Source organism: Brucella haematophila, assembly GCF_005938105.1.
Taxonomy (GTDB): Bacteria; Pseudomonadota; Alphaproteobacteria; order Rhizobiales; family Rhizobiaceae; genus Brucella; species Brucella haematophila.
On sequence record NZ_VCPE01000002.1, the window covers coordinates 173,015 to 230,685 of the forward strand.

Sequence of the window (57,671 nt, forward strand, 5' to 3'; positions counted from 1 at the left end):
GGTGATGGCTGCCAGAATAGCGAGCGCACCGCCAGCCACCGCGGTCAATGTGACCATGATGATCGGCTCGTGATACGGGATCGCTTCGAGCGTAAGTTTTCCGAACATTTTTATCACGCTTCGATTGGAGCAATTCCGGGAAAGCCAGTAACGGCTTTCATTCCGGAACCGCGTGAAACAAAAGATTGAATGCGAATGGCCGCGACCTCAGGCGAGATCACGGCGCAAAGGCAGATCAGTTTTCGAGCTGCGACAGACGCTGCGGCGCGACTGCACAGATGATGTCGCTCGCCCACTGGCTGAAATCGACAGGCGAAGACTTGCGCAGGTTTGCGCGTGCTTCGCGGATCATCTGCTGACGGTGCATTTCGTCATCCATGCAGACGGACTTGCCGTCCCAGCAGCGGTTCACGATGTCGTGGAACAGCGTCTGGTCATTATAGGTGAAGAACTGCACCGCATGCTTTTCGCTCGGCTGAACCAGCGATGCATAGCGATCGCGGCCCAATTCTTCGCCCTTGGCCTTCACGTCGGCAACCCATTTGTCGAAGTCGGCCTGATTGTAGGAATGCGCCTTGAAGCGCATCTGGGCAAAGCCCTGACCGCTATAATTGGCGGAAATGCCGTCGAACTCGCCTTCATGGTTGGCAATGAGATGCAGCTTCGTCTGCATGCTCGGCATGGTGTAGACCATGCTGCCCAGCGCCGGAATGAAGAAGGAGTTCATGATGTTGCTGGAGGTCAGCTTGAAGTTGACCGGAACATCGACGGGCATGGCCATTTCATTAACGGTGGCGATGCCCTGATCGGGATAGATGAAAAGCCACTTCCAGTCGAGCGCAACCACTTCGACATTGATCGGCTTCACGCTGGATTCCAGCGGGCGGTACGGATCGAGCTTATGCGTGCTGATCCAGGTAACCGTGCCGAGAACCACGATGATCGCCAGAGGAATGAGCCAGACGCCCAGTTCGATCTTGGTCGAGTGGTGCCAGTCGGGCTGGTAATCCGCCTTTTCGTTCGTGGCGCGGTACTTCCAGGCGAAGAACAGCGTCATGAAGATGACGGGCAGCACGACGAGCAGCATGAGGCCGGTCGCAAAAAGGATGAGATCGCGTTCTGCTACACCGACCTCTCCCTTTGGAGAGAGAAGAACCTGGTTCTCGCAGCCGGCAAGAAACGCAGTCAGGGCCAGTACGGCGAACGAAGCGATCGTCCGAGGGATGCCGAGTTTCATTTGTCTTTCCATCCTGCACCGATGCGATCTGAAAATCTGAAACCCGCTGCCACAGATGATTGCGGTCAGGCGTCTCAGTTCTTCAGATCGCACCAGAGCGATTTCGTCGTCAGTGTCGTTTTGAACCTGAAATCCCTTCCAGGCTGCCCGGACATTGGGAACCGCAGAGGTTCATCATGTCGCGAGCGTCAAATCCGGCACGTATGTCGTTTTTCAGTTTTCGGTAAATTCTGAAAATTCCAAATGTACTGTTATAACGAATAGTTTCGTTTGTCACCTATCTGACGAGATTTGTACTGGATCGTAATGTCGCGGCCAAAACCCCGCAAAACGGACTCCATTTGGTGGAAACAGGCATCTCCGCAAGCGCCTGATCGCGGGGAATGGAACCCCTTTATCGCCGACGCGGCGGTGACTTAACCCTTTGTCCCCGGTCATGCAAGTACAACCAACGGATAAATCCTGCGATAGCCGCGCGATCTGGAACCGATAAACAACATTGTGAAGTCGCCGAGCCGCGACTAAGACAATCTGAGAACACACAACCTAAAACCCCTAACGTTTAGGGGCTGGCCGACTGAAGTCTGGAAGGGCACCATGATTTTCGCAGACTTGCCGCTCGATGATGCCGATGGCGCCGTGCTCGCCTATGCGGTAACGGCAGGTGCGCTTGTGCTGCGCAAGGGAACCGTACTGAACAGCGACTATTGCACGGCCCTGCAACAGGCTGGCCTCACAAGTGTTCTCGCTGCCCGCTTCGAGCCTGGCGATATCGGCGAAGACGAAGCCGCACAGACAATCGGGACTGCGCTCGCCTCTGATACGATCCATACCGGCGCGGCGACCACCGGACGCATCAATCTTTTTGCCAGTGCGGACGGTGTCTTTTGCGTCGATGCTTCCCGCATTGATGCGGTCAACGCGCATGATGCGCGCATCTCTCTGGCGACGATCCGCAATTATGCGCGTGTGGAAGCGGGCCAGATGGTCGCGACCGTCAAGATCATCCCTTTTGCCGTACCGAAAAGCCTGATTGACGACATATGCCCCCTGCTCGACGGAGACCGGGCAATTGAGGTCAAGGCGTTTCGTCCATTGCGTATCGGGCTGATCCAGTCCCGCCTCCCCTCGATCCGGGAGACCGTACTCGACAAGACGCGCGAACTGATGGAAAAGCGCGCGGCGCGCAATGGCGGCACATTGATCGTCGAAAGACGTGTCGCCCATGAGACGGAAGCGCTTGGCGGCGCCATAGCGGATTTGAGCAGTGGCTGCGATGTACTTGTGATTTTCAGCGCATCGGCAGTTGCCGATGCCACCGACATCGTGCCGCGCTCGATCCTGCAAAGCGGCGGACAAATTCTGCGCGTTGGCATGCCGGTCGATCCCGGCAATCTGCTCGTGCTTGGAAAGCGCGATGAAAAATATATCGTCGCCGCGCCAGGTTCCGCCCGCAGCATGCGGGAAAACAGCCTCGACTGGGTGCTCGACCGCCTGATGGCAGGCATGGACCTCAACTCGACAGACCTGTCCCGCATGGGCGTCGGCGGTCTTCTGTTATAAGCTATTGCTGAGAGCGCGTTTCGATCTGATTGGATCAGATCGGCGCTCTAACCGTTTGTTATAACGCGCATCCCGAAAACCGTTTCACACTTTTCGGGATGCGCTCTAGATTTCGTAATCGAAAACCAGAATGCCATCGAGACCGCCTTCGGCAGCCTCGACGAGGCCTTTGCCGACCTTGACGTGTTCCGGATGCGGAAGATAGGCATCACGCGCCGCAGCATCGGCAAAATCCACCACAAAGCCGTGGCGAAAGCCTTTTTCCAGCCTTTCAGGGCTGCTATTGGCACCGGTGGTGACGGCAATGATGCCGTCGATCTTGCCTTTGAGAGCAACGACAGAAGCCAGTGCGTGTTCGATGGCCGCGCCATCGAGTTCCGGCTTGAACTTGATCAGAACAATATGACGTATCATGAAACTCACCGCTGTTTGGAAACAGTGTTTCTTACGCCAATTCGCGCCTGCCGGAAAAGCAAAAACGCCAGTGGTAACAATGTCCAAAAACGGAAAAAGGCCGGGATGAACCCGACCTTCCGCTTTCACCTGAGTTGACGCCGGTTCATCCGCGGTCATCTTCCCAAGTGAATTCCCGATACGGAGGTAGACATAAGCCCTCTCCGTTTCAAGTTTGTGACATTCCCGAAGAAATCTGCCTGCCGAAGCGAGCCGCCTGATATCAGGCCGCCATCGCCGTATCGGCAAATTCGGGATGATTGTAGTTCCAAATCTCGACCAGACACTGATGCATCAAGTCGAGATCGACCGGACCAATCCGGCTCAAGACCAGATCAAGATCATCGCGCTCAACACCACGGTTGAGAAGCTCGACAATCGCTTCCGTCAGAATCATTTTATCGTCAAATCTGTAGCGCTGCATAAACCTGCTCCGCTATCTGCCCCAGCTCATCATGATTTCAGATTAGACACTTATGGTTAACCGAGGCTTAAGCCACGGAAAACTTACGCAACTTTGACTGACACCACGCAACTGACGCGAATATTTACCCCTGACGGCTTTTCGCCGTCGCCCAATATGAATTTTGAAACACACGCTATCCAGAAAACGGCCAGAATATAGCGAGGCCGAACAAGAATAAGTCTCATTCTTACTCCATGTTCAGATAAAGCCAAGAAAAAACTGGCGATGGAATTTATTTCACAAAACTCTTTTAAAGCGTTCACATGGGTTTTTTCAGAACATACGCCAGATGGTCGTTCAATCGCGTCAAGCTTGGCGCACTCGCTGCTTTGGTCGGCGCCAGCATGTTGGGCGGATATCTCTATACGATCCAGTATAACGGCAATGTTCACGAGATCGTGCCGGGAGAAGCCTATCGCTCGAATCAGCCCGATCCGGCGCGGATCGCAAAACTGCAGCAGGCCTACGGTATCAAGACCATCATCAATCTGCGCGGCCCGGAACCGGGTGCGGATTGGTATGACAAGGAAGTCAACGCGACGGGAGCGTTGGGAATCAAGCATATCGATTTCGAAATGTCGTCCAGCAAGCAGCTCACGCCCCAGCGTGCGCAGGAGCTGATCACCCTGATGCAGAATGTAGAAAAACCGGTTCTCATTCATTGCAAGGCGGGTGCAGATCGCACTGGTCTTGCGGCAGCCCTTTATGTGGCTGCGATCTCGAAGGGTGGCGAACGCAAAGCAGAAGCGCAGATGTCCATCGCCTATGGGCATTTCGGTTTTCCGGGCAGCCCCACCCACGCGATGGAAGATACTTTCGAAGAGCTTGAACCGGCTCTCGGATTTCACGATTCCTGACGCTTCGTCTTTCACCTGAACCCTGAATGCAAAAACGCCGGGACAAGCCCGGCGTTTTCTTATTAGAGCGCCGATCTGATTGGATCAGATCGGCGCTCTAATTCTTTGTTTTAACGCGCATCTTTCCCGAAAACCGTTTCACACTTTTCGGGATGCGCTCTAGCTCGACAAAGTCTTACTCGAGGCCGACGATCTTGCCGTCATCCCACTTGAAGATGTCGAAGCTCGGCGAGCTGAGGTCGCCGTTTTCGCCATAGGTCAGCGTGCCGATTGCGGTTTCGATAGGCTTGCCGTCATGCAGAGCCTTGGCAACTGCAGCCGAATCTTCTGCCGAACCAGCGCTTTCGATACCTGCCTTGATGACTTCAACAGCGGCATAGGCGTTCATGGTGAAGGCTTCAGCCGGGATACCCTTGGCCTTGAGCGCTTCGATAGCGTCCTTGGAAGCCGGGTTCTTCGTGGCGTCCTTGGCGTTGGTGAACAGCGTGCCCTGTGCGTTGGTGCCGCCGATTGCCCAATATTCGGTGTTAGACAGGCCTTCACCGCCGAGAACCAGTGCCTGCATGCCAGCGTCATGCAGCTGACGCGACAAGAGACCGCCTTCAGCATGGTAGCCGCCGAAATAAACGACTTCAGCGCCTGCCGACTTCAGCTTGGTAACCAGCGCGCTGAAATCCTTGTCGCCCGGGGTGACGGAGTCGTAATGAACTTCCGTAATACCGCCCTTGTTGATCGCAGCCTTGAAAGCGTCGGCCAGACCCTTGCCATAGGCGCCCTTATCGTGGATCACGGCAACCTTCTTGTCCTTCATGGTCTTCAGGACAAAATCAGCCATGACTTCAGCCTGCTGGTCATCGCGACCGCAGGTGCGGAACACGTTTTCCAGCTTGCGTGCGGTCAGGTCCGGGCCGGTAGCGGTCGGGGTGACCATCAGAACGCCGTTTTCAGAGAAAACGTCGGATACCGGAATGGCAACGCCGGTCGTGACCGGGCCAACGACGAACTTGATGCCGTCGCCGACAATCTGGTTGGCGGCGGAAACGCCCTGCTTCGGTTCACCGGCATCGTCGGCGAACTTCAGAACGATTTTCTCACCCTTGATACCGCCAGCCTTGTTGATGACTTCGGCAGCGGTTTCTGCGCCCTTCTTCACCTGATCGCCGAAAGCGGCAACCGGACCCGTCAGCGGTGCAACAACGCCGATGGTGATATCCGCATAAGCGGCGCTGGCAAAACCGAGTGTAGCTGCGAAAGCTACGCTGGACAGAAGTTTCAGGTTCATTCTTTTTCTCCTTTGGTGGGGCGCCGTCCAGGGACGCGCCCTCATCTAACCCATGATGGCAACCCATCCGGTCAATTCTCAGCGCTCATATGCTGCCGAATTGCCGGGCCCTCCCTTTTGTTTCATCTTACGATTTCAAAGGGTCGATCCAAAAGCGCGCCGCACCGCACCCAAAAAGGGACTGGAGCCATAATATTATCCAAAACAGCCTCGGCGGTTTCGGAAAACTGCTCCAAGACGGGAGCCGCTTTCGTGATGTGCTAAGAATGCATTTCCGGCTTTCGATTGCAAGGGGCCAAGTGCCCACAACTACAACGAAAATCGGCTCCTCCCTTTTATGCGTTCCCTCCCTTCCATGATGGTGATTGTTTCGCAAAAAAGGCCGCGATCCCTTCCGCGGCCTCCGGTGTTTCCCATGTGTCGGCAAGACGGGTCAGCGTCATATCGATGACGGCTTCGTCAATCGGCGCGACCAGCGCGTGCACGAGCCGTTTCGAAGCCGCAACCGCCGCCGGTGCGGTGGAAAAATAGGGCTTAATCTCCTCCTCCACCGCCGCATCCAGTTGTTCAGCCTCGACCACCTCATGCAGCAGGCCGATGCGCATTGCCTCCTGCGTGTCAAACAATCTGGCAGAGGTAAACATGCGCAGCGCACTCCCCTGACCGATGCGCGCCACGACATAGGGGCTGATCGTTGCCGGTATCAGGCCAAGCTTTGTCTCGGTAAGCCCGAAGCGCGCGCCAGCAACACCGATGGCGGCATCGCAGACACTGATGAGACCGATACCACCGCCATAGGCCTGACCGTTGACGCGCCCGATCAGCGGCTTTGGCAGATCGCGGAGCGCCTTCAGCATCAGGGCAAGCTTGCGCGCTTCTTCAATCCGCTGTGCGCGGCTGGCATTCACCTGCGCCTGCATCCAGCCCAGATCGCCGCCCGCGCAAAAACTTTTACCCGCGCCGGTGAGAACAACAATCCTGACCGCAGCATTATCGGCCAGATGCAACGTCGCGGTGGTCAGTTCATCGATCATCAGGCCGGACAGCACATTGTGCTGCTCAGGCCGGTTCAGCGTCAGCGTTGCAACGCCACGTGCATCAATCGCAATATCGATGGTTTCGAAGGCGCTCATAGATCCCCCTAGGCCGCTTTATCCTGACGCAGCGCCTGCGCGAACAATGCCGCTGACCGCAGCTTGTCCAGATCAAGCCCGGTTTCAAAACCCATTTCATGCAGCATTTCGACAACGGAAACCGTATCGACATTGCCCTTGGCGCCCGGCGCAAACGGGCACCCGCCCAGACCGCCGACCGACGCATCGAAAACCCGCAGGCCCTTTTCCAGACTGACGCGGATATTGTCGAGCGCGCGTCCGCCTGTGTCGTGATAATGGCCCGCCAGACTATGTGCGGGCGCAATTGCCAGCACTGCATCCAGCATGGCCGCAACCTTGTCCGGGGTACCGCGCCCAATCGTGTCGCCAAGGCTCACCTCATGACAACCGAGCGAGAACAGTTGCTCAGTAACATCGGCTACCGCCTGCGGCGCGGTTGGTCCGTCATAAGGACATTCGACGACGCAGCTGACATAGCCGCGTATGGCCAGACCATCATTGATCGCAGCACCGATCACCGGCGACAGGCGCTCGATGCTCTCGGCAATCGTGCAGTTGATATTGGCTTTCGAAAAGCCTTCCGAAGCGGAAATGAAGACCGCGACCTCGTCCGCATTGGCTGCCGCCGCCGCCTCATAGCCCTTCATATTCGGCACGAGCACCGAATAGCGCACGCTGTCGGCGCGACGGATACCGGCCATTACCTCCGCCGCATCGGCCAGTTGCGGCACCCATTTCGGGCTGACGAAACTCGTCGCTTCAATGCGGGCATAACCGCAACCAGACAGGCGGTCGATCAGCGCGATCTTGTCAGCCGTCGGCACAAAGCGCTTCTCGTTTTGCAGCCCGTCACGCGCTGCCATTTCAACGATTTCGACATGGTCAGCCATGTTCTTCCTCCAATTCGACAAGCAGCGCGCCTTCATTGATCTGATCGCCTGCTGCGACCGTCACCGTCGCAACCTTGCCGTCGCGCGGCGCGGTCAGTGACAGTTCCATCTTCATCGCTTCCATCGTCACCAGCGGATCGCCTTTGGCAACGCTGGCGCCCTCCACGGCGGACACAAGCCGCACCAGTCCTGGCATTGGCGCCAGAATGCGGCTTTCGGTGGCGGCGTCATCTTCTGCTCCGGCAGACAGCACATGATGAAATATGGTGTCGCGCCCTTCGAACTGCACCGTCACATCCTGACCGATCCGCACAGCAGATGCTTGCGCCACGCTGCCATCCAGGGCGAACCGGACCACACCGTTTTCGTGACTGCGGATTGCGACCAAGCCGAAGTCGAAGCCGAAACGCCCTTGTTCATTGATGGTGAAGCAGATCGTCTGGCGATCACCCTGATGATCCAGCGTGACCGAACGCGATGCATCGCCCCAAAGACGGAAACCGCGCAGGCGCGTCCATGGATCGCCGTGCAACGGCGCGTCTAGAAGATCGAGCGCCGTCAATGCCGCCAGAGCAAAGGCGATTTCCGATGGCGGCTCTTGGGCAAACAAATGCCCTGCTTCGCGGGCAATCAGCCCGGTATCAACATCGCCGCTGCGAAAAGCGTCCAGCTTGCAGAGCGCCGACAGAAACTGGCGATTGGTGACGAGCCCGGCAATGCGGGTCTTGTCCAGCGCCACATCCAGCCGGTTCAGCGCTTCGTCGCGATTGCGGCCATGGACGATGATCTTCGCGATCATCGGATCATAGAACGGTGTGATCGTATCGCCGGACCGCACACCGGAATCGGTACGTGCCTGTTCCGGTGGAGCGAACAGAGCAAGCTTGCCCGTTGCAGGCAGAAAGTCACGGGCCGGGTCTTCCGCATAAAGCCGCGCCTCGAAGGCCCATCCATGGATGGCAAGTTCCTCCTGCCGCTTTGGCAAGGTTTCGCCCGAGGCCACACGCAATTGCCACTCGACCAGATCGAGGCCGGTGATCGCCTCCGTCACCGGATGTTCCACCTGCAAGCGCGTGTTCATTTCCATGAAGAAGAACCGGTCAGGCCGCAGCCCTTCCGACACATCGGCAATGAACTCCACCGTGCCAGCGCCGGAATAACCAATGGCCAGTGCGGCCTTCACCGCAGCTTCGCCCATGGCCGCGCGCATATCCGGCGTCATGCCGGGTGCTGGCGCTTCCTCGATCACCTTCTGGTGGCGGCGTTGCAGCGAGCAATCGCGCTCGAAAAGATGGACCGCATTGCCATGATCATCGCCAAAGACCTGCACCTCGATATGGCGCGGCTTGGTCATGTATTTTTCCACCAGCACCGCGCTGTCACCGAAAGAGGCTTCCGCCTCGCGGCGCGCGCTGTCCAGTGCTGCTGCGAAATCCGCCCCGTGATCGACGCGGCGCATGCCCTTGCCGCCGCCGCCTGCGCGCGCCTTGATCAGCACGGGATAACCAATACGGTCCGCCTCGCTTTTGAGGAAAACGCCATCCTGATTGTCGCCGTGATAGCCCGGCACAACCGGTACACCGGCCTTTTCCATCAGTGCCTTGGCGGCATCCTTCAGCCCCATGGCGCGGATGGCCTTTGCCGATGGGCCGATGAAGGTCAGCCCCGCCGCCTCGACAGCGTCGACAAATCCGGCATTTTCCGAGAGAAAGCCATAGCCCGGATGGATTGCCTCTGCGCCGGTTTCCAGTGCGGCTTTGATGATCGCCTCGATATTGAGATAGCTTTGCGCCGAAAGCGCCGGGCCGACGCGAACGGCCTCATCGGCCATCTCCACATGCAGCGCATTGGCGTCCGCATCCGAATAGATCGCCACCGTGGCGATACCGAATTCACGCGCAGTGCGGATGACCCGGCAAGCTATTTCCCCGCGATTGGCAATCAGTATTTTCCCAAACATCTGATTACCTCCCTACATTCTGAACAAGCCGAAGCGCGTCGGCTCGACCGGCGCATTCAGCGTTGCGGAAAGCGACAGACCCAGCACTTCGCGGCATTTGCGCGGATCGACAACGCCATCGTCCCAAAGCCGCGCAGAGGCATAAAGCGGGTGGCTCTGGCGCTCAAACATTTCGAGTGTCGGACGCTTGAACTCCGCTTCCTCTTCCGCCGACCATGTTCCGCCGGTGCGTTCAATCCCGTCGCGCTTGACGGTTGCCAGCACGCCCGCCGCCTGTTCACCGCCCATCACCGCAATACGGCTGTTTGGCCAGGTCCACAGGAAGCGCGGCGAATAAGCCCGCCCCGCCATGCCGTAATTGCCCGCGCCATAGGATGCGCCAATCAGCATGGTGATCTTCGGCACATTGGCCGTCGCCACCGCTGTCACCAGCTTGGCGCCATGCTTGGCAATGCCTTCGGCCTCATACTTGCGCCCGACCATGAAGCCGGTGATATTTTGCAGGAAAATCAGTGGAATATTGCGCTGACAACAAAGCTCAATGAAATGCGCGCCCTTGGTGGCCGCTTCGGAAAACAGTACACCATTATTGGCGATAATCCCGACAGGCATACCGTAAATGCTCGCGAAACCGCAAACCAGCGTGGTGCCATAGCGCGCCTTGAACTCATCGAAATCCGAGCCATCGACCAGCCGCGCGATCACTTCGCGCACATCATAGGGAATGCGCGTATCGGCAGAAACCACGCCGAGCAGTTCATCCGGGTCGTAAAGCGGAGCAGCCCCGTCGCCCTTCGGAATGAAGGAGCGTTTTTCGCTGTTGAGATTGGCTGCGATAGCGCGCGCGATCTGCAAGGCATGGGCGTCGTCATTGGCCAGATGATCGGCCACGCCGGAAAGCCGTGTATGCACATCGCCGCCGCCGAGATCTTCCGCTGTCACCACTTCGCCGGTTGCGGCCTTCACCAACGGCGGACCGGCCAGAAAGATCGTGCCCTGATTGCGCACGATCACAGTCTCGTCGCTCATGGCGGGCACATAAGCGCCGCCTGCGGTGCATGACCCCATGACCACGGCGACCTGCGGAATGCCCGCCGCCGACATCTGCGCCTGATTATAAAAGATGCGTCCGAAATGGTCGCGGTCCGGGAATACCTCGTCCTGATTGGGGAGATTGGCTCCGCCGGAATCGACCAGATAGATGCAGGGCAAGCGATTCTCGCCCGCAATTTCCTGCGCGCGCAGGTGCTTTTTCACGGTCACCGGGTAGTAGGTGCCGCCTTTCACCGTCGCATCGTTGCAGACGATCATGCATTCACGGCCCGACACGCGCCCGATGCCGGTGATGATGCCGCCGGACGGCGCAGCGCCGCCATACATGCCGTGGCCCGCCGTCAATCCGACTTCCAAAAACGGCGATCCCGGATCCAGCAATTGCGCAACGCGATCACGGGGAAGCAGCTTGCCGCGAGAAACGTGACGCTCGCGCGCTTTTTCACCGCCGCCATCAATGGCAAGGCGAGACGCAGCCGCCACGATATCGATGGCCTCAAGCATGGCTTTGCGGTTGGCCTGATAGGTCGCGCCGCGCGTCGATATCTCGGATTTCAGAACCGGCATTAACGGGTCTCCTGAAACAATTCCCGTCCGATCAGCATACGCCGGATTTCCGACGTGCCTGCACCGATTTCGTAAAGCTTGGCATCGCGCAGCAGACGCCCGGTCGGATAATCATTGATATAGCCGTTACCGCCCAGTGACTGGATGGCCTGCAAGGCCATCTGGGTCGCATTTTCCGCCGTATAGAGAATGCAGCCCGCCGCATCCTTGCGTGTGGTCTCGCCCCGGTCACAGGCCGCCGCCACCGCATAGGTATAGGCGCGCGAGGCGTTGAAGGTCACATACATGTCGGCAAGCTTGCCCTGCATCAGCTGGAACTCGCCAATCGGCTGATCGAACTGCTTGCGCTCATGCACATAGGGCACCACGACATCAAGACAGGCCGCCATGATGCCGAGCGGACCGCCCGCCAGCACCACGCGCTCATAGTCGAGACCGGACATCAGCACATTGACGCCCTTGCCGACTTCGCCCAGCAGATTTTCGGCTGGAACCTCGCAATTTTCGAACACCAGCTCGCAGGTGTTGGAGCCGCGCATGCCGAGCTTGTCGAGCTTTTGCGCCGTGGAGAAACCGGCAAAGCCCTTTTCGACAATGAAGGCGCTGATCCCGCGCGACCCAGCCGCCAGATCGGTCTTGGCATAGACCACCAGCACATCCGCATCGGGGCCGTTGGTGATCCACATCTTGTTGCCGTTCAGTACATAAGCGTCGCCGCGCTTTTCGGCGCGAAGTTTCATCGAAACAACGTCGGAACCTGCCCCCGGCTCTGACATGGCGAGCGCGCCAACATGTTCGCCGGAAATGAGCTTCGGCAGATATTTCGCCCGCTGTTCAGGCGAACCATTGCGCTTGAGCTGATTGACGCAGAGATTGGAATGCGCGCCATAGCTGAGGCCAATCGAGGCCGAAGCGCGGCTGATCTCTTCCATGGCAACGCAATGGGCGAGATAACCCAGACCCGCACCGCCATATTCTTCCGGCGCAGTGATGCCGAGCACACCAAGCTCACCCAGTTCACGCCAAAGATGCATGGGAAATGCGTTATTGCGGTCGGTTTCGGCGGCAAGCGGCGCAATGCGGCTTTCAGCGAAACGGCGCACAGTATCACGAAGGGCTTCGATCTCCTCGCCAAGACCGAAATTCATGCCCGAAGCAAACATACTCGTCCTCCACAAGTTCTGCCCGGTATCCGCCTTTCGAAAGACGAATATTTATGACGCATTGTCCTGCGCAAAACCGCTACGCACTTTTGCTGGAAATGCTCCATATTCGGTCAGAGTGTCCCGTGGCGGCCAAATAGGCAATGGCTTTGCGCGGCGTTCTGTGGCTATTTATTGCCGGATAACGTAATTTTGTTGCGCATGTTATCCGGCGACCTTCGTCGCCGGTTCAGACTTATTTTCGCATTTCCGAACGCAAAACCGCTTCACACTTTTGCTGGAAATGCTCTCAATCAATCCTCTTGAAGCTCGGCAATGTCGCGATAAAGCTCGAGTGCTTCCGGATTGGCCAGCGCCTCCCGGTTTTTCACGTCGCGGCCATGCACGATATCGCGAACGGCAAGCTCGACGATCTTGCCGGATTTGGTGCGCGGAATATCCGCAACCGCAACGATCTTTGCCGGAACATGGCGCGGTGTCGCGCCGGTGCGAATCTTGGTCTTGATCCGCGCCTTCAGATCGTCATCGAGCGCCACACCTGCGGCAAGCCGCACGAAGAGCACAACCCGGACATCCTTGTCCCAGTCCTGACCGATGCAGAGCGCCTCGGCGATCTCCGGCATCTGCTCGACCTGATTGTAGATTTCCGCCGTGCCGATACGCACGCCACCAGGGTTCAGCGTTGCGTCCGAACGGCCATGGATGACGATGCCGTTATGTTCGGTCCATTCCGCAAAATCGCCATGACACCAGATATTGTCGAAGCGCTCGAAATAAGCCGCCTGATACTTCGCACCGTCCGGATCGTTCCAGAATTGCAGCGGCATGCACGGAAACGCCTTCGTGCAGACCAGTTCGCCTTTCTGCATGCGCACCGGCTGGCCGTCATCGTTCCAGACATCGACGGCCATGCCGAGGCCCGCACCCTGAATTTCGCCCAGCCAGACGGGTTCTGTCGGCACGCCCAGCACGAAGCAGGACACGATATCCGTTCCGCCTGAAATGGATGCAAGATGCACATCCGGCTTGATGGCGTCATAAACGAAAGCAAAGCCCTCCGGCGACAAGGGCGAGCCAGTGGACGATACCGTGCGCAGTGCCGAAAGATCGTGTGTTTCACCCGGCTTCAGACCGGCTTTCAACACGGCATCGATAAATTTCGCCGAGGTGCCGAAATAGGTCATGCCTTCGGCCTGAGCATAATCGAACAGCACATTGCCATCGGGATAGAAAGGCGAGCCGTCATAGAGCAGCAAGGTAGCCCCGGAACCGATACCAGAGGCCAGCCAATTCCACATCATCCAGCCGCAAGTGGTGAAATAGAAGAAGCGGTCGCCTTCGCGGATATCCGCATGGAGCTGCTGTTCCTTCAGATGCTGCAACAGCACCCCACCGGCGCGATGGACGATGCATTTTGGAATGCCGGTCGTGCCGGACGAAAACAGAATATAGATCGGGTGATCGAAAGGCAGACGCGTGAATTCCACCGGCTTGGCGGCGAAGGCGCTCAGCGCTTCGTCGAGTGCAATGCCCTTTTCGGCTTTCTGCGCGACGGCTTCCGCCTCGCCCAGATAGGACACGATTACCGATCTCCGCAGTCCCGGCAGCTTTGCCGTTACCTGCGCGACCTTGTTGGCCACTTCGATGCGCTTGCCATTGTACCAATAGCCATCGCAGGCGAAGAACAGCTTCGGCTCAATCTGGCCGAAACGGTCAAGCACGCCCTGTACGCCGAAATCCGGCGAGCACGACGACCAGACGGCACCAATGGAGCTGGCAGCCAGCATCAACGCAACAGCTTCCGGCATATTGGGCATCATGCCCGCAACGCGGTCGCCGGGTTCCACGCCTTCCGACAACATGAATTGCTGGAGCTTTGAAACCAGCGCGTGAAGATCGTTCCAGCTCAGGCGACGTTCGACCTTGTCTTCGCCGCGGAAAACGATTGCGTCGTCACGGCCCTGCTGGCGCAGAAGGTTTTCAGCGAAATTGAGACGCGCTTCGGGGAAGAATTTCGCCTCGCGCATATGCCCCTTGTCGACAAGGGCCGTTTCGCCACGCTCGCCGATGACGTTGCAGAAATCCCAGATGAGCGTCCAGAAGCCAGCACGATCTTCCACCGACCAGCGATGCAACGCCGCATAATCCGACAGGTCAAGGCCGGTGCGCTGTTCAGCGCGAATGCGGAATTGCTCCAGCGTGCTGGCTGCGATGCGCTGCGCATCGGGCTGCCACAGCGAGTGGTCCTGCGAAAACTGCGTGGAAACTGCCTCGGTGCTCATCATTCCTCCCTGACACAGGCGCAGCAAATATCCGGTTACGAGCCGCGCCGTCAGAAGTTTCTAGAAGAGACTTCCCGGCAGGTCCATGCTTTTCACAGTCATGCGTCGTGTCAGCGCATCACTCCTGCGTTTTCGCTGTGTTTGTCCGCCCACATATCGATGCGCCGCACTGCCCAGCGATGGACCGGATTTTCAAACAGATGCCATGCGGCGATAGCGGTAACGATGCTGGCAAGGACGGCCATACTCATCAGCACAATTGCGCTGAAGGTCGTTTCCCCCCAGCTACCGGGAACCAGCTTGAAAAACACCACGCCAACCAGCGGATGGAGAATGAAAATGCCGAAACTGTAGCGCGACATTTTCACGAAGCCGCTCCATTGCAGCGGCGTGTAGAGATTCTGCCGGCTCGCCGCAAAAAGCACATAGACGCTGAAATAGAGAAAGACGAGCCGCCATGGCCCTTCAAGCGTTGCCGTGTCGGGGATCCCGCTTTGCGGATGATAGAACAGGAAAATCGCCAGACAGGCCGCCAGAGCAAGCTTGATGAATCCCTTTGGCAGATCGGCATGCTTCTGCCGTGCAAGCCACATGCCAAACAGGAATGACGGCAAGACGCGGAAAACGCCAAGATCGGCAAACTGCACCCGTGTCAGGGACGGCGTTTCCAGAACCCGTGCCGCATATTCGCCCCCAAGCAGAGCCGCGACGACCAGAACAAGCATCCCGTCACCGAGGCGCTTGCAGAGCCAGTCGAACAGCGGGAAGCACAGATACATCAGGAACAAGGCGCTGAGAGACCAGCTGACATAATTGTAGGAAAAGCTCTTTCCCAGCCCCCAGTTATGAACGAGCAGCAATTGAGCCAGCCCGTCGCGCCAGTTCATGTTTGGCGGCACCGATGGCTGGAACAGCCCTGCCGCCGCCAGTATCGACATCAGGGCGAAACAGGAAAAGGCAACCACGTGCAAGGGGTAGATTCGCGCAAGCCGCTTGCCAACGAAAGATACGTAACGGACGGAATTCCATTCATAATTTGAGCGCAACGCCAGGAACAGTCCGGACAGAATAAAAAAGACATCAGTAAAATAAGCAAACGTTAATATAACAGAATGTATCCCATCGTTCCGGATGGGCATCCGGAAAGAATAATGGAAAATCGCGATCCCCACACACAATAAAAATCGAAGACCGTCGAAATCTGGAAGCCGTTTCATTTAAATGACATCGCGAAAATACTGGAACATATATGTCAGTATATGCTTCCGCGATAAAGTCGAGCATGAATTGAACTTGCGGGCAAAAAATTGAACGAAAATTACAGCGCAACCGCCAGAAATTTCTCTGGCAGAGTGGAACAGCCGTTTTTCATTCTAGGGGGAATTTGGTGGAGCCAAGCGGGATCGAACCGCTGACCTCCTGCATGCCATGCAGGCGCTCTCCCAGCTGAGCTATGGCCCCATCAAACCTCTTTCGAGGTGGGCCAGACAGAACTTTCTGCCCGGTGTGGCGGCTTATTAAATGGCGTTTGTCAGAAGATCAAGAGCTAAATCGCAACTCTTTTCACATCTGCGAAAATAATTTCGCCCAATGCCCACATCCACCGCCGGAGACTGTGGAAAGCGCTCAACCATCACGCCAAAGAGAAAGGGCAGCTCGTGAGCTGCCCTGTCCACAATTCCAAAAAATCGAAGCGATTCCCGAAGGATCAGCCTTCTTCGTCGTCGCCGCCGACGCCACCGCCGAGGATACCCGACATATCGTCGTCCTCGTCTTCCTCTTCTTCGAGGAAGGTGTCGTCATCGTCGTCGCCCAGATCGACGTCGTCGTCGTCGCCCATATCTGGCAGATCGTCGCCGCCGCCCTTTGCTTCGTCGTCGGCATCCTCGAGGGAAACGAAATCCGGCTTTTCCATTGCCGTATCCAGTTCTTCCTCTTCGGCTTCCTCTTCAACGACGCGTGCTTCTGCATTCGCGTCGAAATAGGAGCGCGGATAGGAGATGCCGGTGTAAGGCGAAACGATCGGATCGCGATTCAGATCGTAAAACTTCTTGCCCGTTTCCGGGTCGATGCGCTTGGTACCAAGTTCAGCTTTTGCCACGTTGAGCCTCGTGAGTTTTATTCCCGTTACGCCCGTGGCGCGTGGCCACTTTTATAAAGGGGGCATAAATTCATTTCAAAAACGCGCCTGCTGAGCTTCTCAGGCCACCACTATGGTTCTTATTATACCCCGGAGCCCGTTGCATAGCGAGAAAAGTGGGTGGTGCGCGCCTTAACTGTGTTGTTCGGTGCATAAACGCAATTTGGCGCATTTGTCAAAGCGAAAGACTCCGAATGACGCAGACTCTTTCTTATAGCTGCGTCCGGCAGCGTATCGGCGGCGTATTCGCGGATGACCGCATGGTATTACTATGCTAGTGGTCTGCGTCCGACATTTGCTTTGCGGTGTTACAGGCTCCCAGCAAATGTCGGACGCAAAAGACCACTAGCCGCTTTATGAATCGAGTGGATTTTTCGAATTTGACGTTTGAACCGGCGTGTATGTCGAGCGGAAATCAAACGTCAAATTCAATCCACTCGTGAAGCCCCGCTTATCTCTCAATCCGGCGCGTGTTCGCGCCAAAAATGCGACAGTGAAAAATCCATGTCCCATTCCGCTTCCCCGAAACCTGCAGTCGCCCGCCGCTCGGAGGCACTGGTCGGCGAAATTCGCATTCCGGGCGACAAGTCCATTTCCCACCGCTCTTTCATGTTCGGCGGCCTGGCATCGGGCGAGACCCGCATTACCGGCCTGCTGGAAGGTGAAGACGTCATCAATACCGGCCGCGCCATGCAGGCGATGGGCGCCAAGATCGAAAAAGACGGCGACGTCTGGATCATCAATGGCGTCGGTAATGGTTGCCTGCTCGAGCCGGAAGCCCCGCTTGACTTCGGCAATGCTGGCACCGGTGCGCGCCTGACCATGGGCCTCGTCGGCACCTATGACATGACCACCGCTTTTATCGGCGACGCTTCCCTGTCGCGCCGCCCGATGGGTCGCGTGCTCGACCCGCTGCGCCAGATGGGCGTGCAGGTGAAGTCGACCGATGGCGACCGCATGCCGCTGACCCTTGTTGGACCGAGCGTCGCCAATCCGATCACCTATCGCGTGCCGATGGCGTCCGCGCAGGTGAAATCGGCTGTGTTGCTGGCCGGTCTCAACACGCCGGGCGTCACGACGGTTATCGAGCCGGTCATGACCCGCGACCACACCGAAAAGATGCTGCAAGGCTTTGGCGCCGACCTGACCGTCGAAACCGACAAGGACGGCGTGCGCCATATCCGCATCACCGGACAGGGCAAGCTGATCGGCCAGACCATCGACGTTCCGGGCGATCCGTCTTCGACGGCTTTCCCGCTGGTAGCGGCACTGCTGGTCGAAGGTTCGGATGTCACCATCCATAATGTTCTGATGAACCCGACCCGCACAGGCCTGATCCTCACCTTGCAGGAAATGGGCGCGGATATCGAAGTCTTCAATGAACGCATTGCCGGCGGTGAAGATGTCGCCGATCTGCGCGTAAAATCGTCCAGACTGAAGGGTGTCACCGTTCCGCCGGAACGCGCGCCTTCGATGATTGACGAATATCCGGTGCTGGCCATCGCCGCGAGTTTCGCTGAAGGCGAAACCGTGATGGACGGGCTCGATGAGCTGCGTGTCAAGGAATCGGACCGCCTGGCAGCTGTTGCCCGCGGCCTTGAAGTCAATGGCGTCGATTGCACGGAAGGCGAAATGTCGCTGACCGTTCGCGGTCGTCCGGACGGCAAGGGGCTCGGCGGCGGTGTCGTCGCAACCCATCTCGATCACCGTATCGCGATGAGCTTCCTCGTTATGGGCCTCGCATCGGAAAAGCCTGTGACGGTTGACGACAGCACGATGATTGCAACCTCCTTCCCGGAATTCATGGACCTCATGACGGGAATGGGCGCGAAGATCGAGCCGAGCGAAGCCGAATGAAGCCATTCATCGTCGCCATCGACGGACCGGCAGCCTCGGGCAAGGGAACCCTTGCCCGGCGCATCGCCACGCATTACGGCATACCGCATCTCGACACCGGGCTGACCTATCGTGCAGTCGCCAAGGCGCTGCTCGACAAGAACCTGCCGCTCGACGACGAGCTGCTGGCCGCGGATGCCGCACGCCATCTCGATCTGCGCGAAATGGACAAGACCATCCTGTCCGCACATGATATCGGTGAGGCCGCCTCCAAGGTTGCGGTCATGCCAGCCGTGCGGCGTGCGCTCGTCGAAGCCCAGCGCCATTTTGCGGCAGCCCTTCCGGCCAGCGTTCTCGACGGTCGCGATATCGGCACCGTGGTCTGCCCCAAGGCGGAGATAAAGCTGTTCGTCACGGCCTCGCCGGAAGTGCGGGCGGAACGGCGTTTTGACGAGATCGTTTCGAAGGGCGGCACTGCCGATCTTGACGACATTCTCGCCGATCTGAAGAAGCGCGACGAGCGCGACACCAACCGCACCGATTCTCCGCTGCGTCCTGCTGAAGACGCGCACTTGCTTGATACAAGCGAAATGAGTATAGAAGCGGCATTTCTGGCGGCGAAAAATCTCATTGATGAGGCTCTCGCGCGTCACAAGGCATGATGATCAGGCATTTTAGGGCTTTTTGGCCTGAATTTGCCCCGGAAATGCTGGAAAAATGCCAGAACAGTCCTATATAGGCTGCTCTGATAGCGCATGGCCTCGAAAGCTGCGAAGCGGTTTTCGAGAAAGGTCGTGCCGAATAACGAATAGTCTGACTTCGCGTTCCACGCGCCGGTTGTCTGCAAAGACGGAGCCGAGGTCGGACAGTGTACAACACGAACCCCCGGCGCCGCATCCGATGAATTTTCCGGATGCATCAGGAGTATATATGTCTCAATCCAACCCCTCCCGCGCAGATTTCGAGTCCCTGCTGGCAGAATCCTTCGCGCAAAACGATCTTGCTGAAGGCTATGTCGTCAAGGGCCGCATCGTTGCCATCGAAAAGGACATGGCGATCATCGACGCCGGTCTGAAGGTCGAAGGCCGCGTACCGCTGAAGGAATTCGGCGCAAAGGGCAAAGACGGCACGCTGAAGCCGGGCGATGAAGTTGAAGTTTACGTCGAGCGTATCGAAAACGCTCTCGGCGAAGCTGTTCTCTCGCGCGAAAAAGCACGTCGTGAAGAAAGCTGGGTCAAGCTCGAGCAGAAGTTCGCCAATGGCGAGCGCGTCGACGGCGTGATCTTCAATCAGGTCAAGGGTGGTTTCACCGTCGACCTCGACGGCGCTGTTGCCTTCCTGCCGCGTTCGCAGGTCGACATCCGTCCGATCCGCGACGTCACCCCGCTCATGCACGTCCCGCAGCCGTTCGAAATCCTCAAGATGGACAAGCGTCGCGGCAACATCGTTGTCTCGCGTCGTACCGTTCTTGAAGAAAGCCGTGCGGAACAGCGTTCGGAAATCGTCCAGAACCTTGAAGAAGGTCAGGTTGTTGAAGGCGTCGTCAAGAACATCACCGATTACGGTGCGTTCGTTGACCTCGGCGGCATCGACGGTCTCCTGCACGTTACCGACATGGCATGGCGCCGCGTCAACCATCCGTCGGAAATCCTCACCATCGGCCAGACGGTCAAGGTGCAGATCATCCGCATCAACCAGGAAACCCATCGTATCTCGCTCGGCATGAAGCAGCTCGAGAGCGATCCTTGGGATGGTATCGGCGCGAAGTACCCGATCGGCAAAAAGATCACCGGCACCGTCACGAACATCACCGACTACGGTGCATTCGTGGAAATCGAGCCGGGCATCGAGGGCCTCATCCACGTTTCCGAAATGTCGTGGACCAAGAAGAATGTCCATCCGGGCAAGATTCTCTCCACCACTCAGGAAGTCGAAGTCGTTGTGCTCGAAGTTGATCCGGTCAAGCGCCGCATCTCGCTGGGCCTCAAGCAGACCCTCGACAACCCGTGGACGACCTTCGCTCAGAAGTACCCGACCGGCACCGTTGTTGAAGGCGAAGTCAAGAACAAGACCGAATTCGGCCTGTTCATTGGTCTCGACGGCGACGTTGACGGCATGGTTCACCTCTCCGATCTCGACTGGAACCGTCCAGGCGAACAGGTTATCGAAGAGTACAACAAGGGCGAAGTGGTCAAGGCTGTCGTTCTCGACGTCGACATCGACAAGGAACGCATCTCGCTTGGCATCAAGCAGCTTTCCGGCGACAAGGTCGGCGAAGCAGCAGCTTCCGGCGAACTGCGCAAGAACGCTGTTGTAACCTGCGAAGTGACCGCTGTTACCGATGGTGGCCTCGAAGTTCGCCTGGTCGATCACGACCTGGAAAGCTTCATCCGCCGCTCGGATCTTTCGCGTGATCGCGAAGAACAGCGTCCGGAACGCTTCACGGTCGGTCAGAAGGTTGACGCTCGCGTCATCGCTTTCGACAAGAAGACCCGCAAGCTGCAGGTCTCGATCAAGGCGCTCGAAATCGCTGAAGAAAAAGAAGCTGTCGCTCAGTACGGTTCGACCGACTCCGGCGCTTCGCTCGGCGACATCCTCGGTGCTGCTCTGAAGAAGCAGGAAAAGAACTAATCTTTTCCCCTTCTTGTAAACATGGAAAAGCCCGCTTTATAGCGGGCTTTTTCTTTGCGCTCAGGCGAGGCGCGGGCTTGGTCTGGTAGTATCAATACGCCACCCCAGCCATGAGCGACCTAGGACGCAGCCCTTTCCCGTATTCCGGCCTCCGAATTTAGGTTCATCCAGAATAAGCAAATAACGATAGAGATAAATGCAGAATACCCCAATTTATGACAGGTTTTAAATTTCGAAAATTAGTAAATATCAGAATTATCCTTTTTTAATTATCTCTAAAATTCAATTGACTCTCTCTATAATTCGATTTATCTCAAATTATTGCTTATATTTACTATTATATATTTAGGAGAATTATATTGGGTGCAAGAATTTCCATTATCGCGTCCGGAGTTTTAGCTTTGTTGGCCTCTGGCGCCCATGCGGCGGATGTCATCGTTCCGGAAACACCTCTGGCACCAACCGCTCCTATTGCCACGAACTTCAACTGGAGTGGCGCTTACATCGGCGGACAGGTCGGCTATGGTTGGGCGTCTTCCAAATTCTCAATGGAGCCATCCTACACTTCCAAAGGAAATATGGACGGTTTTCTGGGCGGCATCTATGCCGGTTACAATTTTGATACCGGAGCAAATGTGATTCTGGGCGTGGATGGCGATTTCACGGGGACATCGGTTGGTGAAACCATCTCCTATGGAGGCCTGGCATCGGGTAAGACACGATTGCGTTGGTCTGGCGCCGCTCGCGCACGTGTGGGTTACGATTTTGACCGGTTCCTGCCTTATATCGCTGGCGGCGCGGCTTTCGGCAATATTGGCGACAAGGCACATATTCTGGGCACGCAGCTCATCTCGCAGTCCAAGACACAGACCGGCTGGACTATCGGCGGTGGTGTTGACTATGCAGTCACCGACAATATCGTCACGCGCTTCGAATATCGTTACACCGATTTCGGCAAACGCAATCTTGATCTCGCCGTTCCCGGTCTCAAGGCCAACGAGAAGATGAATTCGAACGATATTCGTCTCGGCGTCGCTTATAAGTTCTGATTGATCAGCTGACCTCTGTTCAGGACACAGCCCTGTCTCTCACCGAGGCGGGGCTGTTTCCGTCAAACCACCCCGAGCATATGAATCAGCCCGAGACTGATGACACCTAGCGACAACAGCGAAAGCATCGCCGTCAGTGTCACGCGCCCGCCAGCCTGCGCTACAGAGCGGACATCGACACCAAGACCAAGCGCGGCCATCGAAATGATGGTCAGCAGCGTCGAGGCATATTGAATACCGGGCAGCAGAGTTTCCGGAATAAGATGCAGCGAGTGCAGCGCCATCATCGCAAGAAAGCCCAGGATAAACCACGGCACCAGTTGAAAAAAGCCGGGCTTTGCGCCTGCATCCTTGTTGCCCGCGAGCACAGCCAGAGCCAGAATAACCGGGCCAAGCATCAGCACCCGCACCAGCTTGACCAACGTGCCGAGTTGGACGCTGATCGTGGCAACCGGAGCAGTCGCAGCCAGCACCTGCGGCACGGCATAGACCGTCAACCCTGCAAGCACACCATATTGGGTATGGGATAAGCCAAGAAGCGGCACCAACAGCGGCAGGCACAGCACCACGACGACACCGAGAATTGCGGTGAACGCGATGGAGGCGGCAACATCTTCACTTTCAGCACCGATGACCGGCGCCGTAGCTGCAATGGCCGAGTTGCCGCAAATCGAATTGCCGCAGGCCACCAGAACTGCCATGCGATGCGGCAGCTTCAGCAGCCGCCCAATGCCGTAGCTCAGCGCTATCGCCACCACCACGACACAGGCAATACCGAGAATTAGACCGGAACCGGCGGCGATCACCGCGCTGACGCTGATGGATGCGCCGAGAAGCACCACCGCGATTTCCAGAATCATTTTCGCCGAAAAGCCGATGCCTTTGCTGAACTGCTTGCCGGGGCGCAGGAAGGTGCGCACCATCGTACCGAGCAGAATGGCAATCACCAGCGCTTCAAGCCACGCCCTGCCGGCATAATAGGCCTCGATCTTCTCAAGACCGATGGCCATAGCGGCGACACCAGTGCTGAGTGCAAGTCCGGGTAGGATGTTCTGGAGTTTTGAGTATGTCATTATCGGCATTTCATATCGAAAGAGAATTTCATTCCTATTTGATGCCTTATTTTCCCTGTTCAATCCATTTCATTATATGGCATAAATCATTCGATAAGATCGAATGGTTGATGCTATGACCCTGGAACAACTGCGTATTTTCATTGAAGTAGCGGAGCGAGAACACCTGACCCGGGCTTCCGAGGCGCTGCATCTAACGCCTTCGGCGGTCAGCTCGGCAATCCGCACTCTTGAAGAACGCTATGGCGCGACACTGTTCAACCGTATCGGACGTCGCATAGAACTAACCGGCGATGGGCGTCTGTTTCTCGATGAAGCACGCGCAACGCTGGCGCGTGCACGTTCGGCCGAACGTATGCTTTCGGAATTTGGTGGTGGCAAGCGCGGCATTCTTTCGATCCACGCGAGCCAGACGATCGCAAGCTATTGGCTACCGCCCTTTCTGGCGCGATTTCACAGCGCCTATCCCATGATCGAGGTGCGCCTGACACTGGGCAATACGGAAAGCGTGACCGAGGCAACGCAAGAGGGTGCAGCCGATATCGGTTTGGTGGAAGGTTCCGTGCAGGCTCCGTCGCTTTCCATCAGCAAGGTGGCAACCGACCAACTGATTCTGGTGACACGCCCCGACCACACATGGAGCGACGCAGGCCGCCTCTCCTGGGACCGACTGTTTGAAGGAAAATGGATATTGCGGGAACAGGGGTCGGGCACGCGCAGCGTCTTCGAAGATGCGATGCGCGCCAGCGGCTATAACCCCGTACGATTGAATGTAGCGCTGGAACTACCGTCCAATGAGGCCATTTGTTCAGCAGTGCGCTCCGGCGACTATGTCACCGCCATATCCGAACTGGTCGCCGCCCCGCATCTCGCCGCCGGAACGCTCGTCAAGGCAGACTTCGCCCTACCGCAGCGCCAGTTTCTCATGCTGTTGCACAATGACCGCTACAGAACAAAAGCGCTTCAGGCCTTTGCCGATGCGCTAACCAGCGCTCAGCTACCCCACACCAAAAACCATGATCGTGGCACAACCTATTAATCAGACCACTTTATGCATGAGCTGGAAATGCTTAACGAAGGAGCGCTCCTTCAAAAAACTCCCCCATATTATCGAAGCCCGGAGAACCAAAGCTTGGATGAAAGTCCTTGGCCAAAGCAGTGGGACGCCATGTATTATCCTCGACGTTGCATCGCAAATAATTCATTGGACTGAAATGGGAGTGTGCTGAAAAAACATTTAAACGAGAGAATCCGAGTTCTGTTCGTTGAATTGCTTCCACTGTCCGCGTCCTTACCTCTCCCCTGTAACCGGTTACAGGCAAACCAGTTTTACTCGCCAGTTGGGCCGCATATGAGTCTTGTCCACCACTAGCGGAATAACTCGTCATCATTCTTATCTGAGTGAAGTTCTCTTCGTTTTTTAACGCCCTAACAATCTTTGAAAAAGCACTAATTTTTATTTCAACTCGCGGATTCTTGACAACAACATTTCTAATATACTTCGATTTTTCCGGAATTTCTGCATTTCTTATAAATATATTGATACGCGATGATCTTCCTATAATGTTCCTATCCAGATGAATCCCTAACCCCCAATCATCATGAAATCTTTTATTCCGAACTCCAAAGTCTTCTTCGAAAAAACAACCATTTTTCGGTGGCGCAATATACTCATTTAATGCACTGGAGTATACAGCACCTGCAGGAAAAAAATTATACGCCGACTGCATTTCTGGTCGAGGCGCTTCCTCTTGAAAATAATCATAAAATTCATAATAATCTCCGTAAAAATCCGAAAAACTATTATTCATGATTTCACCTTATTATTTAAAATAAACATATCGACAACTTTATGAATTACACTAATTTTTCAAAAAAAAGAAACTGTAAATAATTAATGATTGCATTCGAAATACCGGGAAAATTATTTCTTATTGAGGGTTAATGCTAGTAAGCCACACTACCGTATCTGACGCAACATTTCAGGCTGCGGAAAGCAAGTCGAAGCCATGCCGTTCTTTGCTTGCCAAAGACCAATTGAGCGGCGCGTCTTGAAGCCCGGCAATCCGTCCGGCTTGCCAACATCATAACCATGGGCCTGCAAGCGCTTCTGCATCGCCCCGATATCCGAACGGTACATTGTCCCAACATTGCCCCATGGCTGCTGGAAATCTCCCGCACCATAAGCAATACGGTCACCCACATGGCCGATGAAGAGCGCGTAGAGATCGCTCATATTATAGTCCTTGAGCACGTAGAAATTCGGGCTCACGATGAAGGCCGGGCCAAAGCGACCGGCAGGCATGAGCAGAAAGCTCTCGCCCTTCATTTCACCCGCTGGAAACACCTTGCCATTGATGCGAGTAATGCCAAGCTTGGCCCATTCTGCAATCGGCTTACCCTGATCCGGGCCCTCCAGAGCGCACGACACGCTCTGCGGAACATTGACCTCGAAGCCCCAGTCGCGCCCTTTCTGCCAGCCATGCAAATTCAGGTAATTGGCAATGGAAGCCAGCGTATCCGGCACGGAATTCCAGATGTCGCGCTTGCCGTCGCCGTCAAAATCGACGGCGTGCTTGAGATAGGAGGTCGGCATGAATTGCGGCTGTCCAAGCGCACCAGCCCACGAGCTTTTCATGGCGCTTTCGTCGATATAGCCTTTGGACGCGATTTCGAGCGCGGCGACCAGCTCCTTGCGGAACATCTCCTTGCGCGTTGCCATAAAGGCCTTTGTGCCCAGAACTTCGAACACATTGTAGGGGATCTTGACCGTGCCGAAGCCGGATTCCCGGCCCCAGATCGCAACGATGATCGGCCCAGGAACACCGTATTTCTGCTCGATGCGTTTCAGAAGACTGGCATATTGGCCATAGCGCGCCTGACCGCCGCTCGTGACCGACGCCATGGTTTTGGCATTGAAATACTTGCCCGGCGCGCCGAACTCTGCCTGTTTCTGCTCTTTCGGCGTTGATGGCTTTTCACCGGGGATGACCAGATCGGGCAATTTCCAATTGATCGTCACGCCCGCAAAAGCCTGATCGAAGATGGCGCGGGAAACACCCGCTGCCTTTGCTTCCGGCCAGAGATCCCGCTCGATCCAGTTACGATACTGGCCTTCAATCTGCACCTTGGAAGGCGCTGCGACAGCAGGAGAAACAGCAAGAATGGCGGCAAGACCCAGAGCAGTTTTCAAAGCATGCTTCCAACGGCTTGCTGCCATGTTTTTCTCCTGAATAACTAGAGCAGTTCCGGTTAAAACGGAATCGTGGAACCGCTCTATCCATTTGTTTTTACGCATTATCCTACGCAAAACCGCTACGCACTTTTGCTGGAAATGCTCTAAAGGGTGGTTCTTGCCCGCAACGCAGCAGCCAGCGTGCCTTCATCCAGATAATCGAGTTCGCCGCCCACTGGCACGCCATGGGCGAGACGCGTGACGCGGACCTCGAAATTCGCCAATTGATCGGTAATGTAATGCGCGGTGGTCTGACCTTCGACAGTCGCATTGACCGCGAGAATCACTTCCTTGATCTCGCCGGTTGCGACACGCTCCACCAGCCCCTTGATGTTGAGATCGTCGGGACCGATGCCATCAAGCGGTGACAGGCGACCGCCCAGAACATGGTAGCGCACATTCATCGTGCCCGCCCGTTCCAGCGCCCAGAGATCGGACACGTCTTCCACCACGATCAGCGTGGTGGGATCGCGGCGTTCGTCCGTGCAGATGGTGCAGGGATCGGACGTATCGACATTGCCGCAGCACGAACAGATGCGCACTTTCTCGGCAGCTTCCTGCATGGCGCCACCCAGCGGCACCAGAAGCGCTTCTTTCTTCTTGATGAGATGCAGCGCCGCACGGCGCGCCGAACGCGGCCCCAGACCCGGTACGCGGGCCAGAAGCTGGATCAGACGTTCAATTTCAGGACCGGCGATTCGTTTGGACATTTTCTTAGGGGAGTAAGGGAATAGGGGAATAAGTGAGTAGGGAGAGGAGAATGAGGGAATATGCGACATGGCGGCAATCAGCCGACCAAACATACTCCCCTATTCCCTTATTCCCCTACTGCCTTAAAACGGCAGTTTGAAACCGGGAGGAATCGGAAGCCCCGCCGTCAGCGATTGCGTCTTTTCGGCCATCACGGCTTCCAGCTTTGCCTTGGCATCGTTATGCGCCGCGATGATCAGGTCTTCGAGGATTTCCACCTCGTCTTCCTTGGCCAGCGACGGATCGATCTTCAGCGCCGACAAGGTGCCCTTGCCGGACAAGGTGATCGTCACCAGACCGCCTCCAGAAGAGGCCGTGGCTTCCAGATTGGCGATTTCGTCCTGCATGGCCTTCATCTTGGCCTGCAATTCCTTCGCCTGCTTCATCATGCCCATCATGTCACGCATGGGTTTACTCCATAGTCTTCGATAATTCAGTCGTCTTCAGACGGCACGCCGGGCACTTCAGCAACGGCATCGAGGTCAATGTCCTCGTCATCGTTCTGTTCCGCCACAGCAATACGCACGTCGGTGATTTTCGCGCCCGGGAAGGCCGCGAGAATAGCTGCCACATCCGGATCGGCGCGAGCATCGGTCACAAGATTGTCGCGACGCTCCGTTTCCGCTTCGGCAACGGTCTGGCTCGCGACATCACGCGCCACAGTTACCACCCAGCGAATACCGGTCCAGTTCAAAAGATGCTGCGCGATCTCACTCGGTAGCGATTTCGGCGCATCGTCGGTCAGACCGATTTCAAGACGTCCAGGCGCGATGGACGCCAGACGCACACAGTTCTTGACCAGAATCTTGAACTGCATGTTGCGATGCTTGTCGGCCATCGCAACGATGTCGTTCAGGCTGTTGACCGGCACGGAAGGCTGCGGCGCACTCTCGGCAATGGGCTGCGGAGCAGGCGGCTGAACCGGTTGCGGAGCCGTTTCCACAATGCGCATGGCCGTGGCCGGTCCGCCCGAGGCGGATGCCATGGAGGCCGAACCGACGGCATCGGCGGCGAAACGCGCTTCCGGCGCGCCGTTGCCATTGGAGCGAGTATTGCCCGAAGGCTGCGAACGCCCAGCGGAAGCAGAACCGTTTTCGAGGCCGCGCAAAGCTTCGTCCAGCGTCGGCAGATCGGCCGCATGCGCCAGACGGATCAGCAACATTTCGGCAGCCTGGACCGGACGGGTCGCCGTATCGACTTCCGCAATGCCCTTGAGCAGCATCTGCCAGGTGCGAGACAACACGCGCACCGACAGTTTTTGCGCAAAATCGCGGCCGCGCACGCGTTCATCTTCCGACAGCGACACATCTTCCGCCACATCGGGCGTGAAGCGCAGGCGCGTCACCAGATGATTGAAGTCTGCCAGATCGGTCAGCACCACCGAGGGGTCGGCACCGACATCATACTGCGCGCGGAACTCGGTGAGAGCGGCGGCCACATCGCCGCGCATCAGCATTTCGAACAGGTCGATGATCCTGGCGCGGTCGGCAAGCCCCAGCATGGAGCGCACGGCTTCCGCGCTGACCTGACCGGCGCCATGCGCGATGGCCTGATCGAAGATCGACAGCGAATCGCGGGCGGAGCCTTCACCGGCTCGCGCAATCATGGCGAGCGACGCATCATCGACTTCGATCTGCTCGGCTTCCGCAATGCGGCGCAAATGCTGCGCCAGCGTACCCGATTCGATGCGGCGCAGGTCGAAGCGCTGGCAGCGCGACAGGACCGTGATCGGCACCTTGCGGATTTCGGTGGTGGCGAAGATGAATTTCACATGCGGCGGCGGCTCTTCGAGCGTCTTCAACAGGCCGTTGAAGGCCTGATTGGACAGCATGTGCACTTCGTCGATGATGTAGACCTTGTAGCGCGCCGAGACCGGGCGATAGCGCACCTGCTCGATAATCTCGCGAATATCGTCGATGCCAGTATGCGAGGCGGCGTCCATCTCGATCACGTCAACATGGCGGCCTTCCATAATCGCCTGGCAATGCTCGCCGGGAACGGAGAGGTCAATTGTCGGCTGATCGACAGTATCGGTCTTGTAGTTGAGCGCCCGCGCCAGAATGCGCGCTGTCGTCGTCTTGCCAACACCGCGAACGCCGGTAAGCATCCAGGCCTGCGCGATGCGCCCCGTCTCAAAAGCATTTTTGAGCGTGCGCACCATCGGCTCCTGGCCAATGAGATCGTTGAAATTCTGCGGACGATATTTGCGGGCGAGAACGCGATAGGCCCCATCGGCAGCTATGCCAGCGGATTTCGTATCCATGGCGACCCTTCCGTTCTTCCTGTTACGCTTTTTTCTCGACCGCCAGTTTGGACCGGACCTATGAGCGACGTCAACAACGGACACTGTCCATCAACAGGGCCATCAAAAGCCGCCAGACAGCCAGAAAAAATGGCGAATGAGAAAAGGGTGGGAGGCTGGCACGGCGACCCGTGCCTGGCTCGTTAGGGCTGCTTCCTTCCGGACCTGACCCGGTTGGCGAGTGGCTCGTCCACCACCAACCTCCCACGCTGCATATCGTCAATCGCAGCGCAAAAAGCAAGCGCAGAACGAAAAAAACTGGTAAGTGTTTGGATCAAAAGGCGACAGGCTGTGGCGAAAATGGTGATTTCGAGAACCGGAGCGCAGCGTACATTAAGGTACGTGAGCACCGGAAGCGCAGAAATTGCCATTTGCAGCCCGGCATGGCGCTTTTGGATCAGACACGTAGAATCGGCGCATGAAACATGTACGAACTCGATAAACGGCTTGATGCCGACACTTTTTCCGTCGCGGTGCTCGGCCTTTGCGAGTTGCGACTGATGAATGACCGCCGCTGGCCGTGGCTTATCCTCGTGCCGCGCAGGGCCAATCTTTCCGAAATTCATGATCTGACGCCGCTCGACCAGACAATCCTGACCTTCGAGGCCGGTTTGGTGGCGCAGGCGTTGAAGACAGTCACCGAATGCCAGAAAATCAACACCGGTGCGCTGGGCAATATCGTGCGTCAGCTTCATCTGCATGTCATCGCCCGCAACGAAGGTGATGCCGGATGGCCCGGCCCCGTCTGGGGCCATGGCACGCGTGAGACCTATGACGAGAAAGACGCCCGCAAGCTGATCGCCGACATTCGCGCGGCGCTGTAACCTCCCCCCATCCGATCAAACATATATTCGAGAGCATCATGGCTTTCCGCCTCTACGACCTGCCGGAAATCGAACCGAGCCGCCTTGTCGGCTTTGGCGGCAACCGCATCGACCGCCAGTCCGAAAAGCGTCACGACGATTCGGCCTTCACTGCGCTGGAGCTGCCTGAAACCCGCGTCATGGTGCTGGGGGGCAACAAACTGCTGCTCGATTACACGGATGAGAAGACGCCGCGTGCACTCTTCCGCTTCAGCGAAGCCAGGGATTTTGCGCCGGATCTGCACGAGCCGGTGTTTCTGGGGCTTCAGGACGGCGCGCCGCTCGTCGCCCTGATGGCGCCGATTGATCCCGAAACTCTGGAAGCGCCGTTCCGGGCGCAGGACTACCGCAGCATCTATATGGAAGGGCTGGTTTCAGCCGATCTACTTGGCGCGCTGGCGCAGGCGGCAGCGCTGACCGCCTGGCACAACAACCATCGTTTCTGCGGACGCTGCGGCACAAAAACTGAAATGCGGGCGGGTGGCGCCAAGCGCCAATGCCCGAATTGCGGGGCCGAGCATTTTCCGCGCACCGATCCGGTGGCGATCATGCTGCCGGTGCGCGGCGACAAATGCATTCTCGCCCGCAGCCCGCATTTTGCTGCCGGTTCCTATTCCTGCCTTGCCGGTTTCATCGAACATGGCGAAACCATCGAAGCGGCAGTTCGTCGTGAAAGCCAGGAGGAAATGGGGCTGGCGATCGGTCGCGTCGGCTATCACGCCAGCCAGCCCTGGCCGTTCCCCTATTCTCTGATGATCGGTTGCCATGCCGAAGTGCTATCGGACGACTTCACCATCGACCGTTCGGAACTGGAAGACGGACGCTGGTTCGGCAAGCAGGAAGTCCGCGCCATGCTGGCGGGCACACATGAAAATGGGCTGCGGGTGCCGCCATCCGGCGCCATCGCAACCCATCTGATCAAGGCATGGGCGGAAAACTGATTCCGCCCGATATTTTCTGAACTACTCAGCAGCAAGAAGCTGCGTGCCGCGAATGTCGCTTCCCTTGTAGACGCCCAGAATACGCACTTCCTTGGAGAAGAATTCGAGTTCTTCCAAGGCAAGCTGCACGTTGCGGTCTTCCGGATGCCCTTCAATATCGGCATAGAACTGCGTGGCAATGAAACGCCCGCCGATCTGATAGCTCTCAAGCTTGGTCATGTTGACGCCGTTGGTGGCAAAGCCGCCCATCGCCTTGTAAAGTGCTGCCGGAACGTTGCGCACGCGGAAGACGAACGTCGTCATGATGCGTTCGCCGTTTTCCGGGCGCGGAGCCCATTGCTTTTCTTTCGAAAGAACCACGAAGCGGGTCACATTGTCTTCCGCATCCTCGACATTTTCTTCCAGAATATCGAGACCGTAGAGATCGGCGGCCAGACGCGGCGCAAGGGCAGCCATCGAACGGTCCTGTGTGTCGGCAACAAGACGGGCAGCACCCGCCGTATCGCCAGCAATGACCGGCTTCCAGCCGTTCTGGCGGATGACCTTGCGGCACTGGCCCAGCGCATGAATGTGGCTGTGTACGGTCTTGATTTCCTCGCGCTTGACGCCCGGAAGCACCATCAGCTGAAAATGAATCGGCAGGAAATATTCGCCCACAATATGCATATCGGCCAATGGCAGCAGATAATGAATATCCGCGACGCGGCCCGCCAGCGTATTCTCGATCGGGATCATCGCCAGATCGGCAGCGCCGGTTTCGACTGCGTTAAAAGCGTCTTCAAAAGTCGGACACGGCAAAGGCTCCATACCGGGAAACATGTTGCGCGACGCCGTATCGGAATTGGCACCCGCTTCACCCTGAAAAGAAATCCGGTTGGTTTTCATCGTCGTCTTACTTTCTCAAACGCCCCTCACTCGCGGGGCTTTCCTGGTTGTTAAACTTGTCAAAGACCCTTTGCGACAAGAAGTCGGGCGCGGTCAAGGTCGGCTGGCGTATCGACGCCCAGCGGCACCGTTTTAACCACCTCGACGTCAATGCGCATGTTGGCCTCCAAAGCGCGCAATTGCTCAAGCTTCTCGCGCTTTTCCAGCGGCGACGGCCCAAGCTTCACGAATTTCTCCAGCGCCGAACGGCGATAGGCATAGAGGCCGATATGGTGATAGAGCGGGCCTTCGCCATAAGGTGCCGTGGCGCGAGTGAAATAAAGCGCGCGCAGGCGTGAGCTGCCAGCCAGCGGCGAGCCGACGATCTTCACCACGCTCGGATTGGTCTTTTCCGATTCTTCCTCGATCTCGACACCGAGCGTCGCGATATCAGCCGGACCGTCTTCGAGCGGCAGCAATGCGCGACGGATAATGTCCGGATCAATGGTCGGCAGATCGCCCTGCACATTGACCACGGCATCGATCTCGCCAGCCGGATCGAGCTTCAACAGCGCTTCATAGATGCGGTCCGAACCCGATTCGTGATCGGTGCGCGTCATGACGGCTTCATGACCATGAGCGGTAACGGCTGCGAAAATCTCCTCACTATCGGTCGCGACAACGGCGCGCCCGAGCTTCGCGGCGGCAGCCCTTTCGGCCACATGCACGATCATCGGCTTGCCGCAAATATCGGCCAACGGCTTGTTCGGCAGGCGCGTAGCGGCCAGTCTCGCCGGAATAAGTGTGAGGGTCTTTAGGGTCTGAAGCATGCTCGCCTCTTGTTGTCTCGCAGGATCGTAACCGTCCTTTGAGGAGTTTTATCTGCACTGTAAATGCTGCAAAAGTGTCAAAAAGTCACGGGTCTGGTTACCCTTATAGGTGTTGCATCGCCCTGGTAAAAGACCTAGTTTCCGCCCGATGCCGCGGAGAGAATTGCAACCTCATATGAGGTGCGCATGTCGGCTGAGGAGAGCGTTCTCGGGGAGAGCGTTTTGGTAGAGGGAGCGCTGACCGGCGATGAATTCAACGCGGACTAACAAGTTTATCATGGCTTTTCTGGCAACGGTTTTCGTTGTCATGACGACGGGCATCCTGTCCGATGCGCTGTTTCACTCGCCTGCACCGGAAAAGCCCGGCTTTGCAATCGAGGCAGCGGAAGCTGCAACCGGTGAAGGGGGAGCTGCACCGGCCAAGGAAGAAGTTTCTATCGCAACATTGCTGCAATCCGCCGATCCTGCGCGCGGTGAAACAGTTTTCAAGCGCTGCCAGGCCTGCCATACGGGTGAAAAGGGCGGCGCAAACAAGGTGGGTCCGCATCTCTGGGATGTGCTGAACCGTCCTGCCGCTTCTGTTGAAGGCTTCGGCTATTCATCCGCCATGAAGGAATTTGGCGCGGGTGGCAACAAGTGGGACTATGAACACCTCAACAAATTCCTGACCTCGCCCAAGGCCTTCATCAAGGGCACAGCCATGGGCTTTGCGGGTGACAAGAAGGACAATGAGCGCGCCGATCTGATTGCCTATCTGCGCACGCTTTCGGATAGCCCGGCTCCGCTGCCAACGGCAGATGCTGCACCAGCTGGCGGCGACGCCAAGCCTGCGGATGCAGCGCCAGCCAAGGAAGGCGAAAAGCCCGCTGCACCAGCGAACTAAGCATCGCAAAAAACATCGAAGAGCCGGGTTTCGACCCGGCTTTTTTCATATTACAGATAAAATTTATTGCCCCGGCGCCTTTCTTCCTCCGCAAAAACCCATAAGACTCATACAGATGATCCGAAGCAGAAACGGAGAGACTGGATGAAAGCGTTTTGGGCGGGTGCATTTGCGGTTGCCATGCTTGCAAGCACAATATCGTCGAGCCATGCGACCGATGCGGAACCCAAATGGCGCGCCTCTTCCAGCCTGCTCGGCGAGCCCAAATATCCGGCTGACTTCAAGCAATACGACTATGTGAACCCGCAAGCGCCGAAGGGCGGCACCCTGAATCAGGTCGCGGTCGGCACATTCGACAGCCTTAATCCATTTGTGGTGCAAGGCGTTCCCGCAGCAGGCCTGTCCGACTTCGGCGGCGGCATGCTCTACGATACGCTGATGACGGATTCGCTGGATCAGGGATCGACGCAATATCCGCTCATTGCCGAAGCGCTTCAGTATCCGGATGATTATTCCTGGGTGAAGTTCAAGCTCAATCCGAACGCCAAATGGCATGACGGCCAGCCGATCACCGTCGAAGACGTGATCTGGTCCTTCAATGTGCTGAAGAAGCAGTCGCCCATGTACAACAAATATTATGGCGACGTGGAAAGCGCGGAAAAGACCGGCGATCATGAGGTGAAGTTCAACTTCAGCCAAAAGGGCAATCGCGAACTGCCGCAGATCATGGGCCAGCTTGCAGTGCTGCCACAACATTGGTGGGAAGGTAAGGACGCGCAGGGCAAACAGCGCGACATCACCCGCCCGACGCTGGAAATTCCGCTGGGCTCGGGCGCCTATAAAATCGACAGTGTTTCGCCGGGGCGTTCCATCACCTGGGCGCGCGTCGACGATTACTGGGGCAAAGATATTGCGGTGAATGTCGGCCGCAACAATTTCGACCGCGTGGTTTACGAATATTACTTCAATGAAGACGCGACCTGGGAAGCCTTCAAGAAGGGCGGCCAATACGATTATCGCAACGAAAACCGTGCCCAGCGCTGGGCGGAGCAGTATAATTTCCCCGCTGTTCAGCGCGGCGATGTTATCAAGAAATCCTTCCCGTATAATGCCGTCGGTCGCATGCAGGGCTATTTCCTGAATATGCGCCGCGACAAGTTCAAGGACCCGAAAGTCCGCGAAGCGCTGACCTATGCGTTCGACTTCGAATCCATGAACCGTCTTCTGTTCTTCAATCAGTATAGCCGCATTAACAGCTATTTCGCTGGCAATGAGTTGCAGCTGAGCGGCCCGCCGACCCCGGCGGAACAGGCCATTCTTGAAACGGTCAAGGATTCACTGCCCGCAGACGCCCTGACTAAAGAATTCAAGCTGCCCGTTTACGACACGCCGCAGGCAACCCGCGATAATCTGCGCACGGCCTTGAAGCTGCTTTCGGAAGCGGGGTGGACATTGCAGGGCAACAAGCTGGTCGATGCAAAGGGCAATCCGTTCACCATCGAATTTCTGGGCAAGGACCCGACCGACGAACGCATCTATAATCCGTTTGCAGCGAGCCTGCGCAAGATCGGGATCAATGCGACGGTGCGCATTGTCGATACCGCGCAATATCAGGCGCGCGTCAATGATTTCGACTATGACGTCATCACCTCGGTCATTCCGCAGAGCGGCTCGCCCGGCAATGAACAGCGCGACATGTGGGGCTCCAAGGCCGCCGATTTCAAAGGCAGCCGCAACTATGCCGGCATCAAGAGCGAGGCCATCGACAAGCTGATTGACCGCGTGATCTATGCCAAGGATCGCGATGAACTTGTGGCCGCCAGCCACGCGCTCGACCGGGCGCTGCTCTGGAATTATTACGTTATTCCGCAATGGTATTCCGACCACATCAATGTGGCCTATTGGAACAAGTTCGGCATGCCGGAAAAGCAGCCGGATTATATGGGTATCGATCCGTTCTCATGGTGGGTTGATCCTGCGAAAGAAGCCAAACTGAAGACCGGCAGCGAATAAGAGGCGCGCGAAGAATGACGATGCTTCGCATGAACCGCCGCCATTTTCTGGGGGTCTCGGGCAGCGCCGCAGTCGCGGCCTGCCTGCCGGGCCAGAATGTCATCGCCACCGCCTTTGCGGAGGTGCCGACCGGCAAAGCCCTGCACGGCCTGTCCGCCTTTGGCGAACTGAAATATGGCAGCGATTTCACCCATTTCGACTACACCAATCCAGATGCGCCCAAAGGCGGCACATTCAAGTTCGCCCCGGCAAGCTGGGTCTGGAACCAGAACACGCAGACCTTCAACACGCTCAGCACCTTTACCTTCAAAGGCGATGCGCCCCCGCGCATGGAGCTGACCTATGACAGCCTGATGGTCCCGGCTCTCGATGAACCGGATTCCATCTACGGGCTCATTGCTGAAAGCGCCACGCTGTCGAAAGATCGACAGGCCTGCACCTTCAAGCTGCGCAAGGAAGCGCGCTTCCACGATGGCTCGCCGATCACGGCGAAAGACGTGCTGTTCACCTATACGGTGTTCAAGGAAAAGGGCCACCCGATCATACGCCAGTCGCTCGCAGGACTGGAAAAGGTGGAGCTGACGGGCAAGAACGATATTCGCCTGCGCTTTGCGGCAGATCGTGGCCCCAATGCCATTCTCGATGCGGTGGTGCTGCCCATATTGTCGGAGAGCTGGTTCAAGGACCGCAATTTCGAGGCGACCACCATGGAGCCGGTGCTCGGTTCCGGCGCTTACAAGGTCGGGAATTTCGCCGCCGGTCAATTCATCGAATATGACCGCGTTGAGGATTACTGGGCCAGGGATCTTCCGGTCCGGCGCGGCTCCGGTCATTTCGACCGCATCCACATCGAGTTCTTCCGTGATCGCCAGCCGGAATTCGAGGCCTTCAAGAAAGGCGATATCGATTTCCGTTCGGAAAGCGTGTCCAAGAACTGGGCGACAGGATACGACTTCCCGGCCATTCAGGAAAAGAAAGTCATCAAGCGCACCTTCCCGAAAGAGAAAAGCCCGCTGATGCAGGCCTGGGCGGTAAACCAGCGCCGCGAGCGTTTCCGTGACCCCCGCGTGCGGGAGGCGATCAGTCTCTGTTTCGATTTCGAATGGACCAACGAGACCCTTTTCTTCAAGACCTACGAGCGTTCGCAATCGAGTTTCAACGGGTCGGATTTTCAGGCCAAGGGCCTACCCTCCCCCGATGAGTTGAAGGTGCTGGAGCGCTATCGCGGCAAGCTCCCCGATACAGTGTTCGGCGAGGCTGTCACCATGCCGGTTTCGGATGGAACAGGCCGTGACCGTGCGCAGTTCGGTCGGGCCATCAAGCTGATGGAAGAGGCCGGGTTCGAGCGGCGCAACGGCCAGTTCCATGACAAGGACGGTTCAAAATTCGCGCTTGAAATCCTCAGCGATTCCGAAGCCTTCACCCGCGTCTATAATCCGTTCATCCAGAAACTGCGGGCCATCGGCATTGATGCAACCTTGCGGCTGGTGGATGCGAGCCAGTATCAGGCGCGCTTGCAGGATTTCCAGTTCGACATGGTTGGTCTTGCCATGCAGTTTGGCGCGACCCCGACCAGTGAATCGCTGGCCAGCATGTTCGGTTCGCAAGCGGCCAAGACGCCGGGAAGCTATAATCTGCCCGGCACTGCCGACCCGGTGATCGACGCCCTGATCGACGATGCCGGAAAGGTTTCGACCCGGGGCGATCTTGTCGCTACGATCAGAGTGCTCGATCGGTACTTGCGTATCCGGCGCGACTGGATTCCAAATTGGACAACAGCGAATCATCTCGTCGCCTATTGGGACCGGTTCGGTTTCAAGGAACCGAAGCCCGATTATGGCTTTCCGGTCGAGACGCTGTGGTGGATAGAAGAAGAAAAGGCAAAAGCTGTTGGTAAGCCATAAGAGAAACCCGGATCTAACGAGAGAGCCAAGCTGATGGGCGCTTACATCCTCCGCCGCTTGATCTTAATGATCCCGACCATCTTCGGCATCATGGCTATTTCCTTCGCCGTTGTTCAGTTCGCCCCCGGCGGTCCGGTCGAGCGCGTGATCGCGCAGCTTTCCGGACAGGGCGGCGATGCGCTTGATCGCCTTTCCGGCGGTGGCGGCGATTTCGGCCAGAGCGCTGTCGATAGCGGCTCGGTCAGCTCGAAATATCGCGGCGCACAGGGGCTTGACCCGCAATTTATCGCCGATCTGGAAAAGCAGTTCGGCTTCGACAAGCCCCCGCTGGAGCGTTTCGGCCAGATGCTGTGGAACTATCTGCGCTTCGATTTCGGGCGCAGCTATTTCCGCGATATCAGCGTGATCGACCTCATCAAGGAAAAGATGCCGGTTTCGATCTCGCTCGGCCTTTGGCTGACGTTTCTGTCCTACATAATCTCCATCCCGCTCGGCATTCGCAAGGCGATCAAGGAAGGCACGCGCTTCGACACTTGGACCAGCGCCGTCATCATCGTCGGTTACGCTATCCCAAGCTTCCTGTTCGCCATCCTGCTGATCGTGCTTTTCGCGGGCGGGTCGTTCTTCGACTGGTTTCCGCTACGCGGTCTCACCTCGCCTGATTTCGCGCAGATGTCATTCTGGGGCAAAATCGGCGACTATCTCTGGCACATGGTTCTGCCAGTCACAGCGCTAGTGCTTTCGGCCTTCGCCACGACAACGCTTCTGACGAAAAACTCGTTTCTCGAAGAAATCCGCAAGCAATATGTGACGACGGCGCGCGCCAAGGGGCTCACCGAGAATCAGGTGCTTTATCGCCACGTCTTCCGCAATGCCATGCTGATCGTCATCGCCGGTTTTCCGGGCGCTTTCATCTCGGCCTTCTTTACCGGCTCGCTTTTGATTGAAACCATCTTCTCGCTCGACGGTCTTGGCCTGCTCGGCTACCAGTCGGTCATCAACCGCGATTATCCGGTTGTGTTCGCCAATCTCTTCATCTTCTCACTGATCGGCCTGCTTGTCGGGCTTCTGTCTGATCTGACCTATACGTGGATCGATCCGCGCATTGATTTCGACCGGAGGGACGTGTGATGACGGACGCTGCCCTCACCCCCGCCGTCAAGCCGGTAAAGCGGCCTTGGCTGTCGCCGCTGAACCGCCGCCGCTGGCAGAATTTCAAGGCCAACAAGCGTGGTTACTGGTCGCTGTGGGTTTTCCTGTTTCTGCTCATTGCGGCCCTTTGCTCCGAATTCATCGCCAATGATCGTCCCATCCTCGTTTCCTACAAGGGCGAGCTGCTGATGCCGGTCTTTGTCGATTATCCGGAAGAGAAATTCGGCGGCTTCTATGCGGTGACCGATTATCGCGATCCGGTGATACAGGAAGAAATCGCCAATAATGGCTGGGCGATCTGGCCGCCCATTCACTATTCCTACAACACCGTGAACAACGAAATCCCGGAGGCGGCACCATCAAAGCCCTTCTGGCTCTATTCCGCCGAGGAGCGTTGCCAGCGCTACGCGCAGGGCGTCAGCGACCCCAATTGCCGTTTCGGCAATTTCAACCTGCTTGGCACCGACGATCAGGCGCGAGACGTTTTTGCGCGCGCGCTTTACGGCTTCCGCATTTCGGTGCTGTTCGGCCTGATCCTCACCTTCTTCTCGGCCATCATCGGCGTGACTGCCGGCGCGGTTCAGGGCTATTTCGGCGGCTGGGTCGATCTGATCTTCCAGCGCGTCATCGAAATCTGGTCGTCGATCCCCGTGCTTTATCTGTTGCTGATCATAGCGGCGATCCTGCCGCCGGGCTTCTGGGTGCTGCTCGGCATCATGCTGCTGTTCTCATGGGTGGCTTTCGTCGGCGTCGTGCGCGCTGAATTCCTGCGCGCCCGAAACTTTGAATATGTGAATGCTGCGCGCGCACTTGGCGTGAAGAACGGCACCATCATGTGGCGTCACCTTCTGCCCAATGCCATGGTGGCGACGTTGACCTTCCTGCCCTTCATCCTGAATGGCTCGATCACCACGCTCACCTCGCTCGACTTCCTCGGCTTCGGCCTGCCGCCAGGTTCCGCCTCGCTCGGCGAACTTCTGGCGCAGGGCAAGAACAATCTTCAGGCGCCTTGGCTCGGCATTACCGGCTTCGTGGTCATCTCGGTCATGCTGTCGCTCCTGATCTTCATCGGCGAGGCGACACGCGACGCATTCGATCCGCGAAAGGCATTTCAATGAGTGGGTCAATGAGCGGATCCCTGTCCGAATCAGGCAATAAAACTCTGCTGTCCGTCCGCGAATTATCGGTGGCATTCCGCCAGAATGGCGAAGAGCGCATTTCCGTCGACCGCGTGTCCTTCGACATTGCCGAAGGCGAGACCGTGGCTCTGGTCGGCGAATCCGGTTCGGGCAAGTCTGTTTCCGCCCTGTCGGTGCTGAAGCTTCTCCCCTACCCGGCGGCAAGCCACCCTTCCGGTGAAATCCTTTTCAACGGCAAGGACTTGATGAAGGCCTCCGAGCCGGAATTGCGGCGCGTGCGCGGCAATGACATCGCCATGATCTTTCAGGAGCCGATGACCTCGCTCAACCCGCTGCACAGCGTCGAGCGGCAGATCGGTGAAATCCTGCGTGTGCATCAGGGCATGGGCGACGCCCAGGCGCGGGCGCGCACGCTGGAGCTTCTGAAAGAGGTTGGCATTCGCGAGCCGGAAAAGCGCCTGTCGGCCTTCCCGCATCAGCTTTCAGGTGGGCAACGCCAGCGTGTGATGATCGCTATGGCGCTGGCCAACAAGCCAAAACTGCTGATCGCCGACGAACCAACCACGGCGCTCGATGTGACGGTGCAGGCGCAGATATTGAAGCTGCTTGCCGAGTTGAAGGCCGCGCAAGGCATGTCGATGCTGTTCATCACGCACGATCTCGGCATCGTGCGCAAGATCGCCGACAAGGTCTGTGTGATGAGCAAGGGCAAGATCGTCGAGGCCGGACCAACCAAGAACATCTTCGACAATCCGCAGCATCCCTATACAAAGCATCTGCTTGCCGCCGAACCGAAGGGCGAGCCGCCCGCTGCCGATCCGGCGGCAAAAACGGTGATGGAAGGCAAGGATATCCGCGTCTGGTTTCCGATCAAGAAGGGGTTCATGCGCAAGACTGTCGACCATGTGAAGGCGGTGGACGGCATTGATGTCAATCTGCGTGCCGGTCAGACGCTGGGTGTCGTCGGCGAATCAGGGTCTGGCAAGACCACGCTTGGCCTCGCCCTTTCGCGGATGATTTCATCCAAGGGCGATATTCGCTTTGAAGGGCGCGATATCGCGAAGTTCAGCTTCAAGGATATGCGCCCGCTGCGCCGTGAAATGCAGATCGTGTTTCAGGACCCGTTCGGCTCGCTTTCTCCGCGCATGACCATTGCAGATATCATTGCCGAAGGCTTGCTGGTGCATGAGCCGAAACTGTCCGCCGACGACCGCGATGCGCGTGTCGTGGCAGCGCTTCAGGAAGTGAACCTCGACCCCGAAACCCGCTTCCGCTATCCGCATGAGTTTTCCGGCGGCCAGCGCCAGCGCATCGCCATCGCGCGCGCCATGGTGTTGAATCCGCGCTTCGTCATGCTGGACGAGCCGACCTCGGCGCTCGACATGAGCGTGCAGGCGCAAGTGGTCGATCTTTTGCGTGGATTGCAGAAGAAGCATGATCTCGCCTATCTTTTCATAAGCCACGATCTCAAAGTGGTGCGGGCACTGGCCAATGATGTGCTGGTGATGCGCAACGGCAAGGCGGTCGAATATGGTACGGCGAAGGATGTCTTCGCCAATCCCAAGACCGACTATACCAAGGCGTTGATGGCGGCAGCCTTCCATATGGAGGCGACCGAGGGAGGAGTAAAACAATGACCAATAATGATAAGGGCAATATTCTTCTGGCGATCACCGATTGGGACCCGGAAATCTGGCTGAAGACATTCAAGGACAATGCACCGGATCGCCCCGTGGTGACCGAGCGCGCCGAGAATGATCCTTCCGTCAAATACGCTCTCGTATGGAAGCAGAAGCCCGGCTCACTCGCCAATCTGCCCAACCTGAAAGTCATTTTCTCGCTTGGTGCTGGCGTGGACCACGTGTTCCGCGATGACCGCATCCCCGATGTGCCGCTGGTGCGCATCATCTCCGACGACCTGACCATGCGCATGACCGAATATGTGGTCTGGCAGGTGCTGGATCATCACCGTCTGGGATCGCGCTATCGCAAGCAGCAGCAGAACCATGTCTGGCATGAAGATCGCCGCCAGCCTGCCGCCCATGAGGTGACGGTCGGCATTATGGGGCTTGGCGTGCTGGGCCGCGATGCGGCTGAAAAGCTGAAAGCGCTGGGTTTCAACGTGACCGGATGGAGCCGCCGCCAGCAGGAAATCGCTGGCGTGAAAACTTATCACGGTCGTGACGGCTTTGGCGCGTTCCTCAAGACCGCCGATATTTTCGTCTGCCTGCTGCCGCTGACGCCAGACACCAAGGGCATCCTGTCCATGTCGATGTTCGCGCAGCTGAAAAGTGACGGACCGTTCGGCGCGCCGGTGCTGATCAATGCCGGTCGCGGCGGCTTGCAGAACGAGGCGGATATTCTGGCGGCGCTCGACCGCGGGCTGCTTTCGGCAGCATCACTCGACGTGTTCAATCAGGAACCGCTGCCGACCACCAGCGCGCTCTGGGACCATCCGAGAGTGACGATCACGCCGCATGCAGCGGCAAGCTCGTCAGCAACGGCCCTTGTGCCGCAGATCATCCGGCAGATTGAAGCCTTCGAGCGCAATGGCACGCTGGAGCACATCGTCGACCGCAATACGCAATATTGACGTTTCAGATTAGGGGATCGGCAGCGACACGCTGCCCGTCGTCCCTCCATCTATTCCCGCCCAATCTCCTTGCGCATGGTGATAGAGGTCGTACGCGTATAGCCGGGATGCGCCGTTTCCGCGATCTTGCGATAACCGAGTTTTTCAAACACCGCCCGATTGCGCGTCAGTTCAATACGCACCTGCAATTCAATCGCCGGCTTGCCCTTCGCGACAGCCTCCGCCTCTGCACGCTGCATCAGGGCACGTGCGATTCCCTGCCCCTCAAAAGCAGGCGCAACGGCAAGCTTGCCGAGATAGAAGCTATCGCTTCTTTCCTTGATGAAAACGCAGCCCGCCAGTTCCTCGCCAATCAGGGCTGCAAAACCGGTCTCTTCCCCGGCCTTTTGTTTCAGTCCTTCCGCGGTCAGAAGATGCGCGGAAGACGGCGGATCGATCACGCCATCCATATAGGCAAAGCTGTCTCGAATGAGTTTCAGAAGCTCTTCCCAACGGGCGAAATCCTGACCTATGGCCACAATGCGGAGCGCTGTCATTTGGTCTTGCGCGCCTTGTAACGAATGGTCTCGAAACGGACATTGAGCGCGTTATAGAGCAGCAAACGACCAACCAGCGGTTCGCCGATACCGGTGACGAGCTTGATCACTTCCATTGCCTGCAAGCTGCCGATCACGCCCGGCAGTACGCCCAGCACGCCCGCTTCTGCGCAGGTAGGCACCGTTCCCGGCGGCGGCGCTTCCGGGAAGAGATCGCGATAGGAGGGATTTGGCGTCCCGTCCGGCCCGGTCAGATAAGGCATCAGCACCGTCACCGTGCCATCAAAACGGCCCATCGCGCCGGTTACCAGCGGCCGCCCGACCCTGGCCGCCGTATCCGCCAGCACATAGCGCGTTGTAAAATTGTCGGAGCCGTCGACGATCACATCATAATCGGCAATCAGCGCTTCGGCATTTTCCGCGTTGAGGCGCAAGGCATGGCCTTCGACCGTCACATGCGGATTGATGCGCGCAATGGCGTTTCGCGCGCTCTCGACCTTTTCCTGACCGACGTTTTCCGTGTCATGGATGACCTGACGCTGGAGATTGGACAGCGAAACCATATCGTCATCGACAATGCCGAGTGTCCCGATACCCGCAGCCGCCAGATATTGCAGTACGGGCGCTCCGAGGCCACCAGCGCCAACAACCAATACACGCGCTGCCTTCAGCTTCTGCTGGCCCGGGCCGCCGACTTCCGGCAGCACGATATGGCGCGCATAGCGTTCAAGTTCTTCGGACGAAAATGATCTGGATGGTGCATTCATGATGGCCAACATATGCCTCCGCGACGATGCTGTCAGCGGATAATTTAGCTCTTGGTGAGAACGCCGCCTGCAACACTGAAAAACTGCGCATCGCCGCCAAGCGTATCGAACAGCGCCCTGTCGGTGCCGGTCATGAAGGACTGCCCGCCAAGATCGTCGAGAATGCCGAACAAGGCAGCGCGGCGGCCCGAATCGAGATGCGCGGCGATTTCGTCCAGAAGGAGAATCGGGGCCATGCCGGACAATTCGCCCGTCAGGCGCGCATGGGCCAGAATAAGACCTATGAGCAATGCCTTCTGCTCGCCGGTCGAGCACAGGGCGGCAGGCATGGCTTTCGGCCTATGCTGCACGATGAGGTCGGTGCGGTGCGGTCCATCCAGCGTGCGGCCTGCCGCGCGATCCCGGATCCGCCCGTCGCGCAGGGTGCGGCGGAAATCCTCTTCCAGATCGAGCGCCGCCTCAAGGCCGATCCGCTGTTCCAGCGAACCTTCCAGAAAGCAATCCGCCTTCGGAAAAGGACCTTCCGCCGGAAGGCGCTCTATCATGGCCGCAATCAGCCGCATGGCTTCTGCGCGTGCTGCGGCAATGGCGGTGCCAAGCTCTGCCATCTGGCTTTCGATGGCATCGAGCCAGCGATCGTCATTATTGCCTTCGCTGAGCAGTCGGTTGCGGCTGCGCATGGCTTTTTCATAATCGAGCACACGCTTGCCGTGCCCGGTATCGATGGCGAGGACCATGCGGTCGAGGAACCGACGCCTATCCGACGCGCCACCGGTAAACAGCCCGTCCATGGAAGGAACGACCCAGAGAATGCGGGCATAATCGAGAAGCTCGTCGCCAGAGGCTGCAACGCCGTTGATGCGAACCTTGCGCCCGCCTTCTCCGCCGCCTGCCGTTCCCGTGCCGATTTCCGCTTCGCCGTAGATCATGCAATCCAGCGATGCGTGGATGGCAAAGCCGTCTCGCTGTCCTTCCGGACCGTTGACCCGCGCCACATCGTCATAGGAGGCCCGGCGAAGGCCGCGCCCCGGCGACAGAAAGGAAAGCGCTTCAATGAGATTGGTCTTGCCCGAACCGTTCTCGCCCGTCAGCACCACATGGCCGGGGCCAAGCGGCAGCGAGAGTTCCGCATAATTGCGGAAATCAGTAAGCTTAAGCCGCCGGACCGAAACCCGGTCGGGGCGGCTTGTTATATTGTTCTGTAAGTCCACGGGCCATTCTTCAGGAGCTGTTGAGATTTAGGATATGACGTGCCGAAAATGGTGTCTTTCGAGAACCGGAGCGGAATGTACTTAAGGTACATGAGCACCGGAAGCACAGAAAGACGCCATTTGCAGGCCGTCACAGCCTGAATATCGATAGCTTCTAGACGCGCATAGGCATCAGAACATACAGCACATCTTCGTCACCGGTGTCGCGCACCAGTGTCGGCGAACCGGCATCGGCCAGCATGAAGACAGCATCCGAGCCTGAAAGCTGGCTGGTTATGTCGAGCAGATATTTGGAGTTGAAGCCGATATCCAGCGGATCGGAATCATAATCCGCTGCCAGCTCGTCCGTCGCGCTGCCCGAATCGGGATTGTTGACCGTCAGCGTCAGCTGGCCATCGGCGATGGAAAGCTTGACCGCACGGCCACGCTCGCTCGAAATGGTCGAAACGCGATCAACGGAAGCGGCAAATTCCTGACGCCCGATGGTGAGCTTCTTGTCATTGCCGGATGGAATGACGCGCTGATAATCCGGGAAGGTGCCATCGATAAGCTTGGAGGTGAGCACCACCGAGCCGACCGTGAAGCGGATCTTGGCGTCCGACAGTTCCACTGTGGCCACCACATCAGGTGTATCGACCAGCTTTTGCAGCTCGGCAACCGTCTTGCGCGGAATGATGATGCCCGGCATGCCTTCCGTGCCCGATGGGGCTTCCAGTTCGGCGCGCGCCAGACGGTGACCATCGGTCGCCACAGCGCGCAGCTTCAAAGCGCCGTCGCTTTCGATAGCATGGAAGAAGATGCCGTTCAGATAATAGCGGGTTTCTTCCGTCGAGATCGCAAACTGGGTACGGTCGATGAGGCGCTTCAGCGCCTGCGCTTCGATGCGGAAGGAATGGGTGAAGGACCCGGCCGTCAGCTCCGGGAAGTCCGACTGCGGCAGGCACTGGAGGCGGAAGGACGACTTGCCGGAAATGACCGACATGGAGCCGCCATCCGGGTTGGTGGACAGCATGACTTCCGCGCCATCGGGCAGCTTGCGCACAATATCGTAGAGCAGATGCGCCGGGACCGTCGTCGCGCCCGCCTGCTCGACCATGGCGGCGGTTGCTTCGTTCACTTCGAGGTCGAGGTCGGTCGCCTTGAGGGCAAGGCTTGCGCCTTCGGCCTGCAAAAGCACGTTCGACAGAATCGGAATCGTGTTGCGACGCTCCACGACACGGTGGACGTGGTTGAGAGATTTGAGAAGGTTCGATCGCTCTAGGGTAACACGCATGTTCAAACGCACTCGCTCGCTAGGACAAGGCGCTTGCATCTGACGGGCAGCGGCCCTCGTCGGTACGGCGCCATAGGCGCCAGAAAGGTCCGTTAAAGTGGCAGATTTTTAAGGAGAAAAGCAAGCCCGCGCCGTGTCGTAATGCGACAGGGCCCGGGCTTTTTGTTGATAACCGCGGTTGATAGCGGGGAAGCTTCGTTATCAGGCAGCCTGATCGTTGATGAGACGCTTCAGAAGCTCCAGTTCCTGTGCCAGCTTGGTGTCGGCACCCACCAGATCTTCGATCTTGCGCACGGCGTGCAGCACGGTCGTATGATCGCGTCCGCCGAAGCGACGGCCAATTTCCGGCAGCGAACGCGGCGTCATCATCTTGGCGAGATACATCGCCACCTGACGCGGCTTCACGATGGTGCGGGTACGACGATTCGAGAGCAGATCCTGCTTCGAAACATTGTAATGGCGCGCCACGATGCGCTGGATTTCCTCGATGCGGATGCGCTTCGGCTCGCCTGCGCGGGTCAGATGGCCCAGCAGCTCATCCACGCGGTCGATCGACAGATTCGGCTCGAAGGACTGGCGGAACAGGAGCTGATTGAAAGCGCCTTCCAGCTCGCGGCCCGATCCGGTGACGGTACGGGCAACATGCGAGAGAATATCGTCGCCAATATTGAGGCTCGGATCTTCGACCTGTGCCGTGTTCAGACGACGGCGCAGCATTTCAACGCGCATGTCGTAGTCCGGCGCGGCCACTTCAAGCGCAACGCCGCCCTGCAGACGCGAACGGACGCGAACATCGAGCGATTCCAGTTCCGAGGGCGCACGGTCAGCTGCAACAACGACCTGCTTGGCGCTGTCGAGCAGCGTGTTCAGGAGATGGCAGAACTCGTGCTGAATGGACTTGCCCTGCAGGAACTGCATGTCGTCGATGACCAGAAGGTCGATGTCGCGCAGCTGTTCCTTGAAGGAAAGCGCATTGTTGTCACGGATAGCGGTCGCAAAGCGCCACATGAAATATTCAGCGGTCAGATAAACGACGCGGGCCTTTTCCTGACGCTGCAGCGCTGCGGCTGCAATGGCCTGAAGAAGATGCGTCTTGCCGAGGCCGACCGATGCATGAATGAAAAGCGGGTTGAAACGCACAGCGCTGGAACCGGCTTCCGCAATGGTGCGGGCAGCGGCAAGCGCCACGCGATTCGATGCGCCATCGACGAAGCTGTCGAATGTGTAACGCGGATCAAGCGGCGAACCGAGAATCGAGCCCGAAGCGGCAGCTGATTCTGCGACCACGGCAGAACCGCGCTTGTCACCGATATGCTGACCGGCAAAAGACTGGCCGACCGGGAACATCATCTTTTCACGCGGTGCCACGACAGGCTTGGCTTCAGCCGATTCCGTCGTCTCTGCGGGCGCTGCGCTGCGAACCACGCGGTTCATACCGCGCACCACGACTTCAACCTTCAGGATCTGGGCGTTTTCTTCCTGCCAGAGTTCGGTCAGGAGTTCGGAATAATGATTGTTGATCCAGGAGCGCAGGAAGGCTGTCGGGACCGACAGACGCACAATGCTCTTGGAAATATCGTCAAGTTTCAACCGGCCGAACCAGCTCGAATAGATTTCGCTGCCCACACGGGCTTTCAGCTTTGCCGTAAGGCGCTCGAAAGCCTCTTCGCTGACTGCAGCGTCCATGTTCGTCAGGCTCTTGTCATTTCCGGTAGCAGAAGATCCATGGATACGGTTCGCATGTGCATCATCACCCATCGTTGCCGTCGCCTTGCCGCTCGTCATTGCCATCGTCTCGCCTGCCTTCACATTCGTACGCGCCATTTTCCAGCGCTTGTCATTTTTTCCAGCTCGTCGTTCCGGATCTGTCGTCCTTCAACGCCGGCGGTACTCACTCATACACTCAGGCCCGCAACATCGGGCCAAACACAAACTCAATCGGACCCGACAGGTCCCAAACCGAAATACTCCTTTCCGGTTACCCGCGCACGACTCATACAACTGTTCACCGAAGGCTGATTGCCCGGAACCCCTTCCACGACAACCACTCAATTGCCCGCCATCTGTCCAAAACGACTTTCCGGTTAATGGCCAGTTAATGGCCCGGTCATTGAATGATAAGCAATCACCCGAAAGAAAGAGGACCTTGGAGACCAGAAAATAGCGCCCGCGGATTCAACATCCACGCTGACATTCGACAGCAATTAGCGCTAACTCCGGGCCGGTGGCCCACCCCTCTTGATGTCCTGACTTTAGCGAAGGGCCGCCGTAAAGAGCAAGCCTAGGATTGCCAGTTTTTTTTCATGAAACCCCTTGCATAGGGCGGCGCGATAGACCGGGAATCGGACGCCAGCGAATTAACACCTTTGGATTCAATGTGTTTTCTACGTGGTCAAATTAGATGGTCCTGATCTGTTCCGCCTGAAAAATAAATTTTAAAATTCCGCTTGACTCAAACGGCCTTCCGAGTCCCGTCGGACCCCTGTGGATAACTCTGTCAAAAATTACGCAAATGATTGAAATTACAATCGAAAATTACCCGGTGGCAACATTCTGAAACCTCGTAAACTTGCCTCTTCACATTGAAAAATATGCGAAAAAAATTGCGACCCTACGTTGAGCAGAAAGCTGCCAGAAGCCTGAAAAAAAGAAAACCCGGCTAACAATGAGCCGGGTTTCAGAACTTGCTTATAAAAATAGGCAATAATTAGGCGTTGAGTGCCTTCACGCGCTTGGCAAGGCGAGACACCTTACGAGCAGCAGTGTTCTTGTGCACGACACCCTTGGAGGCTGCGCGCATCAGTTCAGGCTCAGCAGCCTTGAATGCCACTTCCGCAGCCTGCTTGTCGCCGCTCAGAAGAGCGTCTTCCAGCTTGCGGATGAAAGTGCGAACGCGCGAGCGACGCGACTTGTTGATTTCGGTGCGGGCAGCGATCTTGCGCACTGCCTTCTTGGCCGAAGGAGTATTGGCCATAAATGCCTCTCTTTTTCTGTCAGCTAGCCAGGGGCTTAAACCGCCGGGCACAAAACCTCTAGGGCAGCCGAAATCCCTAGAAAACCCGGGTGGCCGCCGATCCGTGGCGGGCTTATAGATCAGCTTTGCCCTCACGTCAACGAGGATTCTGCCGCGACTATCAATCAAAAAGCCGGTTTTGCGCCTGCGCACGGGCCTTTCAGCCCTCCAAACCAGCCTTCATCCAGCCCTGATTACCACATCGGGCAGCGGCAACCACCGCCCGACGTACTGTCCGTCTTATCGATTCTTGAAGGATGGCGTACGCTTGTCGACAAATGCCGCCATGCCTTCCTTCTGGTCTTCCGTCGCAAAAAGCGAATGGAACAGGCGGCGCTCATAGCGCAATCCTTCGCTCAATGTCATTTCGTAGGTGCGGTTCACCGCTTCCTTGGCCATCAACACGGATGGACGCGAGAAGGACGCGATGCGCTCGGCAGCCTTCAAAGCTTCTTCCAGCAGAACTTCCGGCTCGACGACCCGTGAAACGAGACCGGAGCGCTCGGCTTCAGCCGCATCCATCATGCGGCCGGTCAGGCACATATCCATCGCCTTGGACTTGCCGACGAAACGGGTCAGGCGCTGCGAGCCGCCCATGCCCGGAATGACGCCGAGCGTGATTTCCGGCTGGCCGAACTTGGCGTTGCTGCCTGCAATGATGAAGTCGCACATCATGGCCAGCTCACAGCCGCCACCCAGCGCATAACCGGAAACGGCAGCAATGATCGGCTTGCGCGCGCGATCCACCTTCTGCCAGTCGGCGAACATGTCCTGCAAATAGGCGTCGACGAAATCGATGGACTGCATTTCCTTGATATCGGCGCCTGCAGCAAAGGCCTTTTCAGAACCGGTCAGCACCACGGCGCCGATCTTGTCATCAGCGTCGAAGATCGCGAGCGCATCCGTCAAATCATTGAGCACCCCACGATTGAGCGCATTGAGCGCCTGCGGACGATTGAGGCGGATAAGCCCGACATTGCCGCGCGTCTCGACGATGATCGTTTCATAAGCCATGGAATTCTGCTCCTCCTTCATCAGGCATCGCTATCCGGTTCAGGGCCCATAAGGCCGATACCATGACAGCTTCAATTTCCGGGCGGCAAGGTGGACCGGCCATCCCCGTTTGGCAAGGTCTTATGTCTGGCAGGAGGCACAGAAAAAAGTCGAACGTCCCGCCTGGACCGCGCGCTCGACGGTGCCGTTGCAGGCCGGATTGCGGCATGGTTCCCCTTCCCGCCCATAGACCGAGAAGGAATGCTGGAAATAGCCAAGCGCTCCGTCAGCCTGAATGTAATCTTTCAGGCTCGACCCGCCCGCCGCAATGGCCTCGGCAATCACCGTGCGGATATCGCTGGCCAGACGCTCCATAAGCGCCGCGTCGCCCGCCACAGCCCCGGCTGCCCGCATGGGCGACAGGCCGGAACGCCACAGCGCCTCGCAGACGTAGATATTGCCGAGACCGGCAATCAGACGCTGATCGAGAAGTGCTGCCTTGAGCGGCGTGCGCCGCCCCTGAAACAACTCCGCCAGTATCGCTCCCGACAACAGATTGCCGGTCGGTTCGATACCGAGACCACTTAGAAACGGATGTGTGTCGAGCCCACCTTTTTCCGCAAACAGCATGAAGCCGAAACGGCGCGGATCATTATAGATGATGCGTGCGCCCGAACCGCCGGGCCGCGACAGGTGAAACACCACATGATCATGGGCGCTGTTCTTCGACCGCTCGTGATGGAAAGCGCCAGGCGCATCTGTGCCTTCATCGGCCTCGATGCGAAAAGAGCCAGACATGCCAAGATGGCTGATGATAGAAAGACCGTCATCGAGGTGAAGCGTCAGATATTTCGCACGGCGACCGAGCGCCTCGATCCGATGCCCGGTCAGGCGCTCCACAAAATGCTCCGGAAAAGGAAAGCGCAGATCGGGTCTGTTCTGATCAACACGTTCGATGGTTGCCCCTTCCATAAAGGGTTGCAAGCCGCGACGAACGGTTTCTACCTCTGGCAATTCTGGCATTGAAAGCAAATCCTGAAGGGGCCGGTCTGACCATTCCTTCTATATGTTGGGTTTTGCCCCTATTGCCAAGGGGAATACGCGAAAGAGCGCTTCAGCACCCGCTACAGGGGATCGTGTTGGTATAGCGTGGAGAGAGATAATAGGTCTCGCTCATGGGAATGCTGGTCGATATCCATGAGTTGAGCGGCTTGTAATCAAGCTCCACATCAACCTTGATGAAATAGGCGTCGGTCGCGATAAGCGCGGCGGGAAGATCGCCTTTGCTGCCAGCCACGGCGGCAAAATTTGCAACATTGGCGCGCGACCAGTCGACAGTCACGGTATAGGTGTTCGACGATTGTGCCTTGGTCACTTTCAGGGCCGTTACCCTGATCTTCGGGCTTGTCCGGCGGTAAGGCAGCAGCGATGCGCTGCCGATGGCGAACATATCGTCGACGTCGCTGGCCGAAACCGAAATCTGGCGTGTGACCAGATCGGCCAGGCTACTTGCGGATCGTGACACCTTCTTGTTGACGTCGAGACCGTCAGCCAGGTCTGTCGAGCCGAGATAGATCACGAGCAAGACCGGAGCGATCAGCGCAAACTCGACTGCGCCGACAGCGCGCCTGTCGCGCAGGAACTTTTTTAACAACCGGAATAGTGCTGTTCGCATGGCGATTGGGTCCAGTCCGGGCCGCAACCCGATATTCGTCGTCAGTTGGGAAACGGCTCATTCTGCCATGTCAGCGTGGAGAACAACGGCATGGTGCCGCGTTTCGCGTCAGCGCTATCGGTCAGATAGAGAATATTGGTGAGAACCGGCCAGTGGTAGAGCACGTTGAGCTGGTTGATGGTCGACGTGCCGTTGGTGCCGCTGATGCCTGTTCGTGCCAGATCGCCATCGGCGTTCAGGATGCCCGTCGTCGGAACCAACCCAAATCCGGAATAGGTTCCCAGATTGAACGACAGTCCCTCGCAACCGGCCTTCACCATAAACTGGATCTGGTCGCAGAGCATGGTCTGAATCTTGGCCTGGGTAAGATCACTGCCCCTGATCTGCCCGGTCTGGATCTGACGCGCGACGTTCTGCGTGGCGTTCCACAACACCTGCCGGGCAGTGAAATTCATGCCCGTTTCAATGGTCGAAAAGACGATGAGCAGAAACGGAATGATCAGAAGTGTGAATTCGATTGCCGTCGCGCCGTCGCGCGCCCGGCCAAACAGCCGCACGCGCCGAAAGGCGGCACATAGCCACGAATATTCTTCTCCACGCCTGTGCTGACGGGAATTCCTGAATGCCATGCCCCACCCAAACCGTGCCGGTTTAAAACATGGCGTAGGAATACATCAGGACAACCTGAAAGAGTATTAACGGCACAGGCAGGATTTTAGCGACAGCTCTTATTTATCATCGCCGGTCTTGGTGGAAGCCTTCTCGCAATAGGGCGTGCAGGACAGCGTCTGCACATTGGCCTGACGATAGACGCGCATGGTGCCGCGTGCATTGTTGGAAACGACGAGTTCCCGGTCGATGATTGGCTCGCCCTGCTTGTCCATGACAACGATATTGGTGACGCCAAAATCCTTGCCGGTCAGCACGATGGTCTGTGAATCCTGAACGACAGCGTCCGCAATTGCCGGATTGCCGATCACCACCGTGTCGGCTGGGCGCGCCAGACGAAGGATGCGCGCCTGACTGGTTTCCAGCTTGATATATTCTTCCGCATGCGCGGCCTGAATGCTCACTGAAAACAGCACCATCGCGGCCAAGGCAGATGCCTTCCGCAACTTTTCCGAAGAGAAAAACCGATGCGCCACTCTACGACCCCCGTAATATGCCTAGCAAATAATGAAGAGGATTGGTGAAGGAAGCATTAAGCCAGCCGCAAAGCTTCCCCCTCATGCACCATCGGCGGTGGAATTTATCAGGCAACGCTTCATTAACCCTGATTGTTAAGAGCCCTACAATGCCTGCCGACTATGCTTCAGCCATCCGAACTTGATGACGGGCAATATGGGGCAGCCGTCTTCGGAGAGGCGAAGGAGCGTACAATGCCGACATTGATGACGCGTTTTTTGAAGAACCGGGCCGGTTCCACAGCGATTGAATATGCGCTGATCGGCACGCTGGTTTCCATCGCAATCATCAGTGGTGTAGCGCTCATGGCTGGCAGAGTCGGTGAAAAGTTCGACGCCGTGGCCGCAAGCGTCCAGAGCGCAACCAAGGGTCAGTAATCGGCAACGAAACTCTATCGGGGGGCCTTGATGGTCATAGCGGCGCTGATGACGGCGATTTTCGTGGTGGCGATGGTCACGGCCATGATCACCGATCTGCTGTCGATGACCATTCGCAACCGGGTTTCGATTGGTCTTGCCGCCGGTTTTATCGTCTTCGCACCGTTTTCCGGTCTTACGCTTGTTGACTACGGCTGGCATCTGGTGACCGGCGCGCTGATGCTCGGCATCACTTTCGCACTCTTCTGCCTGCGAACCATGGGTGGCGGCGATGCAAAACTGATTGCCGCGACGACGCTGTGGTTCGGCTTCAATCCGGGACTGGCGGACTATGTCCTCAAATTCTCGATCCTGGGCGGCGTTCTCACGCTTCTCATCATTCTCTATCGCCTGATGCCGCGCCCGGCCTATGCTGATCGTTATGTCTTTCTGGAACGGCTGTCACGCAAAGATGTCGGGATCCCCTATGGGATTGCCCTGGGCGCCGCCGGTCTCTGGAGCTTCCCGCTCTCACCTGTCGGCCAGTCAATGAAATCGATTTTCCTCGCCTCAGTGTAGTTTCGGGCACTGAATTGCCCGGTGGAACTTATATTTCTTAATACGAATAAGATTATATTAACCATAATTACACGATTGCCGGTGCAATTTTGGAACACGTCGTTCGGACGTGGGGACTTGCACGGGGCACATCATGAAATCAGCTCGTCTGCTCATTCTTGGGGTAGCCGTCATCGCTGCTGGCGGTGCGGGCTATATCGCCATGAATCTGTCGGCTCCGCCGCCAGCACCAGTCGTGGTTGCGCCCGAAGCCCCGCAGATGCAGCTGGAAGAAGTGCTGGTCGCCACGGAAAATCTCGGTGTCGGCGCTGAACTGACCTCGCAGATGCGCTGGCAATCTTGGCCCAAGGAAGCGATTTCCGATGGCTATATCACCCGTTCCAGCGAGCCAGACGCCATCAACCAGCTCAATGGTGCAACTGTCAGGCTGCAACTTTTCCCCGGTGAACCCATTCGCAAGGTCAAGCTGATCGGACCCGGACAAAGCTTCCTGTCCTCGATCCTGCCACCAGGCATGCGCGCGGTTGCGACCCAGATCAATGCCGAAAGCTCGGCGGGCGGCTTTATCCTGCCCAATGATTTCGTCGACGTCATCATGACCCGCCGCAAGCCCGACAATGCCAGCAGCACCTCCATCGCGCCTTTCACGACCGAGACTGTGCTGCAAAATGTGCGCGTGCTCGCCATCGACCAGACGATTCAGGAAGACGAACAGGGGCGCAAGGTCATGGTCGGCCAGACGGCGACATTGGAACTGACGCCCGATCAGGCAGAAATCATCACCGTCGCCCAGCAAATGGCGGACCGGCTGACACTGTCGCTGCGATCCATGCACGACGCCGAAGACAAGGACATCAAGCAAGCCGACTATCTGGTTTCCTCGCCGACGCGCAGCGGAACCGTCAAGGTCATCAAGTCCGGCAGCGTTATAGAAGTAGGACCGCGCTCATGAAAAAGGCAAAACGCGTGCGCCCGTATTGGACCAAATCCGCTCTTATTGCCGCAAGCCTGACGTTCGCAGCGCAACCCTTCTTGGAAGCCCCGGCCATGGCGGCAGGCGGCGTCGTCAAGGTGGGTGCACAGGGGCGCGCCCAGCGAATTACGCTTGGTCTCAACAAATCGCTGGTGCTGGATCTGCCACAGGACGCTTATGATGTCCTCGTCTCCAATCCCTCCATCGCGGATGCCGTCACGAGCACGTCGCGCCGCATCTATCTGTTCGGCAAGCAGGTCGGACAGACGAATATCTTCGTCTTCGGCCCGAATGGCGAACAGATCGCCTCCATCGATGTCGAAATCGAGCGCGATGTGAGCACCATTTCGACACAGCTGAAACGCCTTATCCCCGGCTCGGATATCCGCGTCGAATTGATCAACGACAACGTCGTTTTGACCGGCACGGTTCAGACACCGCAGGATTCGGCACAAGCCGCTAAGCTTGCAGGCCTTTTCGTCACCGGCGGTGAAGCAACCACCGGTCAATATTCGTCAACGGCTTCCGCTCCAACCGACGGCGGCGGTGTTGCAATCGACAACCCCGACCGGGAGCGCCGAGTCAGTAAAATCGTCAACATGCTGACGATTGTCGGTGAAGACCAGGTCACGCTGAAGGTCACTGTCGCCGAAGTCAGCCGCACTGTCATGAAACAGCTCGGCGTCAATATGCTTGGCCGCGGTAACAGCAACGGCATTACCTATAGCGGCATTTCGGAAACCATCTCTGGCGCGATCGGCAATAATCTGTCCGATACCGGCTTCGGTCTCGCGACGAGCAGCTTCTCAGCCTATCTGCGGGCAATGGAATCAGCAGGTGTCATGAAGACGCTAGCCGAACCGACCCTGACCGCGATCTCTGGCGAAAAAGCAGCTTTCAACGTCGGTGGCGAATATAATGTTTTGAACAGCGTCACTTATGATGACGACGGCAAGCGAACCAACCAGCTGGCCAAGATCGAATACGGCATCGGACTTGAATTCATGCCGGTGGTGCTCGGTCCCGGACGGATCAGTCTAAAAATCAGAACCTCGGTTTCTGAACCCACGACCGAAAGCACCGGCATGGCTGCCAAGGCCGACGGCGTGGGCACAAGCCTCCTCTCGCTGCGCAAACGCGTAGCGGACACCACGGTCGAACTGCCATCCGGCGGTTCGATGATGATCGGCGGCCTGATCCGCGATGAAGTGCGCCAGTCGGTTTCCGGCTTTCCGGGACTCACCAAGATTCCCGTCCTCGGCGCGTTGTTCCGCAGCAAGGATTTCATCCGCAACGAATCAGAACTCGTGGTCATCGTGACACCCTATCTGGCTCGCCCGGTGGCACGGCAAGCGCTGGCGCGTCCCGACGACAATCTCAATCCGGCCAGCGATGGTGCAGGCTACATTCTCGGCAAGGTCAACCGTGTTTATGGGACGATGGAGACCAAGCTGCCGCCCGGCCGTTACAACGGCGTTGTCGGGTATATCTACAAATGAGCGGGGAAACGGGCATGACAATTCGGGGCAAGAAAGTTTCCATCACGCCAGCCTTGCTGGTCCTGTCGGTCGCTCTTCTGGCTGGTTGCGCAAACCGGCAGCATGTGACCGTCGGCGCATTGCCGGACGATTACCGCACCAACCATCCTATCACGATTGCCGAGCGCGAGCAGGTGACCGATATCCCCGTCAGCAGCGCCGATAGCAGGCTGAACACCATGCAACGCGGCATCGTCGAAAAGGCAGTCTCCAACTACCGTTACAACGGTTCGGGCATGGTCTATGTGCTCGTTCCCGCTGGCGCGCCCAATCAGGCTGCGGCCTATCGCCTGAGCACAGAAGTTGCGACCGCCCTGCGCAAAGGTGGCGTCAAGCAGACCAACATCGCCATTGAAAACTATCCAGTTACGTCGCCCGACGCCGCAGCGCCGATCCGCATCAGCTATTATGCAATGACGGCGGGCACGACGCCTTGCGGACGCTGGCCGGACGATGTTGGGACCACACCGGAAAACAAGCATTACG

53 protein-coding genes, 1 tRNA gene and 1 other RNA gene (2 of these 55 running past the window's edge) are annotated in these 57,671 nt (G+C 57.4%); 21 read left to right on the plus strand and 34 right to left on the minus strand.

Annotated features, from left to right (window positions below):
- Positions 1–108: the 5' end (the start) of a cytochrome o ubiquinol oxidase subunit I gene (cyoB, locus tag FGI60_RS03590; protein WP_138783977.1), read on the minus strand. 1,872 nt of this gene lie to the left of the window's left edge; 108 of the gene's 1,980 nt are visible here — the first part of the coding sequence; the start codon lies at positions 106–108; its stop codon lies off the left edge, out of view.
- A gap of 127 nt (positions 109–235) precedes the next feature.
- Positions 236–1,237, minus strand: coding sequence for a ubiquinol oxidase subunit II (gene cyoA, locus FGI60_RS03595; protein ID WP_138783978.1), 1,002 nt, complete (start codon positions 1,235–1,237; stop codon positions 236–238).
- Positions 1,238–1,834: 597 nt separating this feature from the next.
- Here cyoA and FGI60_RS03600 point away from each other — a divergent pair.
- Positions 1,835–2,800: a molybdopterin-binding protein gene (locus tag FGI60_RS03600; RefSeq protein ID WP_138783979.1), complete on the plus strand. Its 966-nt coding sequence runs from the start codon at positions 1,835–1,837 to the stop codon at positions 2,798–2,800.
- A gap of 105 nt (positions 2,801–2,905) precedes the next feature.
- Here FGI60_RS03600 and FGI60_RS03605 read toward each other — a convergent pair whose 3' ends face one another.
- The gene (locus FGI60_RS03605) at positions 2,906–3,214 is read right to left on the minus strand and encodes a Dabb family protein (protein ID WP_138783980.1); all 309 of its coding nucleotides are present in this window, start codon (positions 3,212–3,214) and stop codon (positions 2,906–2,908) included.
- Between the two features lie 262 nt (positions 3,215–3,476).
- A complete protein-coding gene (locus FGI60_RS03610; protein WP_138783981.1) occupies positions 3,477–3,677 on the minus strand; it encodes a hypothetical protein in 201 nt (66 codons plus the stop codon).
- 305 nt (positions 3,678–3,982) lie between these two features.
- On the opposite strand from FGI60_RS03610, the gene FGI60_RS03615 reads away from it, so the two are divergent.
- Positions 3,983–4,576 (plus strand): dual specificity protein phosphatase family protein, encoded by a 594-nt coding sequence (locus tag FGI60_RS03615; RefSeq protein ID WP_138783982.1) that lies wholly within the window; start codon positions 3,983–3,985, stop codon positions 4,574–4,576.
- 175 nt (positions 4,577–4,751) lie between these two features.
- Here the strand turns inward: FGI60_RS03615 and FGI60_RS03620 are convergent, their stop codons facing one another.
- The 10 genes from FGI60_RS03620 to FGI60_RS03670 all read right to left on the minus strand — a co-directional run bounded on the left by FGI60_RS03620 (position 4,752) and on the right by FGI60_RS03670 (position 16,989).
- Positions 4,752–5,858: a branched-chain amino acid ABC transporter substrate-binding protein gene (locus FGI60_RS03620; RefSeq protein ID WP_138783983.1), complete on the minus strand. Its 1,107-nt coding sequence runs from the start codon at positions 5,856–5,858 to the stop codon at positions 4,752–4,754.
- Between the two features lie 335 nt (positions 5,859–6,193).
- On the minus strand, positions 6,194–6,991 hold the full coding sequence (locus FGI60_RS03630) for a crotonase/enoyl-CoA hydratase family protein (RefSeq protein ID WP_138783984.1): 798 nt from the start codon (positions 6,989–6,991) through the stop codon (positions 6,194–6,196).
- A gap of 8 nt (positions 6,992–6,999) precedes the next feature.
- Positions 7,000–7,863 carry a hydroxymethylglutaryl-CoA lyase gene (locus FGI60_RS03635; RefSeq protein ID WP_138783985.1) on the minus strand — a complete coding sequence of 288 codons (864 nt, stop codon included), beginning with the start codon at positions 7,861–7,863 and terminating at the stop codon, positions 7,000–7,002.
- Positions 7,856–9,823, minus strand: a complete 1,968-nt coding sequence (locus tag FGI60_RS03640; RefSeq protein ID WP_138783986.1) for an acetyl/propionyl/methylcrotonyl-CoA carboxylase subunit alpha — start codon at positions 9,821–9,823, stop codon at positions 7,856–7,858. The genes FGI60_RS03635 and FGI60_RS03640 overlap by 8 nt, the downstream gene beginning before the upstream one ends.
- A gap of 12 nt (positions 9,824–9,835) precedes the next feature.
- Positions 9,836–11,443: a carboxyl transferase domain-containing protein gene (locus tag FGI60_RS03645; RefSeq protein WP_138783987.1), complete on the minus strand. Its 1,608-nt coding sequence runs from the start codon at positions 11,441–11,443 to the stop codon at positions 9,836–9,838.
- Positions 11,443–12,591, minus strand: a complete 1,149-nt coding sequence (locus tag FGI60_RS03650) for an isovaleryl-CoA dehydrogenase (RefSeq protein ID WP_171058696.1) — start codon at positions 12,589–12,591, stop codon at positions 11,443–11,445. The genes FGI60_RS03645 and FGI60_RS03650 overlap by 1 nt, the downstream gene beginning before the upstream one ends.
- A gap of 308 nt (positions 12,592–12,899) precedes the next feature.
- Positions 12,900–14,888, minus strand: a complete 1,989-nt coding sequence (locus FGI60_RS03655; RefSeq protein ID WP_138783989.1) for an acetoacetate--CoA ligase — start codon at positions 14,886–14,888, stop codon at positions 12,900–12,902.
- A gap of 110 nt (positions 14,889–14,998) precedes the next feature.
- A complete protein-coding gene (locus tag FGI60_RS03660) occupies positions 14,999–16,105 on the minus strand; it encodes an acyltransferase family protein (RefSeq protein ID WP_138783990.1) in 1,107 nt (368 codons plus the stop codon).
- 168 nt (positions 16,106–16,273) lie between these two features.
- Positions 16,274–16,349: transfer RNA gene (locus FGI60_RS03665), tRNA-Ala, on the minus strand.
- A gap of 247 nt (positions 16,350–16,596) precedes the next feature.
- Positions 16,597–16,989, minus strand: a complete 393-nt coding sequence (locus FGI60_RS03670) for a TIGR02300 family protein (protein ID WP_078337784.1) — start codon at positions 16,987–16,989, stop codon at positions 16,597–16,599.
- Positions 16,990–17,532: 543 nt separating this feature from the next.
- Between FGI60_RS03670 and aroA the strand changes: the two genes are divergently transcribed.
- The 4 genes from aroA to FGI60_RS03695 all read left to right on the plus strand — a co-directional run bounded on the left by aroA (position 17,533) and on the right by FGI60_RS03695 (position 22,544).
- Positions 17,533–18,885 carry a 3-phosphoshikimate 1-carboxyvinyltransferase gene (gene aroA / locus FGI60_RS03675; protein ID WP_138783991.1) on the plus strand — a complete coding sequence of 451 codons (1,353 nt, stop codon included), beginning with the start codon at positions 17,533–17,535 and terminating at the stop codon, positions 18,883–18,885.
- The gene (cmk, locus tag FGI60_RS03680; RefSeq protein WP_138783992.1) at positions 18,882–19,526 is read left to right on the plus strand and encodes a (d)CMP kinase; all 645 of its coding nucleotides are present in this window, start codon (positions 18,882–18,884) and stop codon (positions 19,524–19,526) included. The genes aroA and cmk overlap by 4 nt, the downstream gene beginning before the upstream one ends.
- A 268-nt stretch (positions 19,527–19,794) precedes the next feature.
- On the plus strand, positions 19,795–21,495 hold the full coding sequence (gene rpsA, locus FGI60_RS03690; protein ID WP_119043997.1) for a 30S ribosomal protein S1: 1,701 nt from the start codon (positions 19,795–19,797) through the stop codon (positions 21,493–21,495).
- A 359-nt stretch (positions 21,496–21,854) separates the two neighbouring features.
- On the plus strand, positions 21,855–22,544 hold the full coding sequence (locus tag FGI60_RS03695; RefSeq protein WP_138783994.1) for an outer membrane protein: 690 nt from the start codon (positions 21,855–21,857) through the stop codon (positions 22,542–22,544).
- A gap of 62 nt (positions 22,545–22,606) precedes the next feature.
- Here the strand turns inward: FGI60_RS03695 and FGI60_RS03700 are convergent, their stop codons facing one another.
- Complete coding sequence (locus FGI60_RS03700) at positions 22,607–23,626, minus strand: YeiH family protein (protein WP_171058690.1); 1,020 nt, start codon at positions 23,624–23,626, stop codon at positions 22,607–22,609.
- Between the two features lie 106 nt (positions 23,627–23,732).
- Here FGI60_RS03700 and FGI60_RS03705 point away from each other — a divergent pair, with 106 nt between their 5' ends.
- Positions 23,733–24,656, plus strand: coding sequence for a LysR family transcriptional regulator (locus tag FGI60_RS03705; RefSeq protein WP_138783996.1), 924 nt, complete (start codon positions 23,733–23,735; stop codon positions 24,654–24,656).
- 31 nt (positions 24,657–24,687) lie between these two features.
- Here the strand turns inward: FGI60_RS03705 and FGI60_RS03710 are convergent, their stop codons facing one another.
- The 6 genes from FGI60_RS03710 to ffs all read right to left on the minus strand — a co-directional run bounded on the left by FGI60_RS03710 (position 24,688) and on the right by ffs (position 30,109).
- Positions 24,688–25,428 carry a hypothetical protein gene (locus FGI60_RS03710; RefSeq protein WP_138783997.1) on the minus strand — a complete coding sequence of 247 codons (741 nt, stop codon included), beginning with the start codon at positions 25,426–25,428 and terminating at the stop codon, positions 24,688–24,690.
- Positions 25,429–25,577: 149 nt separating this feature from the next.
- The gene (locus FGI60_RS03715) at positions 25,578–26,837 is read right to left on the minus strand and encodes a lytic murein transglycosylase (protein ID WP_138783998.1); all 1,260 of its coding nucleotides are present in this window, start codon (positions 26,835–26,837) and stop codon (positions 25,578–25,580) included.
- 119 nt (positions 26,838–26,956) lie between these two features.
- Positions 26,957–27,562, minus strand: coding sequence for a recombination mediator RecR (gene recR, locus FGI60_RS03720; RefSeq protein ID WP_078337776.1), 606 nt, complete (start codon positions 27,560–27,562; stop codon positions 26,957–26,959).
- Between the two features lie 123 nt (positions 27,563–27,685).
- Positions 27,686–28,009 (minus strand): YbaB/EbfC family nucleoid-associated protein, encoded by a 324-nt coding sequence (locus tag FGI60_RS03725; RefSeq protein ID WP_078337775.1) that lies wholly within the window; start codon positions 28,007–28,009, stop codon positions 27,686–27,688.
- Positions 28,010–28,035: 26 nt separating this feature from the next.
- Positions 28,036–29,865: a DNA polymerase III subunit gamma/tau gene (locus tag FGI60_RS03730; protein ID WP_138783999.1), complete on the minus strand. Its 1,830-nt coding sequence runs from the start codon at positions 29,863–29,865 to the stop codon at positions 28,036–28,038.
- Positions 29,866–30,012: 147 nt separating this feature from the next.
- Positions 30,013–30,109, minus strand: an RNA gene (ffs, locus tag FGI60_RS03735) — signal recognition particle sRNA small type.
- Positions 30,110–30,329: 220 nt separating this feature from the next.
- Between ffs and FGI60_RS03740 the strand changes: the two genes are divergently transcribed.
- On the plus strand, positions 30,330–30,728 hold the full coding sequence (locus tag FGI60_RS03740; RefSeq protein WP_138784000.1) for an HIT domain-containing protein: 399 nt from the start codon (positions 30,330–30,332) through the stop codon (positions 30,726–30,728).
- A 38-nt stretch (positions 30,729–30,766) separates the two neighbouring features.
- Positions 30,767–31,708, plus strand: a complete 942-nt coding sequence (nudC, locus tag FGI60_RS03745; protein ID WP_138784001.1) for an NAD(+) diphosphatase — start codon at positions 30,767–30,769, stop codon at positions 31,706–31,708.
- A gap of 21 nt (positions 31,709–31,729) precedes the next feature.
- Here the strand turns inward: nudC and FGI60_RS03750 are convergent, their stop codons facing one another.
- Together FGI60_RS03750 and FGI60_RS03755 are read right to left on the minus strand one after the other, a co-directional pair.
- Positions 31,730–32,593: a prephenate dehydratase gene (locus FGI60_RS03750; RefSeq protein WP_138784002.1), complete on the minus strand. Its 864-nt coding sequence runs from the start codon at positions 32,591–32,593 to the stop codon at positions 31,730–31,732.
- A gap of 59 nt (positions 32,594–32,652) precedes the next feature.
- Entirely contained in the window at positions 32,653–33,402 is a 750-nt protein-coding gene (locus FGI60_RS03755) for a 3-deoxy-manno-octulosonate cytidylyltransferase (protein WP_138784003.1), read from the minus strand.
- Between the two features lie 247 nt (positions 33,403–33,649).
- Here FGI60_RS03755 and FGI60_RS03760 point away from each other — a divergent pair, with 247 nt between their 5' ends.
- The 7 genes from FGI60_RS03760 (at position 33,650) to FGI60_RS03790 (ending at position 43,086) form a co-directional block, all read left to right on the plus strand.
- Complete coding sequence (locus FGI60_RS03760; protein ID WP_138784004.1) at positions 33,650–34,285, plus strand: c-type cytochrome; 636 nt, start codon at positions 33,650–33,652, stop codon at positions 34,283–34,285.
- Between the two features lie 144 nt (positions 34,286–34,429).
- Positions 34,430–36,298 carry an extracellular solute-binding protein gene (locus FGI60_RS03765; RefSeq protein WP_138784005.1) on the plus strand — a complete coding sequence of 623 codons (1,869 nt, stop codon included), beginning with the start codon at positions 34,430–34,432 and terminating at the stop codon, positions 36,296–36,298.
- Positions 36,299–36,312: 14 nt separating this feature from the next.
- Positions 36,313–38,202 carry an extracellular solute-binding protein gene (locus FGI60_RS03770; protein WP_138784006.1) on the plus strand — a complete coding sequence of 630 codons (1,890 nt, stop codon included), beginning with the start codon at positions 36,313–36,315 and terminating at the stop codon, positions 38,200–38,202.
- Positions 38,203–38,235: 33 nt separating this feature from the next.
- On the plus strand, positions 38,236–39,333 hold the full coding sequence (locus FGI60_RS03775) for a microcin C ABC transporter permease YejB (protein WP_138784007.1): 1,098 nt from the start codon (positions 38,236–38,238) through the stop codon (positions 39,331–39,333).
- Positions 39,333–40,472 (plus strand): ABC transporter permease, encoded by a 1,140-nt coding sequence (locus FGI60_RS03780; protein ID WP_138784008.1) that lies wholly within the window; start codon positions 39,333–39,335, stop codon positions 40,470–40,472. Before FGI60_RS03775 ends, FGI60_RS03780 begins: the two co-directional genes overlap by 1 nt.
- A complete protein-coding gene (locus FGI60_RS03785) occupies positions 40,469–42,130 on the plus strand; it encodes an ABC transporter ATP-binding protein (RefSeq protein WP_138784009.1) in 1,662 nt (553 codons plus the stop codon). Before FGI60_RS03780 ends, FGI60_RS03785 begins: the two co-directional genes overlap by 4 nt.
- Positions 42,127–43,086 (plus strand): 2-hydroxyacid dehydrogenase, encoded by a 960-nt coding sequence (locus tag FGI60_RS03790; protein ID WP_078337763.1) that lies wholly within the window; start codon positions 42,127–42,129, stop codon positions 43,084–43,086. Before FGI60_RS03785 ends, FGI60_RS03790 begins: the two co-directional genes overlap by 4 nt.
- 50 nt (positions 43,087–43,136) lie before the next feature.
- Here FGI60_RS03790 and FGI60_RS03795 read toward each other — a convergent pair whose 3' ends face one another.
- From FGI60_RS03795 to FGI60_RS03845, 11 genes are all read right to left on the minus strand, one after another.
- Positions 43,137–43,622: a GNAT family N-acetyltransferase gene (locus FGI60_RS03795; RefSeq protein WP_138784010.1), complete on the minus strand. Its 486-nt coding sequence runs from the start codon at positions 43,620–43,622 to the stop codon at positions 43,137–43,139.
- Entirely contained in the window at positions 43,619–44,401 is a 783-nt protein-coding gene (locus FGI60_RS03800) for a molybdopterin-synthase adenylyltransferase MoeB (protein WP_171058691.1), read from the minus strand. The genes FGI60_RS03795 and FGI60_RS03800 overlap by 4 nt, the downstream gene beginning before the upstream one ends.
- A 32-nt stretch (positions 44,402–44,433) precedes the next feature.
- The gene (gene recF, locus FGI60_RS03805) at positions 44,434–45,600 is read right to left on the minus strand and encodes a DNA replication/repair protein RecF (RefSeq protein WP_138784011.1); all 1,167 of its coding nucleotides are present in this window, start codon (positions 45,598–45,600) and stop codon (positions 44,434–44,436) included.
- Positions 45,601–45,754: 154 nt separating this feature from the next.
- Positions 45,755–46,873, minus strand: a complete 1,119-nt coding sequence (dnaN, locus tag FGI60_RS03810; protein WP_138784012.1) for a DNA polymerase III subunit beta — start codon at positions 46,871–46,873, stop codon at positions 45,755–45,757.
- 201 nt (positions 46,874–47,074) lie between these two features.
- Positions 47,075–48,697 (minus strand): chromosomal replication initiator protein DnaA, encoded by a 1,623-nt coding sequence (gene dnaA, locus FGI60_RS03815; protein ID WP_138784013.1) that lies wholly within the window; start codon positions 48,695–48,697, stop codon positions 47,075–47,077.
- An 883-nt stretch (positions 48,698–49,580) separates the two neighbouring features.
- The gene (gene rpsT / locus FGI60_RS03820; RefSeq protein ID WP_078337759.1) at positions 49,581–49,847 is read right to left on the minus strand and encodes a 30S ribosomal protein S20; all 267 of its coding nucleotides are present in this window, start codon (positions 49,845–49,847) and stop codon (positions 49,581–49,583) included.
- 279 nt (positions 49,848–50,126) lie between these two features.
- Positions 50,127–50,900, minus strand: coding sequence for an enoyl-CoA hydratase (locus tag FGI60_RS03825; RefSeq protein WP_078337824.1), 774 nt, complete (start codon positions 50,898–50,900; stop codon positions 50,127–50,129).
- 120 nt (positions 50,901–51,020) lie between these two features.
- Positions 51,021–51,902, minus strand: coding sequence for a bifunctional DNA-formamidopyrimidine glycosylase/DNA-(apurinic or apyrimidinic site) lyase (gene mutM, locus FGI60_RS03830; protein WP_138784014.1), 882 nt, complete (start codon positions 51,900–51,902; stop codon positions 51,021–51,023).
- A 91-nt stretch (positions 51,903–51,993) separates the two neighbouring features.
- Positions 51,994–52,554 carry a TadE/TadG family type IV pilus assembly protein gene (locus FGI60_RS03835; RefSeq protein WP_138784015.1) on the minus strand — a complete coding sequence of 187 codons (561 nt, stop codon included), beginning with the start codon at positions 52,552–52,554 and terminating at the stop codon, positions 51,994–51,996.
- A 41-nt stretch (positions 52,555–52,595) separates the two neighbouring features.
- Positions 52,596–53,183, minus strand: coding sequence for a TadE/TadG family type IV pilus assembly protein (locus FGI60_RS03840; RefSeq protein WP_138784016.1), 588 nt, complete (start codon positions 53,181–53,183; stop codon positions 52,596–52,598).
- A gap of 99 nt (positions 53,184–53,282) precedes the next feature.
- A complete protein-coding gene (locus tag FGI60_RS03845) occupies positions 53,283–53,642 on the minus strand; it encodes a pilus assembly protein N-terminal domain-containing protein (protein WP_138784234.1) in 360 nt (119 codons plus the stop codon).
- Positions 53,643–53,861: 219 nt separating this feature from the next.
- On the opposite strand from FGI60_RS03845, the gene FGI60_RS03850 reads away from it, so the two are divergent.
- From FGI60_RS03850 to FGI60_RS03870, 5 genes are all read left to right on the plus strand, one after another.
- Positions 53,862–54,116, plus strand: coding sequence for a Flp family type IVb pilin (locus FGI60_RS03850; RefSeq protein WP_235889731.1), 255 nt, complete (start codon positions 53,862–53,864; stop codon positions 54,114–54,116).
- A gap of 30 nt (positions 54,117–54,146) precedes the next feature.
- Positions 54,147–54,674: an A24 family peptidase gene (locus tag FGI60_RS03855; protein WP_138784017.1), complete on the plus strand. Its 528-nt coding sequence runs from the start codon at positions 54,147–54,149 to the stop codon at positions 54,672–54,674.
- Positions 54,675–54,807: 133 nt separating this feature from the next.
- Complete coding sequence (gene cpaB, locus FGI60_RS03860) at positions 54,808–55,626, plus strand: Flp pilus assembly protein CpaB (protein WP_138784018.1); 819 nt, start codon at positions 54,808–54,810, stop codon at positions 55,624–55,626.
- Positions 55,623–57,146 carry a type II and III secretion system protein family protein gene (locus FGI60_RS03865; protein WP_138784019.1) on the plus strand — a complete coding sequence of 508 codons (1,524 nt, stop codon included), beginning with the start codon at positions 55,623–55,625 and terminating at the stop codon, positions 57,144–57,146. The genes cpaB and FGI60_RS03865 overlap by 4 nt, the downstream gene beginning before the upstream one ends.
- A 14-nt stretch (positions 57,147–57,160) precedes the next feature.
- Positions 57,161–57,671: the 5' portion of a CpaD family pilus assembly protein gene (locus FGI60_RS03870; protein ID WP_138784020.1), read on the plus strand. Its footprint extends 200 nt past the window's final position; 511 of the gene's 711 nt are visible here — the first part of the coding sequence; it begins with the start codon at positions 57,161–57,163; its stop codon lies beyond the right edge, outside the window.

Coding starts and splice junctions, on each gene's coding strand:
- FGI60_RS03700 (WP_171058690.1), bottom strand. CDS start 23,626: ATGCCGATAATGACATACTCAAAACTCCAGAACATCCTACCCGGACTT.
- FGI60_RS03755 (WP_138784003.1), bottom strand. CDS start 33,402: ATGCTTCAGACCCTAAAGACCCTCACACTTATTCCGGCGAGACTGGCC.
- cmk (WP_138783992.1), top strand. CDS start 18,882: ATGAAGCCATTCATCGTCGCCATCGACGGACCGGCAGCCTCGGGCAAG.
- FGI60_RS03855 (WP_138784017.1), top strand. CDS start 54,147: ATGGTCATAGCGGCGCTGATGACGGCGATTTTCGTGGTGGCGATGGTC.
- FGI60_RS03730 (WP_138783999.1), bottom strand. CDS start 29,865: ATGGATACGAAATCCGCTGGCATAGCTGCCGATGGGGCCTATCGCGTT.
- FGI60_RS03780 (WP_138784008.1), top strand. CDS start 39,333: ATGACGGACGCTGCCCTCACCCCCGCCGTCAAGCCGGTAAAGCGGCCT.
- FGI60_RS03600 (WP_138783979.1), top strand. CDS start 1,835: ATGATTTTCGCAGACTTGCCGCTCGATGATGCCGATGGCGCCGTGCTC.
- FGI60_RS03825 (WP_078337824.1), bottom strand. CDS start 50,900: ATGGCTTATGAAACGATCATCGTCGAGACGCGCGGCAATGTCGGGCTT.
- FGI60_RS03750 (WP_138784002.1), bottom strand. CDS start 32,593: ATGAAAACCAACCGGATTTCTTTTCAGGGTGAAGCGGGTGCCAATTCC.
- mutM (WP_138784014.1), bottom strand. CDS start 51,902: ATGCCAGAATTGCCAGAGGTAGAAACCGTTCGTCGCGGCTTGCAACCC.
- aroA (WP_138783991.1), top strand. CDS start 17,533: ATGTCCCATTCCGCTTCCCCGAAACCTGCAGTCGCCCGCCGCTCGGAG.
- FGI60_RS03790 (WP_078337763.1), top strand. CDS start 42,127: ATGACCAATAATGATAAGGGCAATATTCTTCTGGCGATCACCGATTGG.
- FGI60_RS03740 (WP_138784000.1), top strand. CDS start 30,330: ATGTACGAACTCGATAAACGGCTTGATGCCGACACTTTTTCCGTCGCG.
- FGI60_RS03840 (WP_138784016.1), bottom strand. CDS start 53,183: ATGGCATTCAGGAATTCCCGTCAGCACAGGCGTGGAGAAGAATATTCG.
- FGI60_RS03760 (WP_138784004.1), top strand. CDS start 33,650: ATGAATTCAACGCGGACTAACAAGTTTATCATGGCTTTTCTGGCAACG.
- FGI60_RS03795 (WP_138784010.1), bottom strand. CDS start 43,622: ATGACAGCGCTCCGCATTGTGGCCATAGGTCAGGATTTCGCCCGTTGG.
- FGI60_RS03715 (WP_138783998.1), bottom strand. CDS start 26,837: ATGGCAGCAAGCCGTTGGAAGCATGCTTTGAAAACTGCTCTGGGTCTT.
- FGI60_RS03605 (WP_138783980.1), bottom strand. CDS start 3,214: ATGATACGTCATATTGTTCTGATCAAGTTCAAGCCGGAACTCGATGGC.
- FGI60_RS03725 (WP_078337775.1), bottom strand. CDS start 28,009: ATGCGTGACATGATGGGCATGATGAAGCAGGCGAAGGAATTGCAGGCC.
- FGI60_RS03800 (WP_171058691.1), bottom strand. CDS start 44,401: ATGTTGGCCATCATGAATGCACCATCCAGATCATTTTCGTCCGAAGAA.
- FGI60_RS03615 (WP_138783982.1), top strand. CDS start 3,983: ATGGGTTTTTTCAGAACATACGCCAGATGGTCGTTCAATCGCGTCAAG.
- FGI60_RS03845 (WP_138784234.1), bottom strand. CDS start 53,642: ATGGTGCTGTTTTCAGTGAGCATTCAGGCCGCGCATGCGGAAGAATAT.
- dnaA (WP_138784013.1), bottom strand. CDS start 48,697: ATGGCGCGTACGAATGTGAAGGCAGGCGAGACGATGGCAATGACGAGC.
- FGI60_RS03710 (WP_138783997.1), bottom strand. CDS start 25,428: ATGAATAATAGTTTTTCGGATTTTTACGGAGATTATTATGAATTTTAT.
- cyoA (WP_138783978.1), bottom strand. CDS start 1,237: ATGAAACTCGGCATCCCTCGGACGATCGCTTCGTTCGCCGTACTGGCC.
- FGI60_RS03865 (WP_138784019.1), top strand. CDS start 55,623: ATGAAAAAGGCAAAACGCGTGCGCCCGTATTGGACCAAATCCGCTCTT.
- FGI60_RS03765 (WP_138784005.1), top strand. CDS start 34,430: ATGAAAGCGTTTTGGGCGGGTGCATTTGCGGTTGCCATGCTTGCAAGC.
- FGI60_RS03785 (WP_138784009.1), top strand. CDS start 40,469: ATGAGTGGGTCAATGAGCGGATCCCTGTCCGAATCAGGCAATAAAACT.
- FGI60_RS03630 (WP_138783984.1), bottom strand. CDS start 6,991: ATGAGCGCCTTCGAAACCATCGATATTGCGATTGATGCACGTGGCGTT.
- rpsT (WP_078337759.1), bottom strand. CDS start 49,847: ATGGCCAATACTCCTTCGGCCAAGAAGGCAGTGCGCAAGATCGCTGCC.
- FGI60_RS03635 (WP_138783985.1), bottom strand. CDS start 7,863: ATGGCTGACCATGTCGAAATCGTTGAAATGGCAGCGCGTGACGGGCTG.
- FGI60_RS03850 (WP_235889731.1), top strand. CDS start 53,862: ATGCTTCAGCCATCCGAACTTGATGACGGGCAATATGGGGCAGCCGTC.
- FGI60_RS03650 (WP_171058696.1), bottom strand. CDS start 12,591: ATGAATTTCGGTCTTGGCGAGGAGATCGAAGCCCTTCGTGATACTGTG.
- dnaN (WP_138784012.1), bottom strand. CDS start 46,873: ATGCGTGTTACCCTAGAGCGATCGAACCTTCTCAAATCTCTCAACCAC.
- FGI60_RS03610 (WP_138783981.1), bottom strand. CDS start 3,677: ATGCAGCGCTACAGATTTGACGATAAAATGATTCTGACGGAAGCGATT.
- nudC (WP_138784001.1), top strand. CDS start 30,767: ATGGCTTTCCGCCTCTACGACCTGCCGGAAATCGAACCGAGCCGCCTT.
- FGI60_RS03770 (WP_138784006.1), top strand. CDS start 36,313: ATGACGATGCTTCGCATGAACCGCCGCCATTTTCTGGGGGTCTCGGGC.
- FGI60_RS03640 (WP_138783986.1), bottom strand. CDS start 9,823: ATGTTTGGGAAAATACTGATTGCCAATCGCGGGGAAATAGCTTGCCGG.
- rpsA (WP_119043997.1), top strand. CDS start 19,795: ATGTCTCAATCCAACCCCTCCCGCGCAGATTTCGAGTCCCTGCTGGCA.
- FGI60_RS03775 (WP_138784007.1), top strand. CDS start 38,236: ATGGGCGCTTACATCCTCCGCCGCTTGATCTTAATGATCCCGACCATC.
- recR (WP_078337776.1), bottom strand. CDS start 27,562: ATGTCCAAACGAATCGCCGGTCCTGAAATTGAACGTCTGATCCAGCTT.
- FGI60_RS03655 (WP_138783989.1), bottom strand. CDS start 14,888: ATGAGCACCGAGGCAGTTTCCACGCAGTTTTCGCAGGACCACTCGCTG.
- FGI60_RS03620 (WP_138783983.1), bottom strand. CDS start 5,858: ATGAACCTGAAACTTCTGTCCAGCGTAGCTTTCGCAGCTACACTCGGT.
- FGI60_RS03705 (WP_138783996.1), top strand. CDS start 23,733: ATGACCCTGGAACAACTGCGTATTTTCATTGAAGTAGCGGAGCGAGAA.
- FGI60_RS03645 (WP_138783987.1), bottom strand. CDS start 11,443: ATGCCGGTTCTGAAATCCGAGATATCGACGCGCGGCGCGACCTATCAG.
- FGI60_RS03835 (WP_138784015.1), bottom strand. CDS start 52,554: ATGCGAACAGCACTATTCCGGTTGTTAAAAAAGTTCCTGCGCGACAGG.
- cpaB (WP_138784018.1), top strand. CDS start 54,808: ATGAAATCAGCTCGTCTGCTCATTCTTGGGGTAGCCGTCATCGCTGCT.
- FGI60_RS03660 (WP_138783990.1), bottom strand. CDS start 16,105: ATGAAACGGCTTCCAGATTTCGACGGTCTTCGATTTTTATTGTGTGTG.